Raw genomic sequence first — 54,364 nt, 5'->3', positions numbered from 1 at the left:
GCAGCTCACCTCCGCAACCGGCACCGCGCTTGGCGCCCAGACCTACATTGTCACCATCACCGGCGGAAAGGTCGTCGATCGCCGCCGCGCGGAAGCCGACGACATCTGCGGGTCCGAGGTTTATGAGCCGATCTGACAGGCCTCGTCGTCAGCCCTGTGTAAGGCGGAACATAGCGAGCGCATCCGAGACCAGATCCGCAGTGCTGCTTGAGCCTCCCCGCAGAGAGGAAATCGGCAAACGGCTCGCGGCAATCATGATGCTTCGCCGGATTGGCGCGTGTCGCCCCCGGGGAACATTGTCCGCGCGCCACCAGTTCCGGGAAAATCCTGCATTTGGGCCGGAACGATCGCCGCCTCCCCTTCTTGTTACCGCAGAGGGCAGTTTCGGAGGAGGATATGATGCGGACATTTACGATTGCACTGCTGGCCGGCGTCGCGGCCATCGCTGCGGCGAGCGGCGCGAAGGCCGCCGACATCTACACGACCAGCGAATACGCCAACCCCAATCTCATCCAGGAAGTCCGGCTCGTCTGCGATGACGCCGGCAATTGCTATCGCACCCGCGGCGGCGCGCGCGTGATCGTGCGCGACTCCTATGCCACCATGCCGCGCGAGCGCTATTATGAACGCCGCACCTATCGCGACTGGGACGACGGCCCGCGAGGCGGCGTCGGCATTCGCGCTCCCGGCGTCAGCGTGGGCGTCGGTGGCTGGTAATCGGTAGAACCAAGACGGACGGGACCGGACGAGACAACTCGCCCGGTCCCTTCCATATGGGTGCATCCGATCACAGGCGTCAGGCGGCAACCGATTGCTGCTGAAATTGCTCGTAGGCTGCGATCGCATCGGCTGCGTACATCAGCGACGGCCCGCCGCCCATATAGACGGCCATGCCGAGCGTCTCTTCGACCTCCTCGCGCGTCGCGCCGAGCTTGACGAGGGCCTCGGTGTGAAAGCCGATGCAGCCGTCGCAATGCGCGGCGACGCCGAGCGCCAGCGCGATCAGCTCCTTGGTCTTCTTGTCCAGCGCCCCGTCACGCGTCGCGGCCTGGGCCAGCGCGGCAAATCCCTTCATGGTGTCGGGAATGTCGCTTCGCAGCTTGCGCATGTTGGCGGAGATTTGCCGGGTGATCTCTGGATAGTTCTTGTCCATGCTTACTCTTTCACGGTGACTTCAGGTTTCGAGCGGATCGGCCGGCGTGACGAAGCGCGTCAATGACGGCCGGTGAGTGACGAAGCGGGCGAGCACCATGCCGGCACACATCGCCGCAACGAAGATGAAGGCGGAGGCCGAGCCGAACCCGAGCGCGGTCAGCGCCGGCCCCGGACAGAACCCCGCCAGTCCCCAGCCGACGCCGAAGATCGCGGGACCTGCGACGATCCTGGGATCGATGTCGCTTCGCGTCGGAAGATAAAATCGTTCGGCGAAGAACGGCCGCGTGAGCTTCAGGACGCGGTTGAAGCCGATGAAGGTCACGGCCACCGCGCCCGCCATCACGAAGGCAAGGCTGGCGTCCCACGTGCCTGCCGGGATGCCGCCGATGTCGAGGAAGTTCAGAACCTTCGCCGGGTTCGACATGCCCGAGACGATGAGGCCGAGACCGAAGATCAGGCCGATCGCGAATTGGACCAGGATTGCCATCGTCATCAGCTCCAGTGCCGCATCAGGAAGACGGTCGCCATGCCCGCCGCCATGAAGATGACGGTCGCGACCAGCGAGCGCACCGAGAGCCGCGACAAGCCGCAGACGCCGTGGCCTGAGGTGCAGCCGCTGCCCCACACCGAACCGAAACCCGTGAGCAGTCCGCCGACAATCAGAACGGTCGTCCCCGCCTCGATCGTCTGCGCCGGCAGGCTTCCGGTGACAAGCCGCACCAGCACGGGCGCGGCGACGAGACCGGCGACGAAGGCGAAACGCCCGGCGAATTCGCCGTCCTCATAGGGCGGGAACAGCCGCGTCGCGATGCCGCTGACCCCGGCAATCCGTCCCGTCGCCCACATCAGCAGAACGGCGGCGACGCCGATCAGGACGCCGCCAGCGAGGGAGGCGATCGGTGTAAATGATGTCGAGACCATGAGCCCTCCGGATCGGGGGCGCCCCTCTCGCGGGCACCGATGACAGTTATTTCAGTTGTTTCGTATTTTCGAATATACTAATATATCGAACAGTCATGAAGCGCAAGCCCCGGAATCAGGAACTGCTCGCTCTGGAGGAGAAGGCCGAAGAGGCCTCCCGCCTCCTTTCCGCCATGGGCAATCCCAAGCGGCTGCTGGTTCTCTGCAACATGCTGGACGGCGAAAAGTCCGTCGGCGAACTCGCCGATATCGCAGGCCTGTCGTCGGCCGCACTATCCCAGCATCTCGGAAAGATGCGCGCATTGAGCCTGGTCAAACCCAGGCGGGACGGCCAGACGATATACTACAGCATCGCGAGCCAGGAGGTCCGCTCGGTGCTGGAGACCTTGTACCGCCTCTTCTGCGCACCGGAATAGGGCCTCGCTGACGCAAACGCGGGAAGCGCAGCATGAGCGACGACACTTTCATCGAGGGACCTCTCTACGAGAAGCGGAGGAAGGTCTACCCGCAATCCGTCCACGGCCCTTTCCGCCGCATCAAATGGGCGATCCTCTGCGTCACGCTCGAGACCTATTATCTCCTCCCCTTCGTGCGCTGGAATCGCGGACCCGGCCTGCCCGACCAGGCCGTGCTGATCGATTTCCCGCATCGGCGCTTCTACTTCTTCTTCATCGAGCTGTGGCCACAGGAGGTCTACTATTTCACCGGTCTGCTGATCATCGCGGCGATGACGCTGTTCCTGATGAACGCGGTCGCCGGCCGGCTGTGGTGCGGCTACATGTGCCCGCAGACGGTGTGGACCGACCTGTTCTATGCGGTCGAGCGCTGGGTCGAGGGCGACCGGCGCGAGCGCATGCAGGGCGACAAGCGCTACTGGACGTTTGGTCACATCCGGAAGGTCGTGCTGAAACACTTTCTCTGGATCATGATCGCCTGGTGGACGGGCGGCGCTTGGGTGCTCTATTTTTCCGACGCGCCGACGCTGGTGAAGGAGCTCGCCACCTTCCAGGCCCCGTTCATCGCCTATCTCTGGATCGGCATCCTCACCGCCACGACCTATGTCTTCGCCGGTCACGCCCGCGAGCAGATGTGCATCTACATGTGTCCGTGGCCGCGCATCCAGGCGGCGCTGACCGACGAATGGGCGCTCAACGTCACCTATCGCCGCGACCGCGGCGAGCCGCGTATGTCGGTGAAGAAGGCGGACGCCGCCCGCGCGCATGGCGAGCTCGCCGGCGACTGCGTCGATTGCCATCAATGCATCAATGTCTGCCCGACCGGCGTCGACATCCGTAACGGAATCCAGCTCGGCTGCATCCAGTGCGGCCTGTGCATCGACGCCTGCGACAACGTAATGCGCGAGATCGGTCGGCCCGCCGGCTTGATCGGCTACGACACCGACATCAACATGCAGCGCCGGCGCGAGGGCAAGGCGCCGCTCTACCGCATCATCCGTCCGCGCACGCTGATCTATGCCGCGGCCATCGCCATTGTCGGCGCCATCATGCTCTATGCCCTCGCGACCCGTACGACGATGGACGTCAACGTGCTGCATGAGCGCAATCCCCTCTTCGTCCAGCTCTCGGATGGCGGGGTGCGCAACGACTACACCGTCCGCATCCTCAACAAGGGCGCGCAGCGATCGTTTGCGCTCGAGGTCTCCGGTCTGCCCGGCGCCACCATTCGCGTCGCAGGCATCGACGCCAGCCTCGACGGCAAGCCCGTCATCGAGGTCGGGCAGGACCAGACCTGCGAGGTCAGGCTGTCGGTGCAGGTCGGCTCCAGCGACCTGCCCAAGACCTCGCGTGACATCGACATCGCCATCACCGACGCGGCCGGCGGCGGACGCGCAAGCGCCCGCGATCATTTCGTGCCCGGCGAGCAGTAGCTTCCACATTCAATGGCGCATCCGGCGACTGCCGCCGGATGCTCAATGAGACGTTAACACTACCGCTCGAATTGAAGCGGCTTCCCAACGGGATTTTCCAATCTTTGCGCTAAGGATGACCGCGTAACCCGGGCTCAGCCCGCGTGAACGGGGACGACGGGACGTGGTCGACATCGCGCACCAGGCAGCGATCAATCCGGCATCGGCAAAGCATGCCGCGGCGGCGCGCGCGCTCGTCCCGCTCACCGCGATCGAACCCGGCCAATGGCGCGCGCTCGCGCAGCGGGCGGTCGAGCCGAACGGATATTACCTGCCCGCCTGGGAGCTCGCCGTCAGCGCAACCGCGCGCGGCCGCACGGATGCCTCCGTACTGCCCGCATTCGACGGATCTTCGACGCGGCTGATCGGGCTGATGCCGGCGATCTCGCTGTGGCGGGCATGGAAGATTCCCCTGCCCGCGCTGGTGAGCGCGCATCCCTATGGCACGCTGTGCAGCCCGCTGATCGACCGCGACGCTCCGATCGAGGCGGCGACGCGTCTGTTGCAGCAGGCGCGCGAGGCCGGTGCCCATGCGCTCGTGCTGAACGACGTCGCGCTCGACGGCGCGGCGATGGCCTCGCTCAACCGGGTCCTGAATCGCGACGGTCTGAAGCCGCGTGTCCTCAGCTCCTACATCCGCGCCAGCCTCGACGCGACGCAGGACGGCGAGACGCTGCTGCGCGATGCGCTGGGCGCCAAAAAGCTCAAGGAGTTGCGCCGTCTGCGCCATCGGCTCGAAGAGCACGGGCCCGTCGTGTTCGAGGTCGCGCGCCGGCCTGACGAGATCGGGCCCGCACTCGAAACATTTTTGCAACTCGAAGCCAGCGGCTGGAAGGGCAAGCGCGGCACCGCGCTGATCCAGCATGCGGGCGATGCGGCCTTCATCCGCCGCGCGGTGCCGGCGCTGGCAGAGACCGCACAGTGCGAGATCGTCAGCTTGCGCGCCGGCACGATTCCGGTGGCCGCCGGCATGGTGCTGCGCCATCAGGACCGCGCCTTCTTCTTCAAGCTCGGCATCGACGAAGGCTTTGCAAGATATTCGCCGGGCGTGCAGCTCACGCTCGACCTCACCCGCCACCTCTGCGCCGACCCCGCCATCGCCAGTGCGGATTCCACGGCGAGCGCCGACCACCCCATGATCAACCCGATCTGGCGGGGACGCTTCGCAATCGGTGATGTGCTGATCCCGCTGCGGCGGAACGATCCGGTCGTGGCGCTCATTCACGCAGCATTGGTCAGCCTCAACGCCACGCACGAGGCCGCGCGACGCGTGGTCCGCCGCCTCCGCAAATAAGCGAAACCTACTCCGCCGCCTGCGCGTTGATTTCCTCCGAGACCTGGCGGATGGCGCGGGCGAGCAGGTTCGGATCCTGCGCGCCGGAGACGGCGTATTTCTGCGCGAACACGTATGTCGGCACGCCGGAGATGCCCTTCTCGGCGGCTTCCTGCGCGTCGGCCGAGACGCGCGCGACGTCCTCGTCGGTGGCAAGGCGCCGGCGCACGTCGTCGGCGTCGAGACCGACATCGGCGGCCGCCTGCACCAGCACGTTCCCATCGGTGAGGTCGCCGCCATCGCGGAAGTACAGCTCCATCAGGCGCTGCTTCATCTCGGGCGCCTTGCCGATCGCTTCGGCCCACAGGATCAGGCGATGGCAGTCGGTCGTGTTGGGCTGACGCGCCACCAGCTCCGGCTTGTAGACGAGGCCCTCCTCGCTGGCAGCCGCGACGACGCGCCCCGCAATGCCCTTATAGGCCTCGACCGAGCCGAACTTCTTGGTGAGATAGTCCTCGCGGCTGATGCCCTCGCGCGGCACCCAGGGATTGAGGAAGAAGGGACGGAAATTCAGCTTGACCGGAACGTCGGGCACGAGCGCCAGCGCGCTCTCGATGCGGTGCTTGCCGATATAGCACCAGGGGCACACCACGTCGGAGACGACGTCGATCTGGAGCGGTTTCAGCGTGCTCATGTCAGGCGCCTCCTTCGGGCACTTCAAGGGTTCGCCCAAAGATAGGCAGAACCCGGCCCGAGGCAAGGGCGCTAGCTCATAGCTGCTGCCATCTGCTTCAGCCGCTCGGCGGTGCGCTCGTCGGCCGGAAAGAACGTCTCCAGCGCAAGCTCCGACAGAGTGATGTCCACGGGCGTGCCGAACACCATGGTGGTGGAGAAGAAACTAAGTATCTCCCCCTCGTGACGCAGCTTGAAGGGGATGGCGACATTGTCGCTCGACAGCGGCGCCGATCGTGCCGGGATCGGGTAGCTCTTCAGGTCGTTGTAGAGCTTGATCAGCTCCGGATCGGCCGTTGCTTCGCATTGCCGATGCAGCCGCTCCAGCAGATGCCCGCACCATTCCGCGAGATTGACCGTGCGCGGCGCCAGCGCCTCGGGATGGAAGGCGAGCCGCAGCACATTGAAGGGCTGTCCGAGCAGACGCTGCGGAATGCCGTCGAGCAGCGGCGCCACCATGCGGTTGGCGGAGATCAGGTTCCAGTGCCGGTCCACGGCGAGCGCCGGATTGGGCTCGTGTGCTTTGAGGACGAGGTCGATCGCCCGGCGAGCTGATTTCAAGGCGGGATCCTCCAGCGGGCGCTGCGGAAACGCCGGCGCAAAGCCGGCGGCGACCAGCAGCACGTTGCGTTCGCGCAAGGGCACGTCGAGACGCTCGGCGAGCCTCAGCACCATATCGCGCGAAGGGGCGGCGCGGCCGGTCTCGACGAAGCTCAGATGCCGCGCCGAGATCTCGGCCTCGCCCGCCAGATCGAGCTGGCTCATGCGGCGGCGCTGCCGCCATTCGCGCAAATGGTCACCGATATGGATCGGCTGGCTGCGTTCAGTCTGTGCCGTGGATGCATGTGCGTTCATGGTCGAATACCTAGCATGCGGAGTTCATCCCTTCCATTACCCGCGAGGTAATGGATATGGGCATGTACCCACATGAAACAATTGAATTCATTTTTCGCTGCGGAATAGCGTCGATGTCCCTAAAGGGACCGGTGCACGTACCCGCGATAAAAGGGACAAGGCGCGAAATGCGATCCGGTTTTGCGCAGGACCGGCGAAAACACTATTTCAAGATCGCCTCACCTCATCGAAATCGTGATTGTGCTGAGATTGGCGGCGAACTCCATGCCCGCCTTGGGGCCTTGCAGCACGATGGTCACGCCCTTTTCGTTGCGCAGGTGGACGCCATTGATGCCGCCGACCAGGGCAGCGCCACCGCCGACCGAACTGTAAGTCCCGGCGAAGTCGCCGACCTCGCGGATGCCCGAGGCCCGGCCATCGAGCCGGCCGACGGTCGCGCCGGCGGTGATGCCAAAACTCACGCCGGATACGCTGAACGGATAATCGCGACCACGATAGGTCAAGACGCCGTTGCCCGCGCCGCCGCCGATCAGCAGGCCCGCTTTCACGATCTTGACCCGGACCTGACCGCTCGCCTGCCCATACGACGGCGTCGCCGGAATGGCGAACGCGAGCAGTGCGATCGCCATCAAGCAAACGGCGATCGCGCGCGGACGAGCTCGCCTGCTCTCAGGGTTTTGCGGCATCGACCTTCTTCCAGGTCTGGTCCGGATCGAACAGCGTGGTGCGCTGGGCAATAGACTCGGTGCGCTCTCCCAGATCCTTCTGGTAGACGGTGCCGGCATGATTGACCAGGAAGGTCATGACGCCGGAATTGCCGTATTCGGCTGGCCAGGCGATCAGGGCGAAACCACCGATCATCTTGCCCTTGACGACGTAGTTGAGAGCACCGCCGGGCGCATCCGATCCCTGCCCCTTCAGGATTCGGAAAAAGTATCCATGATATGGGCTCGGCCCTACACTTCCGGCCTTGTAGCCTTCGGCTGAGGCGTCCGCCGCCAGTGCACCGAGTGGGCTCGGATCGCTGTCGTCGCGCCAGAACAGGCCGTCCTTCTTGCCCGGGCTGCTGACGATGCGTTGCGCATAGACGCCCACGCCCTCACCACGATCCTTCTCGGCATATTCATTCTGGGCATCGACATAGGCGAGCGCGGTCTGGATCGCGTCGAGCTCGTTGCGGCCGATGCGACGATAGAGCACCTCGATCCGTCCCTCGGCCGTGTCGAATTCCCAGCCGCTCTTTGCATTGACGAGTGGAATTGGGAACGGGAAGTCGTCCGGCCCCAGCATCAGCGTGGCCTTCTTGTTGCCTTCCGTCTTGATCGAATGCTTGGCATCATACATCGACGTGAAGCGCTGGCGTGTATCTGCATCGGCGACCTCGTCGCCGGACGAGACGATGTCGTCGGCAGCCCTGCCGAGCACCTTGAGAATATCGCCCGGACCTCTCTTGACCGCTGCGGCAAGAGCTGCCGCTGCATCCTCGGGCGTAGAAAAGGATTGCTGCGCAAGCGCGGACGAACCCAGCAGTACCAGCGCCATGATGCCCGGCAACGCCGCGCGATGAAGTGACTTCAGACCGATCATGGCGTGATCTCCGCGGGGATCCTCGCACCGCCGGCGAGCCAATCGCTGTAGGTGCGGAACTTCAATCCGAGCTTGTCGTAGTAGACAACCAGGTAACCGTCGTTGCCGCGGGCCACCGCCTCCGGGTTCACGCGTTCGACCTCCTGCGCCATGACACCAACATAGGCCTTGTTGCTGCCGAGATAGCTGAAGCGGTAGTAGCCGAGCCCATTGGCGAGATAGCCGAGCAAGACGACGTCGTGCTTCAACGCGATATCGGAACGCCGGCCGCCGCCGCCTCCCCGTCCGCCGCCACCGCCTCCTCGGAAGCCGCCTCCGGCAGACATGCCGCCACCGCCACGCCCGGCGAAGCTCGCCCCACCGCCACCGCGGGGCATGCTCGCCATACTCGACCGCCCGCGGGCGGAAGCCGCTGCAGCCGCTCTGCCAGAGGAAACGTTCATGGCACCGCCGCGGCTGCCTCCACCACCGCGATTGGCAGAAGCTGCGCGATTGCCGCCACCGGCGCTGCCGCGGTTGGCGGCCTTGGCGCGGTCGCCACCACCCTTGGCTCGATCGCCTCCGCCCTTCGCACTCCCCTTGGCGCGGTCCGCGGCGCCGGCGCGATCGCCGCCACCGGGCCGGTCCCGCGTACCCGCACGGTCGCCAGCGCGGTCACCCGCTCGATCTCCTGCACGATCGCCCGCGCGATCAGCGGCACCGGCGCCCGGACGATCCTTGAGGACCTGCTGGCCGTCGCGGCCACGAAAGTCCATCCGGTCCGCGGCGCCCGCCTTCAGATTGTTGTTGCCAAAACGCTGCTGAACATTGGTGTTGTTGTAACGCACGCCCTGGCGGTGCGCCGGATTGTGCTGCCAGCCATTTGCGATGTTGGTGGTCCGGTGATTGACATAGACGTTGCGGTTGCCCCAGTTGCAGCCGCCGCCCCAGTAATTGCCCCAGCGTCCGATCGCCCAGGCGGTCCCAAACGCGAGGCCCGCCGCGACCACGCCTGCGCCGATATAGGACGGATAGCCGAAGTAATACGGCGGGTACTCCGCGTAGGGCCAGTCCCCGTAAACGGTGGCTGGCTCGTAGTAGGGCACGTACATCGTTCCCGGCTCGGCGGGTTCGATGACGACCACCTGCCTGTCTTCCTGCGTCTGAACACTGACCTTCTGCTGCTTGGTCGTGACGAGCTTCTTGTTGTCATAGGCCTTGGTGCGCAATCGCTGGATCGCATCCATCACGTCCGGCTGCTGCGCGAGCACGGCGTCACCCAGGCTCTTGGTCCAATCGAGCTTGTCATTCATCATCGTCAGAACGTCCGCCGTGCTGGCGAGCGCCTTGACGCTGTCGTCCCAGGCCTGCTTCTCGACCTCGGTCTTGAGCGCATCGCCCTTCAGCGTCTTGTGTTCTTTCAGCCAGCGATCGGCCTGCACGACTTCCAGCGGATAGGTCGACGCGGCCAGCACATTGGCCAGCAGCTCGTCAGGATAAAGCGCGATCGGCGCCACCAGCGCTTCGAGCTGCTCGGGCTTCAGGAGTTCGGCGCTTGGCGGAGCCTGGCTTGCCGGCTGCGCTTGAGCGCTTGGAGCAGCAGGTTTGTCGGCCGTCTGCGCCGAGGCGACGGCCGGGATGGCCATCAAAAGCGCGAGCGCGATCACGGTCCTGGCACAACGAAGCATCACACCCTCCATCGGAGTCACCATTTGGAGGATCGATCCGCGGCCCGATCGTTCTTTGACAAAGATCAAGGGAAATGGCTGCGCGCCGGTTGCGTTAATCGTACTGCTGCAACGCGAAAGCCTAGCGCGCGATCGGGAGCTTGATCTTGAAGAGCGCCCCGTCGGAGGGCGCGTTCTCGGCGGAAATCGTGCCGTGGTGCGCCTCGACGATGGTCCGGGCGATCGCCAGGCCCATGCCCATGCCCTGCGGCTTGGTGGTGAAAAACGGATTGAAAATGCTCTTGAGATCATCCATCGCGATGCCGGCGCCGGTGTCACCGATCCGGATCTCCGCCCAGGCACCGGAAACGTTCGTCGTTACACTGATTTCGCGTTTGCCGGCCTGAATTTCGGACATCGCGTCCAGGGCATTGACAATGAGATTGAGCACAACCTGCTGGAGGTGAATCGGATCGCCCCGGACGTAAAGTTCGGCCGGTGCCGGAACGTAGTTCAACACGACGCCTCGTCCCTTGGCCACATCTGCGACGAACCCGATGACATCCCCCACGGTATCGTTCAGTTCGATGTATCGAACTTCAAAGGGCGTCTTTTTCAGCATGCTGCGCAGCCGTCGGATCACTTCGCTCGCCCGCTGATCGTCGCGCCTGATGTCGGCCAGGATGGCTCTGAGTTCATCGAGGTTCGGCGAGGCGCTCTTCAGCATGAGCTCCGCTGTCTCGGCGTTGGTCAGGATCGCGCCGAGCGGCTGGTTCAGCTCGTGCGCGATGGAGGTCGTCATCTCGCCGGCGGCCGCATAGCGGCTGAGATGCGCGAGCTCCGCCAGGCGCTGCCGCGACTCGACGTCCGCCAGTCGACGCCGGCGACGCTCGTGGAGTAGCCCGCTGATCAGCCCGCACTGGACCAGGAACGCTGCTGCGATCATTGCCATTTGCCAGCGATATCTTTCCCAGAGCCCCTGCTCGCGAAACAGAACCTGGCTTCCCGTCGGCAAATCGCTCTCGCTGATGCCCCAACGCTGCATCTCGCGCCAGTCGTATCTCGGCGCGGCAAATCCGATCGGTTCGATCTTGATATCGCCCGGCCTCTCGCCCGCGAAGATTCGGAGCGCCGCGCTGACAGTTGCCTTGCTGGACTCGGCTATCGAGTGCATCGGGCCGCCGACGGTTTCACGACCGAAAAATGCTTCCTGATAGGAGAAGATCGGCGCGTTGGCGACGGCGTGCAGCCTGCGCAAGGCCAGATCGCCTTCGTGGGCGACGCCGGCACCGTCGACCGACATCAGCTGCCAGAACAGCACCGTATGTGGTGGTAGCGTGGAGGCCCGCTTCAATATCTCTTCAAACGACAGGTCTGCGTACCAGATGAACTCGATCCGGTTCTCGAAGGGCTTAGCCTCCCGTTTGACTTCGTCGAGCCAGAACCTCTCGATAGGCGATGCGCCGATGACCACGGCAATGGTCCGGGTTTCCGGCAACACCCGAAGAATGCTGCCGAAGAATGCTCCGAAGTCGTTGCGCACCGGAACGACGACGTCGTTTTTGGTCAAAGCCGCCCGGTTCACCTGCCGTTCCTCGACCGCCGTCATCACCAGCGGCGTATCCGGGAAAAGCTGCTCGCGATATTTCTGGGCGAAGCGCGCTGCCGGTGCTCCGAGAGTCATCACGATATCGGGCGGACTGGTGCGGTACAGGGAGCGCAGATAGTCGACAAACGGCTCTTCCGGTCCCGGATTGTTGAACCGGGCCGTCAGTAGCGCGTGCTCCTGGATGTCGAGTGGAAACGCGGATTGCTGTTCGAACTCGGCCTTGATGCTCCGGGCATATTCGCTCCAGGGACGAAAATCCCGGCCGAAGGAATGGAGCAGGAGGAGCCGTTTGGGTTCGTTGCGATCGGCGGCAAGGGCCGCCGGCAGCAGAGCGGCCCAGACCAGCAGACATAGACTGAACCGTGCAACGACGATCAGCCAGCTCACCTTGACCGGGGCCGTAGCGATGCGCCCGCTCATGCTTTCTCCAGGAGAGTAGCCGCCTACTGGCCACACTCTAGCGCAAATTGTCCAGGCGCCAATCGTCCTCGCGCCATCGCATCAGCAGCGCGTGGTGACCCGATCGTAGGCGGACACGCCCCGCATCAGTGCCCGCTCAGGACGAGCGTCTTGATCGGCAACAGCAGTGCCTGGATACGTAGCAGCAACGCGTGCACGAGGCCGACGCCATCGACCACATGCAGCGCGATCTTGCGGAAGGTGCCCGTGTCCTTTGCGCTGATCTCTTCGTGATTACTGGTATAGGCGTTCACGATGCAGCTGCTGCCCGCCGTCACGCCGTCGAGGCCGCCTTTGTAGAGCGGTTCAAGAAAGACCAGGATGGTACCGGGGCGCGCGATGTTTTGCGGATCGATCAACTGCTCGCCGGAGCGGAACTGGCCGGCGGCGATGTAGTCCTGCACCGTCGTGATCACCATCGGGATGATGACCCAGGGCTTTGACATGCAGGTCGCCTCTGCCACCATCCCTTCCTTCATCACCTGCGCCTCGATCTGGCCGAAGCCCGCCTGCAGAGCCTTGCGGCCGGCGCCTTCCGGGATCAGCACGCCGGCCGGCCGCATCAACTGGTTGACGACATCGCCTGGGCGAACCAGGAACTGCTCGACGCGGCCGTCGACGCCGGCGCGAACCGTTGTCTTGTCAAGATCGACCTGGGCCTGAGCCAGCGCTGCCTCGGCGCTCGCCTTTTGTGCCGGAATGAGCGTCGTTACCTGCAAGCTCGCCGTTTGCTTCGCAGCAGTGGCCGCGTCAACGCCGGCCTGGCGCTGATCGACCAGCACCTGGAGCTTCTCGATGTCGCGCTGCGGCACGATGCCGGGATTGCGGCGCTGCAGGTCGGACTTGGTGTCGAGCTCGTCCTTGGCCTGCTGGTAGTTGGCCTTGGCGTCCTGAATCTGCGCTTCGGCCTTGACCACGTCGGACTGCGCCGCCAACAACGACGCATCGACCTCGGCGACCTTGCGTGTGGCCGTCTCGACCGCAGCCTTCTGCCTGGAACTATCCAGCGTGAACAGCACGTCGCCCTGCTTCACCGGTGCGCTGAAGTCGACCTTCACCTCGGCCACCCGCCCTGACCCTTCGGGAAGGATCGGCACGGTGCGGAAGTAGAGCGCGGCCGAAGTGGTGGAGGGATGGAAATAGAAGATCATCGTGATCAGCGAGACCGTCAGCATCAGGCATCCGGTAATGCCCCATCTGAGCTCGTACCAGACCGAGAAGAAGGTGATCTCCTTGCCGAAACGCTTGCCCTGGGCATAGCGGCGGTAGAGATAGTCGGGCAAAATGGTGAGGAGCGAGCAGAACATGAGCTCAAACATGGCTGCGCTCCTTCTCCTTCGCAGGCCCCGGCTGTCCGGGCGGCGATAGACCAGCCTCGCGAACCGATGAGGACTCCGCCAGCGCGTCCCCGGTTTCAACCGGCGTCGCATCGGCGATCTTTTCGACGGAGCCCGCAATGCTGCGCAGCGGCGTGCCGAAATCGGGAAGGTCGATGAGCGCAAGCAGCAGGCCCGCGACCCAGAAGATGTGCATATGGGTAAAGAGCGAAATCAGGCCGAGTACGGCGACGAATTCGAATTGCAGCTTCTGCGACTTGTGCGCCATCCGCTCGGGCAGGCTGTGCAGTTTCCAATAGAGCGTGCCAACCCAGAGCACGGTGCCGATCAGGAAGATGCCCATCACGACCATCAGCGTATCCACCCCGCTTCCCGGCGCGAGATAGAACGGCAGATGATGCGGGGCCATCGGGTGAAGCTGCTCGCTCAACGGTCTCTCCTCTTCGGCCCGCGTGTTCACGTCAATGCGGCGAATGCAGTGTCGGTACCGGGTCTTGCAATTGCTTGATCTGAATCAACGGACCCGGAGCGGCCCTACCTAGCCTCGCCTGAAAGCTGATGCACAACAGCCCAACAGGAGCCGCCCGCCATGCCCGGCATCGATGACCTGATCCCCAGTGCCACGCAGATCCGCAAGGAAGCAGCCCTCAAGGAGGCCGAGAAGGCGGACGAATATGCGCGGCTTGCCGCCGCTGCCGAAGCCGAGAAACGGGCCCTGATTGAACGCCTCAGCAAGCCCTCTGGCAAGACCGAAGAGGAGAAGGTCAAGCTTGCCTCGACGATTATCCAGCGTGCGGTGCGAAACGGCTTGACCGAGGTTCTGGTCTATCGCTTCCCCAACACGCTATGCACGGACAAGGGCCGCGCCATCAATCAGATGGAGAAAGGCTGGGAAAGCACATTGACCGGCATCCCGAAAGAAATCTTCCAACTCTGGACCGACCATCTGCAGCCGCGTGGCTATCGCATCGCCTATCAGGTCATCGATTTTCCCGGCGGCGTGCCGGGCGACATCGGCATCACGATTTCCTGGGGTGATTGAGCGCGGGACGCCACGTGAGACCTGACACGGCGAAAGGGCGAGCATGGCCAAGGACAAGCCTGCCGAACGGATGAAGCGCAAGGACTACGAGAAGGAATTGGAGAAGCTCCAGGTCGAGCTGTGTCATCTCCAGGACTATGTCAGAGCGAACAGGCTGCGGGTCATCATCCTGTTCGAAGGCCGCGACGCCGCCGGCAAGGGCGGTACGATCAAGGCTATCACCGAAAAGGTCAGCCCGCGTGTGTTCCGCGTGGTTGCATTGCCGGCTCCATCCGACCGACAGAAGACGCAGCTCTTCTTCCAGCGCTACATGGAGCAGTTTCCCGCCGGCGGCGAGATCGTGATCTTCGACCGGAGCTGGTACAACCGCGCCGGCGTCGAGTATGTGATGGGGTTCTGTACGCCCGCCGAGCACGAGCGATTTCTCTCGCTTTGTCCTCAAATGGAGAAGTACGTCGTCGACGGTGGCATCGTCCTGATCAAGATCTGGCTCGAGGTCGGAATGGACGAGCAGGAGCGCCGATTCAGGGCCCGCATAGACGATCCGGTCCGACAGTGGAAGCTGAGCCCGATGGACCTGGAATCGTATCGGCGCTGGTACGACTATTCGCGAGCCCGCGACCAGATGCTCAGGAAGACGAGCACGAAACACGCACCGTGGTTCATCATCCGCTCCGACGACAAGCGCCGGGCGCGGCTGAACTGTATCGCGCATCTGCTGAAGGCGATTCCCCACAAGCGCATCAAGAAGGACAAGGTGAAGCTGCCGAGGCGGTCCGACAAGGGACGCTACAATGACCGGGCAGGCTTGCGCGGGCTGAACTTCGTCGCCGAGCGGTATTGACGAGGATCGGGCCGTGCCATGACGCGGCTCGATCGCTCGACGCCTGAGCCATCACTGCTAACGGACCACCGTCCCGACCGTCGGCAGCGCGTTCTCAGTATCGATACTGGTTAGGATACTGCGGACAGACCCAATTGCCGTAGGTGTCCTGATAACAGCCATTATTGTAGTTGTTGTTGTAGTATCCATAGGCCCCCATCGCAGCCGCCCCGACGGCAGCACCGTAGGCTGCACCGCGGTAGCCATACCGGGGATAACCAGCGACCGGACGGCCCGGATAGCCGGCGATGGGACGGCCTGGCCGACCGGCAACGGGGTAACCTGGACGGCCCGGACGACCGGCGATCGGATGGCTCGGTCGTGGGCCTCCGACACGATAGCCGTGTCCTCCACCGCCGTGGATCCGGCCGGCATGAACCGCGCCGCCACGATAACCGCCACCGTGGAAGCCCCCGGCCCGCATGCCTCCTCCACCGCCGCCACGACGGGCGTAGGCATCATCGGGAATGAGCGTGGCGGTGAGAAGAACGAAGGCCGCAACAGCTGCGAGAAGATAACGAAGCATGGCTAGTCCTCCCTCGAGATTGGGGGTGCCGTGATCCGCCCTTCGACGATGCCTCGCGAATCGCGGGCGGCACCCGACGGCATTCCGAGCTGCGATCTCCTGCGCTTGGCCTGGATGAGAGGAGCCGCCGCGCATCGAGCCGCGCTGAGGCGGCCCGATCGCTTCGCGTCTATTTCAAACGTATCGTCACACCACCCACGGCCGCGGACACTTCGGCGCCGACCTTCGGACCGCTGAGCTGCAGGATCACGCCGTTGGCGTTCTGCAGTTGAACGGCTCCCGCGCCCGCCGCAATGGCGCCGCCTGCTCCGCCCACCGCGTAGGAGCCTTCGATGGATGCCGGTCCCTTCAAATTGAGAGCGCGGCCAACCAGCTTGGTGGTCGAGGCGCCGATCGTGAACCCGACGCTCATGCCGGATACGGTAAAGGGATATTTCTTGCCCCGAAGGAGCAGAACACCTTCGCCACCGCCGACGCCGACGATGAAGCCGCCCTTGGTGAAGACGACTGCCACCTGCCCGGTCTCGGCACGCGACGGCGTGCTGAAGCCGGCAGCGGCGGCGGTCGCGGCAATCAAGACGGCGGCGATGGCAAATTTCCTCATGACGTTCTTTCCCCTTGGTTGTTGCGTTGGTCTATTGAGCCAGGATCATCGCGAAGTAACCGAATACCGTGAGCAGGATGCCCGAGACGGCGTAACCGACCGGGAAGCCAATCCACGGCACTGAGCTCTGGATCTCGACCGCGGCCTCGCGACACGGCCCCGAATGCGAACGAGCACCGGCGACGCCGCCCATCAGCACGGCCGGGTTGATCTTGAAAACGTGGAAGCCGATCGCCCAGACGATGAAAGGCGGGATCGTGCAGGCGATAAACCCGACGATGAAGATCTTCAGCGCCACCGCCCCCGTCAGCTGGGCCAGCAAGCCCGCGCCTGCATTGATGCCGACAATGGCGACGAAGACGACGAGGCCGAGGTCCTCGAGCACGTTCCGCGCTGCATTCGGCGTGTTGCCGAAGAAGCGCAACCGGGAGACCAACGACGAGACGATCACGCCTGACAGCAGGAGGCCGCCGGCATTGCCAAGGCCGATCTTGGCGCCGAAGGCCGGAAACTCGATCATGCCGATCAGGAAGCCGATGATCATGCCGACGGCGAGCGTCAGGAGGTCGGTCGAGGTGTTGGTCCGTGCAATGCGCCCCCACATCTCGCCGAGCTCGTTGACGGCGGACTTCAGGCCGACCACCGAGACGATATCCATCCGTTGCAGTTCGGTCTTGAGACCGGCCGGGATCTGAACGCCGCCGCGCTCGACCTTGGTGACCTGTAACTGCCCCGCGATCGCCGTTTCGCGGAAGGATTCGAAGGTCCGTCCGACCATGTTCTTGTTGGTGATGAGAATGTCCGCCTGATCCATGGGAATGCCCAGCGCCTTGGCATCCGCAACCTCCGGCCCGATCAAGCCCATTTTGTCGGTCAGATGCGCGGTCGAGCCGCCGAGCGCGACGACGTCCCCCTTCTGCAACACGAGGTCGGAATCCGCTCCCAACAACTCGTCGCCACGCGCCACGTTGACGATGCGATATTCGGGATTAACCTTGCGGAACTTGGCTATGCTCGTGCCGAATTGCGCCGGGTTTTCGAGCCGGTAGGCGCGCAGTCCGAACTGCCGATAGCCGGTGAGGCCTCCGCCCTCGAGATCCTTGACGCCAAACTCCTGCTCGTACTGCTTGGCCGCGGCCTTGGCGTCGACGCCCCACCAGCGCGGCAGATATTTGCAGATCAGGATGATGCCGACGGTGCCCCAGATGTAGGTGATGCCGTAGGACAGCGCGATCATGCCGGTCGCATCCGCGGGCTTCATGCCCTCAGGAAGCTTGACGACGCCCGAGGTGATCGCCTGTTCCGCCGAACCGATCGCGGCCGACATGGTCTGAGAGCCCGCCAGCATGCCGCCGGCCGCGCCGGTCGGCAGTGCGAATAGTTTCGCTCCGAGCACGACAAGCGTCAGTCCGATCACGCTCGACACCAGCGCCAGAATGCAGAACTTGAGACCGTCGCCCCTCAGGCTGTTGATGAAGGACGGTCCCACCCGCAGGCCGACGCCGTACATGAACAGATAGTAGAAGAGGCTCTTGGCAAAATTGTTCAACTCGAGCTTGACGCCGTAAGTCGAGGCCCAGACCGACAGTCCCGCCCCGACCACGATGGCCCCGGCGACCATGCCGAGGCCATAGCCCTTGATGCTCGCCCGTCCGATATAGACCGCGAGGCCGACGACGAAGAACAGCAGCAGATACGGATTCTGCTGCAGGAAGGTGAAAAAGCCCTGCATGTTCGTCCCCTGTTATGAGGCGGCCTTCAACTTCGGCTGCGCGCCGGGCTTGGGCCGGCCGATCTTCGCCAAGGCCTCGGCCCGCACGAGCTTCAGGCCTTCCTTGGCGTCGTAGCCATGGATTTCCTTCACATCGAGCTTGCGCATGAAGTCGATGGTTTCCTGCGTGATGACCTGGCCCGGCACCATGATCGGGAAGCCCGGAGGATAAGGAATCACGAAACTGGCGGAGACCAGGTCGGGACCGGCCTTCAGGCGCCGGTCGATCTCGGGATCGGCGAGCCGGATGTACTCGCATCCGGCCGCGTCATAGGCCGCGTAGAAGCCGCTGCGGATGTCACCTTCGTTGGTCTTGGCGCCGGCATCGCCGCGGAAACTCTGGTGGAAATGCGAGAAGTTCGGCAAGTCGGGCACGTCGGTCATCAGGCTCTTCACCCGCGCCTCGAAGGTCTTCTTCGCATTGGCTCCGCCTTGGGTCAGGCCACGGTCGACCTCGCCGGCGATCTCCGCCAGCACTCTGACAAGATGTGCCACGTCGCTGCGCGTGTTGTTGATGTTGGACTGAAGCAGCACCGAGTTGCGCGAGGTCTTGTTGACCTGGATGTTGTAGTCGTTCGCGAGGAGGCCCTTGAACTGCGTGCCGTCGAAGCCGGCTGTGCCGCACACCAGCGTCATGCGGGTTGGATCGAGGCAAAATTCGTCGTCGTCCAGGCTCTTCAGGACACTCGCCCAATTCGTGCCGGCCGCCAGATAATCGGTGAACCCGCTTTGCCGGTATTGCGCCGGCACCATGGCGTCGGCGCCGAGGATACGGAAATATTTCGAGATCAGCGGATTGGTGTTGACTGCCTGTCGGATTGCGAGCGCGATCTCGATCGCATTGGCCACGAGACCGTAACCCTCGAGCTCCATCTGGCGCCGTGAGACGTCCAGGCTCGCGATGAGCTGCTGGTTCGGACTGGTCGAGGCATGGGTAAAGACGGCCTCCTTGAACTGTTGCTCGACCGTGTGGAACTCGACGTCCTTGACCGACAGCATCGAGCCCTGCCGGATCGCTGACATCGACTTGTGGGTCGAATTGGTCTGGTACACGCGGAGTCGAATCTGGCGCGGATCGGGGATCAACCGGGTCTTGAGCAGCACCTGGTCCGAAGGATTCTTGCCAAGCTCGGCCTGCTGCTTCTCGTAGGCCGCAACCGATTTGGGGTCGCGCATCCAGGCTTCGATCTCGTTGGCGGCGCCCATCGCGGTGCGCCGTCGCAGGAACGGGGAGAAACGCGCGAAGCCGAACCAGGCCTCGTCCCACAGGAAGATCAGGTCGGGCTTGATGGCGAGGCATTCCTCCATCACCCGGCGGGTATTGTAGATGTGACCGTCGAAGGTGCAGTTGGTCAGATCAAGCAGCTTGACGCGGTCGAGCCGACCGTCGGCCTTGGCGCCCAACAAAGCCTGCTTGATGGTCTTCAGAGGCACGGCGCCGTACATCGAATATTCCGTCATCGGGAAGGCTTCGACATAGAGCGGCTGCGCGCCCGCCAGCACCATCCCGTAGTGATGCGATTTGTGGCAATTGCGATCGACGATGGCGATATCGCCCGGCGCGAGCAGCGCCTGCACCGCCATCTTGTTCGAGGTCGAGGTGCCGTTGGTCACGAAAAACACGCGATCGGCGCCAAGCGCACGTGCGGCCTTGTCCTGCGCCTTCTTGATGTTGCCGGTCGGCTCCAGCAGGCTGTCCAGGCCGCCGGTGGTCGCGCTGCTTTCGGCCAGGAACAGGTTCAGGCCGTAGAACTCGCCCATGTCGCGGATCCAGTCCGACTTGAAGACGGACTTGCCGCGCGCGATCGGCAACGCATGGAACGTTCCGATTGGACGTTGTGCATATTTCTTGAGATTGTCGAAGAACGGCGTGTCATAGCGATCCTGCACCCCTTCAAGGATCGAGAGATGCAGCTCGAGCAGCTCCTCGACCGAATAGAAGATGCGGCGGATGACATCGGCCTCGGGATTTCCGGCCATCTCCTCGACGTCGCGATTGGACATCAGGTAGAGGTCGAGCTCGGGGCGGACCCGCTTGATGATATGGGCGAGCCGCAGCGCCGAGGCATCGGACTCGTTGTTCAATCCGGCCGACGCTGTCATCGAGCGGAGCACGGGCGCGTCATGGCGCGAGCGTAGCGCAAAGCCTTCGTTGATGACGACCGCTGCAAGATTGGGGTTCAGCATAGCGGCGCAAAAAGCGTCTTCGAGGCTGCCGACGATAACCGGTTCATAGACGAACTGATCGACCGGACGCCGCAGCTTGCGCCATTCGCCGGCGAGCGCAGGCCAATGGCTGGACGAGAGTCCGGTGACGATCAACGTCTCGAAATAGGGACGGCGCGCCGCATGCTGAGCGAACATCTGCGGCACCAGATCGGGCGCCTCGCCGTTGCCTTCGTCATTCGTATTCCAGTCACCCGCATGCTGACGGAAGGATCTCGTCGTCAGCGCCTGCGCCAACCGCGTCGCGAGCGCCAGCGAGGTTGCCGCATCGCCGGCCGCGGCCGCCTCCCGCAAGGCTGCCATCAGCTGCGGGCCGGGATAGCCGTGAAATTCCTCCGTCACGGAGAGATCGGCCAGCGCAGCATCATACTTCGCACGATCTCCGCCGCGGGACCATGCTTTGGCCGCCTCAACCAGATCGCGCCAATTGTCTGCCCGTCCGCCGGGCCCGGAGAAGAACTGATCGATGCGCTGCTGCGCAGGCTTGGCGTCCTTGGGCATGTCTTTCCCCATCCTTGGAGGCTCTTGAGGCGAAGGTGATGACGGATCGTGGGTATCGCGGGAGCGGGCTCCATTGATCCAAGTCAACGGTCCGTATGAAATCAGCCGGCCTGCGAGCGACCTGCACGCTTCGCGATGCAACACGGACGCACGCGAATGGACGAAAGTCGCGCCGGAGATCGGCAAATGTCCCGAAAGCTATCTGGCCTGGTCGTCGCCGAGCACGCTGTCGAGCGACCGCAACCATTGCCCGCTGTCGGTCCTTTCGGCGAGCCCCTCGGCGCGCAGCAAGTCGCGCAATTGCGCATGCGCGCCGACGATGCAGAACGCGACATGGCGTGACGCGAGTTCGTCGTAGAGATTCCGTAGCATATGCGCGCCGGCCAGATCGATGTAAGGCGACGCCGAGAGGTCGCAGGCAACGAGCCTGACGTCCGACGACCTCTGGAGCGCATTCAGCACGGCCTCCAGGATCGTCTCGGCATTGATATAGAGCAGCGAGGCTTCGGGGCGGAACGCGATGATCCCGACCAGCGGCTCCACGTTCTCATGCCTGGCCCTGTCGGAATACCGGCCGCTGCCCGGGAGCTTGCCGAGGAACGCCACATTCGGCTGTGACGCGCGCGCCAGCAGCAGGAAGATGGAGGCGATCGACGCCAGCAGAACACCCTGCAGGATTCCGAGCAGCAGGACGGATACCAATGCAATGGCCGCCGCGTAGAAATCGATGCGGCTGACGCGCCACATCCGCACCAACGTGCGGATGTCGACGAGCCGGTAGACGGCGGCAAAAACGATGGCGGCCAGCACCGCCTTGGGCAGATTGGTCAATAGCCCTGTGAAGAACAACAGGCACAGCGCCAGCGTCACCGAGCAAATGACCAGCGCCAACGGCGTGCGAGCGCCCGCGCTGTCGTTGACGGCGGATTGCGACAATCCGCCTGCCACGGGATAGCCGTGACCGAAGGCCGCGGCGAGATTGGCCGCACCGAGGCCCAGGAACTCCTGCCTGACGTCAAGGCTGTCACCATGCTTGGCGGCGAAGCTCCGAGCCGCCGAAACACCCTCTATGTAGGCGAGCAGCACGCATCCGGCGGCGAGCGGAAAGAGATCGTCGAACTCCAGCAGGCCGAACGTGGGCAAGCCAGGCACCGGCAGCCCCTGGGGGATTTTTCCCGTCACAGGCACGCCGAGAGCCGGCAGGCCGAGCGCGGTTGCCACCACGATCGCCAGCGCCACAACCGCGATCCCGACCGGCTTACCGGGGAGGAGCCGTTCGCCGGTCAGCAGAAGCAGGAGTGCCACCAGACCGACGACGAGGATCAGCGGATTCACGTCGCCGAGCTGCCCGGCGAGCTTGATGCCGCGTTCGAAGAAGTTGTGGCCGCCACCGGCAACACCGAACAGGCTTGGCAACTGGCTCATGATGATGGTGAGGCCGGCGCCAGCCTTGAAGCCGACGAGAATGCTGTCGCTGACCAGACGCACGAGGACGCTGAGCTTGCACAGCCAGGCGATGAGGCACAACACTGCGACCGCGCAGGCGGCAAGACTTGCAATTTGCCCATAGCGCACCGGATCGCCCGCGGCGAGCGACCCGACCGTGCCCGCGATCATCAGCGAGATGGCCGACGTCGGGCCGACCGCAAGCTGGCGCGACGAGCCCAGCAAGGCGTAACCGATGCCGCCGAGCATGTAGCCGTAGATCCCCACCTGCGGCGGCAGCCCGGCCAGCGCGGCGTAGGCCAGCGATACCGGAATTGCGTAAGCGGCAAGCGTGACACCGGCAACCGCGTCCGATGGCAGCCACGACCTGCGATAGGTCGCAAGCCAGCTCGACGGCGGAAAGAACCGCAGCCGGTTCCCCAGTGGCCCGGACGGAGCGTTCATGCGGGGGCCTCGCTGCGCTTGACCTCGCAGCGCAGCAACACGATCAGCAAGGTGATCACGGGTATGCCGAGCGCCAGGTTCGGGAAGGACTTTGTCGCGAAGGCCCCGACGGCTGCTCCCACGCCGAACATGACGCACAACGCTGCAAACATGCCCGAGCGGCGAAGCGGCGCCGGCTGACCTCCGCCGACGACCGCCGCAAACGCACCCTCGATCGCCTGACGCATGTTGCCGGTGATCATCACCGAACTGTAGACCACGCCTTCGACCTTGGTGAAAACTGCGGTCTGCATCGCCGCGACGAAGGAAATGCCCAGCGTGCCTGCAAGATCGGGCATCCGGTTGTGCAGGATTCCGATGGCGATCAGAAGCACGATCTCGATCAGCGTGCTGATGACGCTGGCCCGATCTCCCGTCGCGTGGCGCAGCCGGGCCGCAACCAGGACACCGATCGCAAATGACAGGATCGGCGGCACGAAATGAAGCGCCGCAGCCCAATTGCCCACCGAACCATAGACCCAGAGCAGGACCAGATTGGCGGTCTGGGCGTTCGCCATGACGCCGTGGATCATCCAGGTGTAGGCGTCGAGATAGCCGCCGGCGAAGGCGAGCAACAGCGCGACCTCAAGCGTCTCATCGCGCCGCAACGATGCGCTCGCAGCTAGATCCAGAGTGCTCATGGTGCGGATTTCGGATGTCGCAGGCGCTGCATCATCCAAAAGACGCCGCAGCGATGACCGCTTGGGATTGATCTAAATCAAGCAGTTGCCCGGTTCCCGGGAGCGAATCCGATGTCAATCATTGCGTCCGGGAATTTGCCATCATGGACACTGTCAGGTGGATCATTTCCACCGCTCCGGAGATCTTCCTGCTGCTCGCGGTTGCCATCGGCACCTTGCTTGGGCGCCTCAAGATCCACGGCTTCGCGATCGGCACCACAGCCTGCATCCTGATCGTGTCCGTCCTGATCGGACAACTCGGCACCTTTACGTTCCCCGCGCTGCTGAGGATCGTGCTGTTCAGTCTTTTCGTATTCACGATCGGCTACAAGTCCGGACCGGAGTTCTTCGCCTCGTTGAGTGTCCGCACCCTGGCCCAGGTTGCCATGGCGCTCGTGCTCGGCGGGACCGGCCTCGTGATCGTGCTGGCCTTTGCGTTCGCCTTCAAGCTCGATCCCGGCACGGCATCCGGGCTTGCGGCTGGCGCACTGACGCAGTCCTCCGTGATCGGCACGGCATCGGGCGCGCTGGCTCAGCTTGGATTGCCGAAGACCGTGCTGGAGCAACAGGAAGCGAATATCGCAGCGGGATATGCTGTCACCTACGTGCTCGGCTACATTCTGACACTGCTCTTCGTCCCCTTCGCGGCGCCGAAACTGATGGGGGTCAATCTCAAGGACGAGGCGAAAAGGCTGGAGACCGAGCTTTCAGGCGGCGCGCCGCCGAAGACCGAGAACCTATCTTATCGCAAGTTCCAGGCTCGCGCCTATCGCGTCACGGCTGCGGCCGGCCAAACCGTCAAGGCGATCGAGGAGGATATCGGCAGCCGCACGGTAATCGAGCGAATCGTGCGCCAGGGCGCCGATATCGAGCCGCGCCTGGACACCGTGCTCGAGGCCGGCGACGACGTCGTCATCGCCGGTCGAACTGCTGCCATTGTCGCCGCCAAGCCGATCATCGGCACCGAGATCGATGCCGACGAGATCCTGAAGGCGATCCCCGGCAATGTGCTTGATGTGCTGGTCGACAACCGCAACCTCCACGGCCGATCCATCCGGGATGTGGCCGATCGCATCGGCGGCGATGCACGCGGTGTGTTTTTGCGCGCCCTGACGCGGCATGGGCGCGAAGCACCGCTGAGCGCCGATACACGCATCTATGTCGGCGACGTCATGACGCTGGTCGGCAGCACCCATAACATCGAGCGCGTGGCGAAGCAGGTCGGGCAGATCGTGCGCTCCGGCGACCGTACTGACATTGCCTTCCTTGCGGCAGGCATTGCCGCCGGACTGCTGGCCGGGCTCGTCAGCTTCAAGGTCGGCGGCATCGCGCTGACGCTCGGCGGCGGCGGCGGCGCACTGATCGCGGGCCTCCTTTGTGGCTGGCTGCGCTCGCGCCGGCCGACGATGGGCGCAATGCCGCCGGCCGCGCAGCAGACGCTGAGCGATCTCGGCCTCGGTGGATTCATCGCGGCGATCGGCCTCGCCAACGGTCACGCCGCCTGGGTCGCGATCCAGGCGCACGGCCTGTTGCTGGTCGGCATGGGCCTCGCGGTCACACTGGTGCCGCTGATCGTCGCGACGCTGTTTGCCTATCACGTCCTGCGCATGAACCCGGTCATCACCTGTGGAGCCCTCGCCGGCGCCATGACGGTCGATGCGGCCGTGACCGGGGCTTGCGAGATCGCCGAGAGCCAGACGCCGGTGCTCGGCGTCGCCGTGCCTTACGCCGTCGGCAATGTGGTTCTGACCGTGCTCGGGCCGATCATCGTGGCCTGCACCTTCGTTGGTTGAGGGAGGAAGGAATGCGGCCCCGGGCATGGATCCAGCGGCTACTGGTGGTCGCGCAGCTGCTTGCGTCTTCCTTGATCGCACCGTCACTGGCCGACGATCAGACCGCCTCGCGCGGCATCCAGGAGGAAGTTTGGGCGTTGCCGCTGGCGTTGCCGATGTTCGCCTATGTGGTCCGCCCCGTTGGCGATGGCCCGTTCCCGCTCGCAATCATGAACCACGGCGTGTCGCTCGACCCGACACAGCGCAGCTTCTTTCCACTCGTCGAGTTTCGCGATGCGGCGAAATGGTTCGCAAGGCGCGGCTACTTCGTGGTCGCGCCCGTCGGCACCGGTTACGGCGCCTCCGCCATCGATATTCCTGAGCGCGGGCTCTATGGACCCTTCTTTTCCAAGGTCGGCAAGTGCTCCAATCCCAATTTCCGTGATGCCGGCCTCGCGGTGGCACAAGTCGACCTCTGGATCATCGATTTCCTGGCCGCCGAAAAACGCATCACGCCGAAGGATGTCGTCGTTGTCGGTCAGTCTGCGGGCGCCTGGGCATCCATCGCGCTTTCCAGTCTGAACCCGCCGCAGGTCGGAGCGATCATCGCCTTCGCCGGCGGCCGCGGTGGGCGTGTCGGCGGCAAGCCGAACAATAATTGCGCCCCGGATAAACTGGTCGAGGCGACGATGGATTTCGGTCGCACCTCGCGGGTGCCGATGCTGTGGATCTATATCGAAAATGACACGTTCTTCGGCCCCGCGCTCTCGAAGCGGATGCATGAGGCCTTCACCTCGGTCGGGGGCAAGGCGGAATACCATCTGGTGCCGCCGTTTGGCGATGAAGGGCATTTCTTCATCGGCTCGCCGAATGCCGTTCCGATCTGGTCCCCGCTCGTGAGCAGATTTCTCGACGAACTCAAATAGACGGCGCAATCGATTTCTGGAGGCGACACAATGGCACGCCCACATCGCCAATCCATCCGGGTAACGAGCAATCACGCGACCGCACTTGTCGTGCTTCTGCTGCTCGTCGCCACCGCCACCAGGCCCGCCTCCGCCGAGATTTCACCGCGGGGGCAGCGCATGGCGAGTGACATCAAATATGGCGACTGGCGAAAACTGTGCTTCAAGCCGGGCGGCGCCAAGGCCGTGTGCCGGACGTCGATCACCGGCACGTTCGACACGGGGCAGACGGCAGTTCGGCTGGACTTGATCGAACGTGAGGGCGACCACACGGCACGGCTGCAGATGTTCGTTCCGGTCGGCATGTTTGTCCAGGTGCCCGTCAAACTCAGGGTCGACCAAGGCAACACCTATGCCGTGCCGTACACATGGTGCCTGAACAACGCCTGCATTGCGGCCGATGTGGCAAAGCCCGGCCTGATAAGGGAGATGGAAGCGGGCAAGACGCTCGCGCTGGAGGTTGTCGACCCCAATCTGCTGTCGCTTACCGCCTCAGTGCCGCTTGCTCAGTTCGCCCTTGCTCACAAGGGGCCGCCGGCCCAAACGTTCGACCAGCAAATCGACGAATAGCCCGCAACCAATTTGTCCAACCTAGCGACCACGGGCTCTTTCCACACTCTCAATGAGCGAGGCCGCGGCAAAGGGCTTGGTCAAATAGGCGATGCATCCCGATGCGATTGCCGCCGTGCGGCTTTCATGATTGTCGTTGCCGGTGACAAAGACAATCGGCACCTGGACCTTCTGCTCCACAAGCCTGCGTTGCAGATCAATTCCAGATTCGCCATCCAGATTGATATCCAGAATGATACAAAACGCCTGCTGAAAGTTGCCATGATTTAGCAGCGCATCGGCGGATTCGAACAGCTTTGCCTCGAAGCCATGCTCCTGCAGCAGCCGCTTCATGCTCCTGCGCATGGACGGGTCATCATCCACAACGAAGATGGACTTGCGGTGCGACAAGTGGCCCAACTCCATACACGGAAAGCTCGGCAGAACACGATGGACTTGCGTGAACGCGTCGGGCGCCTCGAGGTTTCTTCGTCTGCCGGTGCGTCAAACACTTCGGCTTGTTGAAATACCCCTCTCGGGAGGATTTCCATTGACCTTTGGTGCAAGTCACAGAGGGAACCTGGAATTAATCATCGCCTAGCCGTGTGAGCCGCTCTCAGGATCCAGCATACCAAGCAGCTGCGCTGTCGAAACCAGTTCCGCGAGCGAGCTCACCTGCATCTTCTCCATCACCTGGTGTCGATGTGCTTTGACCGTGCGTTCGGTCGTTCCCAATTCATACGCGATCTGCTTGTTGATCTTCCCGCGCACGATCAGGTCAAACACCTGCCGTTCGCGCGGCGTCAGCAACGCGACGAGAGCGCGACGCGAATCGAGCCGACTACGCTGCTCGCGCGCGATCTGCTGTTGTGACAAGGCGCGCTCGATCGCTTCAATCAGCTGCGCCGACGAAACCGGCTTGGTCAGGAAATCCTCGGCACCGGCCTTGATCGTCCGCACCGTCGTCGCGGTATCGGCATGCCCGGTCAGAAACACGATCGGCACGGTCGATCCAAGCTCATGAAGACGCGTCTGCAGATCCGGTCCGGTCAGGCCCGGCATCTGCACATCGAGGAGGATGCAGCTCGGCAGCTCTCCGCGGGGCAGACGATCGAGCAGGTCCTGCGAGGAGGCATAGGTCGCGACGTCGTAGCCCGCAAGTTTAAGCCGACGCTCGATCGCTGTTCGGAACGAGGCATCGTCGTCGACCACGTGAACAAGGCCAGGCAATGGGCCCTCTCTGTCTCTTGCAACTGCTTTAACGGCTTACCTAGCACAGGGATGGGCCAAAGCGATCTAGCGATCCCGTTAATGCAGAAGTTTTCGCAAGTCAGAGTCTGTGACGCGAAGCTCGATCGGACGCAGGAGCCGCTCTTCTCGTTCCGCGCACCATCCTACCGACCTGTCCCTTGGTACAATGAACCATATGACAATGGTGAAGAATACGGCGTTAGTCGTAAATCGCCCCGAGCGGGAGTTGCGACATCGGCGGCACATTTCCTGTGGCGAAATATCAGTCTAGCAGACCAATTCAGCGATCAGTTGAGGAGTTGGCCTATGTTTGTGCGCATCACGACAGACGTGTCTCCCCGCCCCAATTCGCTCAAAGACCTCGGCATGACGAGCGAGTCAAATCCAATCGTCAGTTTAAACGAATTTACATATAGAAAGGGCACGGAGATCTACGGCGAGAAGGAACCTGCGGATTACGTCTATCAGGTCAGGTCTGGTGCAGTGCGAAGCTATAAGCTCCTGTCGGACGGTCGCCGCCAGATTGGCGCTTTCCACCTCGCCGGAGACATTTTCGGACTTGAGAACGGCAAGGAGCATCGGTTCACCGCCGAGGCGATCGTGGATACCACCGTCCGGCTGATCAAGTGGCAAAGCCTGGAGCTGGTGGCGGAGAGCGACGCGATGGTCGCGCGCAACCTGCTCAGCATGACGACGACCAACTTGCAGCACGCCGAGGATCACATGCTCCTGCTCGGCCGGAAGACGTCGCTGGAGCGCGTCGCCGCTTTCCTGCTCGAAATGGACAAGCGGCTCTCCGGGGTCGATGTCATGGCACTTCCGATGTCCCGGCGCGATATCGCCGATTACCTCGGCTTGACACTGGAGACCGTCTCGCGGGCGATATCGCACCTTCATGATCTCGGTGTCCTCGGCTTCATCGGCAATACCCAGCGCCAGATCGTGCTGCTGGACCGGCAGCAGCTCGCCAGTCTCGACCTGCAAAACTGAGCGCGACTGCCATTCGTCAACGTGAGATCACCTGGTGAGATCACCTGGCGTCCGGCAGTTTGGTCACTCCGAGATCGTCGAGCGTCTTGCGCAAGACCTCGAACAGGACTGCGGTCGACCAGCCGAACATCAAGATGCCGTTCATCGCGGTCATCGGACCCGTCAGCCGCCATGCCTGTATGGGCGTGATGTCGCCGTAACCCAGCGTGGTGTAGTTGACGAAGGCGAAATAGATCAGGTCGCTACCGGCCGGCGCGGCACCGACCATGGCATAGGCCAGCGCCCAGACCAGAACCTCCATCGTGTGCGACACCATCAGCGCCGACGCTGTTGCGACCATGACGGCCATCAGATGCAACCGCGGCCGCGCGGCATATCCCCGCCCGGCGGTGCGGGCGATGCCGATGGCTCCCACGGTCACCAGGGCGTGGATCATGATGTTGATGACGCTGACGATCGCGCCGACAAGGAATTGACCCGCCATTGTGCTCGCATGGGCAAGGCGCAAGGCTGTTCATCGCCTCACGCCGGGTTTCAGGCCATTCAGTTTTTGGGCGTGAACGCGCCCGTCGCCGCCTTCATCGCCGACTCGCCCATGCTCCTGGCCTGATCGGTCAAGGCCTGCATCTGCCCCTGAAAGAATTCAGATTGAAGCTGGAGCGCATCCTGAACGTCCTTGGCCTGAACGAGCTTGTCGCCAAAGTCGAACGTCGCGCTGGCGTTGCGCTGCATGAAACTGCAAAACTGCTTGGCCTGGTCCGCGATCGGTAGCGGCGAGGAACTGAGCCCCCTCTCCAGCAGCTCAAAATACTCCGCATTGGCCTTTCGCAACCGCGCAAGCGCTTCGGTGAGCATCCCGCGGATGTTCTCGGCGGATGGATTGATCTCTGCCATGACAATACTCCCTGTGATTTATGCCGAGAGCCCCCCGAACCAGGCACCGAAATAGCCGGCGTAGAGGGCCGGCACTTCCAGGTTCATCGAATGTCCGATGTTTGGGACGACCACGAGCCGGCATTCCGGCATCGCCTCGGCCATGGCGCGCAGGTCGGTGGGCGGGATCCAACCATCCCATTCGCCCCACAGCACCAAATGCGGATGCCGGATCTCCGACATGCGGCGCTCCAATTCCCTGCTCTCCCGCTCCCGGGTGAGATTGACCGGCGTTCCGATCCAGATGCCTTCGGAGACACCAAAGGTCTGCTCGATGATCCGGTCGAACAGCGCCTGGATTTCGCCGAGTCCCTCACGGAAGCGCGGAATCGCGTTCGGGACCATGCTGTCCGGCTCGAACAGCGAGGACGCGGCGGTCGCCATCACGGTCCGCGTCAACTCCTTGCTTGCCATCATCGCCCGGAAGAGACCGATCTGGTCGGCATTGAAGGACATGCCAAGCGGCGTCACCGGATCGAGCGCGAACACCCGCCCGAACCGCTGCGGCTGCATCAAGAGCATACGGGCGGCGATGATGCCACCGGTCGAGTGGGTTGCCAGATGGCAAAATCCGATCTCCAGCGCATCGAGTGCCGTCAGCATGTCGTGCGCATGCTGCTGCATCGAATAGTTGGAGTAATCGGCGGCGGGCTTTGGCCGATCGCTTTCGCCGCAGCCGCGCCAGTCGATCCCGATCACCCGCAGCCCGCTCGGAAACATTGGTGCGGCAAGCTCGATCCAGTCCTTGCTGGCCAGATTGCCGTGGATGAAGACGACGGTGACGTCGCCTCGTCCCCACTCCCGCCAGCCCAGCTCGACGTCGCCCGCGCGCACCCTCGGCATGAACCGACCCTACTTGTTGAGACCGGCCGTCGGCGCCGCACCTGGCGGCGTCGGGGCGACCGGGATGGCCGATGCCACCGCGCCCTTGATCATGCGATCGGTGCCCATCGGCGATGACGTGTCGACCGTTCCCTTGGTGACGAAGTCCACGACGTCAGCCGAGAACTCCACCGGGTTGTCGGTGTGGATGAAGTGTCCGGTCTCCGGATAGATCTTGAGCATGGGCCGGTTGCCGGCGTTGGTCATGCGCGTCATGAACGGTGTGATCACGTCGCGCCCGAGATCCGTCAGCCCGTTGAAGGCGGGCGTCGGAATGAACGGCTCCTTGTCGCCGAACGCGAGGAAGATCGGCGCCTTGACCTGGGTGACCCGCTCGTAGAGATTCTTCGGATCATCCTGCTGGAGCTCCGCCCCGATCGTGTAGATGTCGAAGATGAAGACGTTGCACCACTGCTCGAGCTCTTTCGGATTGCCCTTGATCATTCCGACGCGCTGCTCGGTGTGGAAGCGAGCATATTCGCTGTCGCTGAAGAAGTAGCCGCTCTTCGCCGCCGAAACCACACCGGTGTTGGGATCACGCTTCTTGAAATAGAAGAAGTCGCGCACGCTCTGTTCGTCGCGCGCCTTCTCCGCGGCAAGAATGCCGGTCTGGTCCCAGACTTGCTTCCACTTGTCGAAGTCGCGCCCCTGGCCCTGCTCGAACAGCGGCGCCTTCTTGTCCTTGGCGATGGTGATTTCGCGCGGATACTCTTCGAGACCGGACGGCGCTTCGAGTGCGAGACCCTGCACCGCATCCGGCCAGGTCAGGGCATAGCCCACCACGAACTGGCCACCGAGCGAGTGGCCGAGATAATAGGCCTTCTTGACGCCGAGCTGGTTGACGACGAGGTCGTTGATGACCTCACGCATGTCCTGCATGGTGCGCGCCGGGCTCTTGTCGAGATTGCCGGGTCCGGACATGCCGTAATGCGGCAGGTCGGGCACGATCACGCGGAGCCCGCTACGCAGCGCGTACTGCATGACGTTCCCGTAATGGCCACCGAACGCGCCCTTGCCATGGATGATGACGAGCACTTTGGGATCCTTGTCGGTGCCGGCATACTCATCCATGTAGCCGATCTGCCAGGTGGTACCGCGCGCGTCCTTGGCATTGGCGTATTTGACCGGATAGGGATAGGTCACGGCGTCCTTCCAGAACGATTTCGCCGGATCGATGTTCTCGGCAACGCCAGGCACGCGATAGTTCTTGTCGACGAACTTTTGCGCGCGATCGAGCGCCGCGACGTCGTCCATGAAGGCAACGAACTTCGGGTCGTTCTTGCGCTGGTTGATGATCGGGAACACGCCGTAATGGGCGACCGGGCTCTCCTGGGCGATCAGGTCGGCGCCGGGTACGCGATCGACGGCCTTCTGCGCCAGCTTGAAGTTCAGCCAGAGGTCGTTGGTGATGTGCATCACCAGCGTGCGCGCCTGGATGCGGCCGAGGTAGGGATTGATGTTGTGGGTCTCGCCGACCCGGTTGCGCCAGACGAGGTCGACGGCGTCATAGAGCTTGGCGCGATTGGTGACGTTCAAACCGGCCTTCTCGTTCGGCGCATCCCAGTAGAAGATTTCGGGCTGGACTGCGGCCCAGTTCTGGGTCGTGCGGAAGGCAAAGTCGTAGCCCGTCATGCCGAGGATCGACCAGCCGAAGGCGACGCCCGGCATCGGATGCTTCTCCTTGGGCAGCTTGTAGTAGTCGCCCTTGGTCGCCTGCCAGACCGGATCGCCCTCGATCGCGGCCGTCATCATCTGGAAGGTCCAGTTGCCGACGGGGTCTTCGCCGTCCGATTGCGTGGTGCCGCCGATCGGCATCATGGCGTTGACATATTCCGGATGCATGACGCCCCAGACATAGGTCTGCGTGCCGCCCATGGAGACGCCGGTCACCAGCGCGACGCGCGCGACCTTCAGCCCGTCGCGCAGCAGGCGGTAGTTGGCCTGCACCATGTCGTAGTAGCTGTATTGCGGAAACTTGATGCCGAGGCCATCAGACGGCTTGCTGGCACCCCAGGTGCCCAGCGGATCGACCATGATGACATAGTACTTGTCGGTATCGATCGGCCTACCCGGGCCGACGATCGGCACGCCGCCGGACAGCGGGGCGCCAACCACCCACTGCTCGTACATGTCGGTCGAATCGCCGGAATAATAGGAGCTGATGACGACGGCATTGGTGATCTCGCCGGCCGCGTTGCGCTTCGCGTTGCCGATCGCGATATAGGCGGTGCGCAGCTTGCCGGCGCCGAGCGATTCCAGCGTCACGCCCCCTTCCCCGCCATTCTCCCATTTGGAGGGATTGGCGAGGTCGTACTTGCCGCCGAGGCGGAAGTTAGCGACCTCGTAGGTCTTCTTCAGCCCGTCATGCTTCTCTTGCGACGATCTGCGCGTGAAGGGTTGTGCAACTGCGAGAGCAGTGCCGACCAGCAATACGATCAGGCTGACGAAGCAACGCTTCAAGATCCCGGTCCCGATCATGACGAACTCCTCCCTGCGCAGTTTTCAGAAACGCTAGAAAGGAGGACACCGGGAGCATTGATCTAACTCAATGGAATCCGATCGCCGAGGTTGAGGATCGCAGGCATCAGAACGCCGGTAGTTTTGCGCGATGCCTTTCCTCAGCCACGGCTCATATCGGATACGCTATGAGCTCGACGGGCCCGCTGGTGCGCCGGTCTATGTGCTGGTCAACGGGCTCACGCAATATGCCGAGCTTTGGAATGCCTATCGTGAGGCCTTGGTGGCGCGCCGCTTCCGCGTCGCGACATTCGATCTGCTCGGCCAGGGCGCCTCCGACAAGCCGGCCCTTTTCATCAGCCAGGACGACCAGGTAACCGCGCTCCACCTGTTGATCGCCGAGCTCGGCGACGGTCCCATTTTCCTCAGCGGCATCAGCTTTGGCGGGCTGATCGCACTGCGCTATGCCATCGAAGATGGCGATCGCATCTCCGGCCTCGTGCCAATGAGCTGCTTCGCCGAGCTGACGCCGCAGCTCCTTCTGCTCGGCAATGCGTTGCGGACCGGGCTGATCCTCGGCGGCACCGGCTACCTCCAGGATCTGCTGTTGCCAATGAACCTGTCTGACCAATGGCTAAAGCCGCTGCTCGACAAGCTCGACAGCGTCAAGCGCCAGGGCTGGCTGGTCAACGACCTGTACGCGCTTCAGAACTTGATGGAATCGTTCCTCGATTTCCAGCCCCTCACCCCGCGCCTGTCCGCGATCTCCGTGCCGACGATGATCCTCAACGGCGAGTTCGACTTCCTGACTCCGCGTCATCTGCACGAAACGCTGCGCGTCGAAATCCCCAACAGCTCGCTGGTGATCATTCCAAGAGCCTATCATGCCTTCACGCTCGAGAAGGGCGCGCTCACCGCCGAACTGCTCGCACGCTTTGCGGACGACGTGCTGGCCGGACGCTGGCAGGGCAACAAGGCCGTCTGGATCGCGCCGGAGGAAGCCGGCGGCGAGCTCACGCCATTTCCCGCCGGCTATGATCATTTGCGGGCCATCCCCGTTCGGGTAGCGCCGCCATGAGCAGATTTCTCGGACCGCTCGATTCCGAAGGCCGCGTGCCGCCGCACCAGCAGACACGCGTAGCTGCGTTCCTGATCTCGGCGCACGGCGCCTTGGCGCGGCAGTTCGCAATGGCCTTGCCCATGCGTATCGAGGCTGCCTGGCAGACCGAGTTGAACGCGCAATTCTATCGGGAGTCCGAGATCGTCTCGCTCTTGCAGCGCACGGCCTCCTGGGTGCCCGACATGGCCTTGGGCTACATGGCGGCCTCCTGGGAAACGGCCTGGTTTCCCAAGCCGATCGAGGGGATAACCAATCTACCCTTGGCCCTGCCGATCGATCTTGCGACGCTGGCTCACGCCGTTCATGCCGGAATCCGCCCGGCGGCCCTGCTGCCGCTAGGCGCGAATGCCAACGATCCCTTCGTGTTCGCATTGCGCCGCATTGAATTCGAGAGCGGCCGGCTCTTGCAGGCGCAAATTCTCTTCCTGAAAGGCGAGAGCCTCGTGCCGTTTCGCGACACCGTCAACGCGGCGCTTGAGCAGCGCCACGCGGAAGTCCGAAGACTATGGGTGGAAGCCCTTGAGAGCGCCGGCGTCACCACGTGACGTGGGATTGATGACAAGCCTTGACGCAGATCAAAGGAGTGCGCCGACCGCTCGCCAACATCGTCTCATCGTCGCCTTTCTTTGATCGCCTCTGCTGACTGGAGTTCCCATCATGAGGGCCGTTTCCGTCGAAGAAGCCGTTGCGATGATCCCGTCCGGTGCGAGCATCATGGTCGGCGGTTTCATGGGCGTCGGAACGCCGGAGCGCCTGCTCGACGAAGTCGTACGACAAAACAAGACCGGTCTCTCGGTCATCAGCAACGACGCGGCGACGCCCGGAAAAGGTGTCGGCAAGTTGTTCGATGCGGCCCTCGTCTCGCGCCTCACCGCGACCCATATCGGCCTCAATCCGAAGGCCCAGCAGCAAATGCTGGCCAACCTGATCGCCGTCGATCTCATTCCGCAGGGCACCTTCGCCGAGCGCATTCGCGCAGGCGGGTGCGGTCTCGGCGGCGTGCTCACACCGACAGGTGTGGGCACCCTGGTCGCCGAAGGCAAGCGCCAGATCGAGATCGACGGCCGGCCATTCCTGCTCGAGACCGCACTGCGGGCGGAGTTCGCGCTGGTCCACGCCTTTCTTGCCGACTATCTCGGCAACCTCTCCTACGCGCTCACGGCACGCAACTTCAATCCGGTCATGGCGATGGCGGCCGACACCGTGATCGTGACAGCGGAGCACATCGTGCCCGTCGGCGTCATCGCGCCAGACCACGTGCTGACACCGGCGCCGCTCGTCGACTATCTCATTACGAACCCGAACGGGTGATACATGGACGCACAGGAGATCATCGCCCGGCGCGTCGCGCAGGAACTTCATTCCGGCGACCTCGTGAATCTTGGGATCGGCATCCCGACGCTGGTCGCCAATTACGTTTCGTCTGACCTCAAGGTATTCTTTCAGTCGGAAAACGGTTTGATCGGCACCGGACCAATCCCCGAGCAGGGGTTGAGCCATCCGCTGCTGACGGACGCGGGTGGACGCCCGATCAGCGCGCTGCCGGGTGCCAGCACGTTCGACAGTGCGATGTCGTTCGGGTTAATCCGCGGCGGCCATGTCGACGTCACCGTCCTTGGCGGCCTGCAAGTCGATGCGCAGGGCCATCTCGCCAACTGGATGATCCCCGGCAAGATGGTGCCGGGCATGGGCGGGGCCATGGATCTCGTCAGCGGCGCCAGGCGGGTCATCGTCGCTATGCAGCACGCGGCGAAGGGAAAATCCAAGATCGTCGCCAAATGCTCTCTGCCCCTGACATCGGCGCGACCGGTGCATCTGGTCGTGACCGACATGGCGGTGATCGCATTTCCCGACGGCAGGGCCACCCTGCTGGAGACCGCGCCCGGCATCAGTGTCGGCGAGGTCATGGCGGTGACGGACGCCGAACTCATCGTTCCCGACAACGTCCCGGAAATGAAGATCTGAGCAGGTGACCGACATGCGGACATTCAGCGACTTCAGCGAAATCAAATCCGCCGTGGGCACCGAGATCGGCGTCAGCGACTGGGTCGAGGTGACGCAGGATCGCATCAACCAGTTTGCCGAGGCGACCTGCGACCAGCAGTGGATCCATGTCGATCAGGAGCGCGCCAGGAAGGAATCGCCCGGCGGCACCACCATCGCCCACGGCCTGTTGTCGCTTGCACTTGCACCGCTCTTCATTCGATCGGTGATGGGTCTCAAGGGCCTGCGCAACACCCTGAACTACGGCGCGGACAGGATACGATACCTGGCGCCCGTGCCGGCGGGCTCCAAGCTGCGCGGCCGTGTCACCGTCGCCGAGGCGGAGGACGTGCCGCCCGACGGCCTGCGCGTGAACTACCATCTCGTGATCGAGATCGAAGGTGGCAAGAAGCCGGCCTGCGTCGCCGAGTTGATCGCGCTCCACTATCGCTGAGCGGCGCGGAAGACGCGCGCCGGTCTCGTTCAGTCGATGATGTGATAGCCACCGTCGATATAGAGAACGCCGCCGGTGATCAGCTTGGCTCCGTCGAGCGCCAGAAACGCCGTGGCGTTGCCGACATCGTCGATGCTGACGAGGCTGCGCGCCGGCGCCTTCGATTGTGCCTTGTCCATCAGCTCGTCGAACTCCGGGATGCCCGATGCCGCGCGGGTGGCGAGCGGTCCCGGCGAGATCGCATGCACGCGGATACCTTTAGGGCCTAGTTCAGCGGCAGCGTAGCGGACGGCCGCTTCAAGCGCTGCTTTTGCCACGCCCATGATGTTGTAGTTCTCCACGACCATCTGGCTGCCATAGTACGTCATGGTGAACATCGTCCCGCCGTTCTTCATCAGCGGCTCGGCGAGATGCGCCATGCGAAGGAAAGACCAGCAGGAGACGTCCATCGTCTTCAGGAAGCCGTCGCGGCCGACGTCCACGACGCGTCCGTGCAGCGCCTCTTTCGGCGAGAAGGCGATCGAGTGCAGCAGAAAATCGAGCTGCCCCCATTCCTTCGCGATCCGCTCGAACACCGTTTCGGTTTGCCCCTCCACCATGACGTCGAGCGGCATGAAGATCGGCGCCTCCAGCGCCTGCGCCAGCGGCTCGACGTGCTTCTTTGCACGGTCGTTCAGGTAGGTGACCGCGAGCTCGGCGCCGAGCGCGCGAAACGCTCTTGCGCATCCCCAGGCGATGGACTGGTCGTTGGCGATGCCGACGACCAGGCCCTTTTTCCCCTTCAGGGCAACCTTGGTATCGGGAAATACCGGAATCATGACACCCTCTCCTGTCTGGGGTTGGTCGATGGTGTGTTGACCAGCAGCGCCAGCGTGTGCTGGGCGATCATCAGTTCCTCGTCGGTCGGCACGACGTAGACGGGGATCAGACTCTCGGAACGCGATATCAGCTGCGAATTGCGGGAATTCTCGGCCGGGTCGAGGCTGACACCGAGCCATCCGAGCTGCCCGACCACGCGCGCGCGGATGGTCGCGGAGTTCTCGCCGATGCCGGCCGTGAAGACGAAGGCGTCGAGGCCCTGCAAGGCGGCCGCGAGCATGCCGGCATTGAGGCCGATCCGGTACACGAAATAGTCGATCGCCAGCTTCGCCCGGGCGTCTGCGCTGGCCTCGAGCTCACGCATGTCGTTGCTGACGCCCGAGAGCCCCTTCAGTCCGCAATCGCGATAGAGGAAGTTCTGCACGTTCGACGCCGACATGCCCTTTTCGGAAATGAGATAGAGCACCACACCGGGATCGAGCTGGCCCGGGCGCGTTCCCATCGGCAATCCGTCCAGCGCCGTGAAGCCCATGGTGCTTTCGACGCTCTGTCCTGCCTTCAACGCGCACATCGAGGCTCCGCTGCCGAGATGGGCAACGATGACCCGGCGTTTCGCAACGTCCGGCGCGATGTGCGGCAGGGCCTTCGCAATGTATTCGTAGGACAACCCGTGAAAGCCATAGCGCCGCACGCCCTCGGCGTGAAGCTGATGCGGGATTGCGTAATGGTCGGCGACCGCACTGTGCGTGCGATGAAAGGCGGTATCGAAGCATGCCACCTGCGGCAGCGTCGGGAAGCCGGCAAGGATCGAGCGGATCGGCGCAAGATTATGCGGTTGATGCAGCGGTGCAAGGCTGACGAACCGTTCCAGCCGGGCGACGACGCCATGATCGATCCGCACCGGCCGATCATAGTCCGGACCGCCATGCACGACGCGGTGCCCAACCGCGATCGGGTCGATGCGAAGCTCGTCACGCAACCAGCTCCCCGCGATCGCCATCGCGGCCGGAACGTCCGCGACCGCCTCGATCGGGTAGGCGCGGTCGGCGAGCGTATCGCCATTCGCGCCGCTCGCCCGCAATCGCGGACGGCTGCCAATGCCGTCCATCTGGCCCTTGAGCTGCCGCCGCAGCCTCCCCTCTCCCTCGATCGAAAAGACCTGGAACTTGACGCTCGAGGAGCCCGCATTGACGACGAGAATCGTATCCATGATGGTCACGCGGCAACTGTCGGGGCGTGTTGACGCCGGGCATTGGCATAGAGCGACGCCACCGCGCAGGATGCCATGCGCGCCCGCGGCGAGTCCGCCCGTGACGTCAGCACGACGGGCACCCGGGCGCCGAGCACGATGCCGGCGCCGTCGGCCTTGGCAAAGTAGGCCAGGTTTTTCGCCAGCATGTTGCCCGATTCGAGGTCGGGAACGACGAGGATCTGAGCCCGGCCGGCGACCTCGGACTTGATGCCCTTGATGCGCGCGGCCTCGGGATCGATGGCATTGTCGAACGCGAGCGGGCCGTCGAGCACGCCGCCGGTGATCTGCCCGCGATCAGCCATCTTGCAGAGCGCAGCCGCCTCGATCGTCGAGGGAATCTTGGACGTCACGGTTTCCACCGCCGAAAGGATTGCCACCCGCGGCGTCTTGCCGAATCCGGCCTCATTGTAGAGATCGATGGCGTTCTGGATGATGTCGCGCTTGGCATCGAGATCGGGAAAGATGTTGATCGCGGCATCCGTCACCAACAGGGTTTCGGCATAGACCGGCACGTCCATCACGAACACATGGCTGATGCGCCGGTCGGTGCGCAGACCGCCCACCTTCGCGGTCACCGCGCGCATCAACTCATCGGTGTGAAGGCTACCCTTCATGAGCATTTCGCCCTTGGCTGCGTGGATCAGCTCGACACCTTTGGCGGCGGCCTCCTCGCTATGCGCGGCGTTGACGATCTCGAAGCCGGAGATGTCGAGGCCGCCGCTGCGCGCGATATCGCCGATTCTGCTCGCGGGCCCGACCAGAATCGGCCGGATGATCCCGGCCCCAGCACTCTCGACGGCGCCGCGCAGCGAGGTTTCGTCGCAGGGATGCACCACGATTGTCGGAACCGGCGGCGCCGCCTTTGCCGCCGCAATCAACCGGTCATACTTGCTGGGAGACTGCGTTTGCCTTGCTTCGGCTGACATGATGTCGCTCCCAATCCTTGCGGACAACCTTACGACGCCTTCGCCTTTGGATCGAAAGGGGCGACGTTCGATTCTCCTTCACTTGTATCGACGCCGAACAACGCCGCGACGCGCCGGAGACGACTTGCGCGTTCGCCCGTGATCTCGCCGCTTGCGGAGAGCACCTCGCGTATCGCCGCGAAGGCCGCACGCCGCTGGTTGACATCCTCGGGCAACAGCTTTTGAACGGCTGCCAGAGCAGCTTCCCGATCGATCAGCAGCATGAAGAACTGCTCGCGGACCAGCATCTTGAACTCCGGAAGCGTCATTCGCTGTCCACTGTAGTCGCGACGGATCTGGCGCAGCGCCTCGATGCTGCGCTCGTCGACCATTCCCCGCGCCGACCCGATGTAAAGCAGGCTTCGAATGGCCGCCTCGCGCAGGCCGCCCTCGCCAATCCCGGATTTCAGCTGCGCAACCCGCTTGTCCAGCATAGCGCGATGCTCGGCTGACATGTCGCGCCGGCGCGACGGCTCGGATTTCGAATCGATCCCGAGCGCGGCCTGCACCGCCGGCGAGCCGTAGAGGTTGAGAAAGATCGTTTCGCTCAATGCCTCCTGTGCGTCACGCCAGCTGTCGAGTGCGTGAACGATCTGCTTGGACACCTGCTCCTGAAATGCAAGGAACGGATTGTCCTTGGCGACCGGCTTGCGGTTGTCCTCGATCGCGTCAGCGGCCGACTTCACGGCCGTCATCCACGGATTTTGGCTGCTGAGCGCCTCATACTGAAGTCGCAGCGGGTGCAGGTGGCGCATCGTCTCTGCCATCTGCGGTGTGACCAGCTTCTTGATCCAGGGCTGGACGAACTTCTGGTAGGCGGCGAGGTTGAGCTCCGAGACGCGTTTGGCGGCAGCGAAGCGCCGCTCGTCCTCGGGTGAATTGCCGCCCATGGCGCGAATGTCGTCGAGCGTCCGCGCCTCGCACCGCATCACCCACTGGCCGACCACGAGGTCGGAGCTCGTTGTCTCCTCGCCCTTGGCTTCGAACGTGGCTTCATAGAGACCGGGCGGCAGCACGTCGATCAGATCGATATTGCTCGAGAACTCCGCGTGTTCTTTCTTGGCGACGCCGCCGGACACGAAGATACCGAGATGCCCAATGCTCTTGTGAACGGTGTAGACGATCGTCTGCCCATAGGCCCTGATCTCGTCGACGTCGGCGTAGCAATCGAGGATCCAGTCCAGCGCCTGTTGCGGCGGCGTGACGTTGTCGCCCTCGGAGCAGAACACCACGATCGGCGACCTGATGTTGCGCAGGTCCACCTTCTGGCCGTCGGACATCTCGATCTTGCCGGCAGCGAGATTGTTGCCGATGAAGAGCTCATCGACGATGAACTGGATTTCCTCGGCATTCAGGTTGACATGGCCGCCCCACCATCGCTCGAATTCGAGATAGCGGTTCGCCTCGGTATCGACCTTGGAATAGACGTTGTACTGCTTGGTCCACAGGGTGTTCGATGGATTCTGGTTCTCGAAGTTCTGCACCAGCCAGGCGCCGTCGAACTTTCCGGCGCCGAGATCGCTGGTCAGCGCGGTGAGCCAACTTCCACCCAAAAGGCCGCCGGAATAACGCATCGGATACTTGCCGTGCACGCCGGCCCAATAGGCGAGCGGCGCACCCGCGATGATCAGCGGCCCGAACAGTTCCGGCCGCAGTGACGCCAGGATCATGACGGCCCAGCCGGCCTGGCAATTGCCGATCACGCAAGGCTTTCCGTCGGCGTCTGGATGACGGCTGATGACCTTTTCGATGAAAATGGCTTCGGCACGCGCGATGCGTTCGATAGTCTGACCGGGCATCGGCTCCGGCAGGAAGCCGATGAAGTAACAGGGATGCCCGGCCTTCATCGCGACGCCGATCTCGCTATCGGCCTTGAAACCGCCGATGCCGGGGCCATGGCCCGCGCGCGGATCGATCACGACAAACGGCCGTCGCTTGAGATCAATCTCCACGTCCTTCGGCGGGATGATACGGACCAGCGCATAGTTGACCGGCTCGTCCAGCTGACGGCCATCCATAATCAGTTCGGCGGCATACTGCAGGACATGCGGCGCCGTCTGTGCGACGTGCTCCCGGTATTGATCGCCGCGCTGACGCATGATGTCCAGGAACAGCACACTCCGCTGGCTCGCGTCGACCATGTATTCCACGGCCGAAGCGACAAGTCCGGACAAGGGGCCGCCTGGCAGGTTTGGCTTTTCCATCGACATACTCCGCCTCGTCGTCGCGCGACTTCATCCAAGGCGCTCCGAGGCGTCCGACATTGATTTAGGTCAACGGTCGATGGTCGCTTGCGGCGCCGCGCCGGCGCGATCGGTCCTGATCCAGGCCACGGCGAGCTCCCAGGCCACCGACAAGATGATGGGTCCGATGAAAAGGCCGAGGATTCCGTGGCCGATCGTGCCGCCGATCACGCCGATCAGGATGACGAGCGTCGGGGTCGTCAGGCCGCGTCCCATCACCAGCGGTTTCAGTATATTGTCGAGAATGCTGACGATTCCGAGGAACAACGTCAGCATCAATGCGGTAGTGACGTCCTTGTCGGTCCAGATCCAGATCATCACGGGGAGCATGATGATGGCTCCGCCGATCTGCACGATGGAGAGCAACAACACCAGGAGCGCGAGCAAGCCGGCGATCGGAATGCCCGCCAACTTGAAGCCGATACCGGCCAGCAGCGCCTGAATGACGGCGATGCCGATCACACCTTGGGCTACCGCGCGGATGGTCGCGCCTGCGAGGTCCAGGAAGTGCTCGCTCTGCTCGGGCACGATCCGCGACAGGAAGCTCCTGCCCGCCGTCACGAGCTGCGGTCCATAGGGAAACAGGCAGCCGGCGACGACGACCGACAGCAGGAATTTGATGGTGCCCACGCCGGCATCGCCCGCGATGCCAAGGAGCGTACCGGCGAACGGCTTCAGATACGGCGCAATCCGTTGCAGGACCGCGCGGAGATTGGTCGAGGCCTGATCCCAGAACTCGTAAAGCGGTGCGCCGATCAGCGGCCAGGTCTTGATCGCGGCGGGCGGCGAAGGAATCGCCAGATCGCCTGCGGCCAGCTCGTCGGCAAAGTCCTTGATCCCGTCCACCGCACCCAAGCCGAGCCACGCCGCCGGCCCAATGACAATGGCGAGGTTAACGGCCGTGAGAAGCACCGCGGCAAGCTTCGTCCGGCCGCCGAGAATTTTGGCGAGGAGGACGAAAGCCGGATTGAGCGCGACAGCAAGCACGAGGGCCCAGACCAGAATCGTCACAAACGGGCGGATCAGATAGAAGGTCCAGACAATCAACAGAGCCAGCAATCCGAGTCGGATCACGAGCTGGATCACGTCCTCTCCGGTGAGAAGCTGGCGAAGTGTCTTCAAGGCCGCGTCCAGATCTGGTCTAAAGGGAGCTAGCCGGCGCGTTGACGTTGCGATCTTGATCTGGATCAAGCACCCGAGCGGATACGGCGACCTTATCGGCTGACGTCGGGCATGATCAGAGCCCAACCTGCCTGCACGGGAGGCCGCGATGTCCGAGGTCGCCAGCCACAGCGCGTCGGCCTGACAGTTCGGCCTGCATCATTGAAGCTCGACGCCAAGTGCGGAAAATCCCTGCCGGGCCTTCCCGGCAGGGGGGTTGTCTTGCGCGACCACGGTGGCCTCGGACGCGCAGCCATGCACCGTCCGAGCGCCACCGACCGATATCCCCGCGAAAGATGCAGAACGGCTACTGCGACCGATCCGACGTCCACCCCTTGTACTCGGCGACATTGTCCCGGGTCACAAGCTTCGACGGCAGGAGCTCGACGGTCGAGGCCGGCTTCTGGCCACTGAGAATGCCGACACCGACCTGCACGGCGCGCCGCGCCATGAAGAACGGGTCCTGTGACGCGGAAGCCTGGATCTGCGGCGATGCGGGATCCTTCAGCGCGGCCTCGATGTCGGGCGCACCGTCCACCGCGGTGATGACGATGCCGGTGCGATTTTGCTGACGCGCCGCGAGGTCGGTGCCGATCGCCTGCGGATCGTTGATGGCGAAGATCGCGTCGATCTTCGGGAAGCGGGTCAGATAGCCTTGCGCGACGGTGAGGCCGCCTTCGCGCGAGCCCTTGCCGTCCTGGTCGCTGGACAACACCTTGATGCCGGGATTCTTCGAGAGGACGTTCTTGCAGCCGACGACGCGGTCGATCACGGCGGAGACCTGCGGCCCGTTCTCGATGACGACGTCCCCCTTGCCGCCCAGCTTGTCCACGATGTACTGGCAGGAAATCTCACCCGCCTGGACGTTGTTCGTGGTCACGGTGGCATCGGCGCCTTCGGCCGCGGTGTCGACCGCGACGACGACGATACCCGCCGCCTGCGCCTTCTTGATCGCTGGCCCGATCGCCTTGGGGTCGCCGGGGTTCAACAGGATCAGGTCGACGCCGGCGGCGATGAAATTGTCGATCTGGGTGACCTGCTTGCCGAGGTCGTATTCGAACCCAACCGTGGTGACCTTCACATTGGGATTGGCCTTCTTGGCCTCGAACTCGGCGCCCTTCGACAGTGCGACGAAGAACGGGTTGCCCAGCGAGCCGAGCGAGACACCGATCGACTTGAGCTCCTTGGCGAAGGACGGCGCGGTGCTTAGGGCAAGCGCCGTCGCGGCGCCGGCGAGCGTGATCGTCTTCAACATTGGCTTCCTCCCTGGTCTGTCTTCATCTCCGGCACGGTTGACCAGTTGCCGTACCGGAATCTCAGATCGAACTGCCCGCGCTCAGGTGCGCGCCGGGCCTTTCAAGTTCTTGCGGAGCCTTGCAGCCGGTAGCGGTCCAGCGCCACGGCGCCGATGATCACCAGGCCCTTGATCACATATTGCCAAATGTCAGAGACGCCGGTGAGGATAAGGCCGTTCGACAGGACCGCGATGATCAGCGCGCCGACCAGCGTGCCCCAGATCGAGCCGATACCGCCGACGAAGGAGGTGCCGCCGAGGATCACCGCGGTGATGGCGTCGAGTTCATAGGACTGGCCGAGTTGAAGACCGTTGGCCGCATAAAGCCGCGCCGCCTGCATCGCGCCGCCGAGCCCGGCCAGCAGCCCGGACACGCCGTAGACGAAGATCAGCACGGCCCAGACCTTGATGCCGGCAAGCCGCGCCGCGCTCTCGTTGCCGCCCACGGCGTAGATGTGCACACCGAGCACGGTCCGGCGCAGCACCAGCCACGAGGCGAGGATGACGAGCAGCGCGATCACCGAGAGCCACGGGATCGAAGCGACGCCGGGAACGAGCGTCAGCGAGCCGTTGCCGATGAAGGCGTAGGGAATGGAAGGATTGAACACCGTGGTGTCGGCGCCGAGCAGCCGCGCCAGACCGCGCACGGCGGTGAGCGAGCCCAGCGTGACGATGAACGGCGGCAGGCGCAAGAGCGCGATCAGCGCGCCATTGACGACACCGAAGCCGAGACCGGTGAGAACAGCGGCCGGCAGCCACAGCGCTCCGAGCTCCGGCAGTTTCGACATCGTCAGGCCGGCCATCGCGGACGCCGCCAGGATCGAGCCGACCGAGAGATCGATGCCGCCGGTCAGGATGACGAAGGTCATGCCCGCGGCAAGCACGGTGTTGACGGCGGCCTGCTGCAAGACGATGCCGAGATTCTGCCCGGTGAAGAAACGGCCATCCGACAGATAGTGAAAGCCGGCGCACAGCAGCAGCAGCACCGGCAGCATGCCGGCCGCGCGGATCAGCAGCCTGATGCGCTGGCGCCTGGTCTCCTGGGCGGCGGCGAGGCCGTTTGCCGTGGCGGCCTTCGCCTGCGTCGATCCGTTATCAGGCATCGAGATGCTCCATCCCCGTGGCAAGTGCCATGATATCCTCCTGATTGAGCGGCGCCGTCTCGGTTCGGTTGACCTCGCCCGCGATGTGTCCCGATCGCATCACGATGACGCGGTCGCAGATGCCGATGATCTCAGGCAGATCGGACGAGATGACCAGGATCGCGGTGCCGGCCTTGGCGAGATTGTCGATGATCGAATAGATCTCCGACTTGGCGCCGACATCGACGCCGCGCGTCGGCTCGTCGAGGATCAGGATCTTTGGCGCGATGGCGAGAAGCCGCGACAAGAGCACCTTCTGCTGGTTGCCGCCGGACAGGCCCCCGGCCGGCACGCCGGCATTGGCGGCGCGGATGCTGAGCCCCGCGAAGGCCCTGTCGGCACGCTCGCGCGCCTTGTCTCCATCCAGGAACCAGCCAAGCTTCGCATCGCGCCCGAGCACCGCGAGATTGATGTTGTCCAGGCATGACATGTCGAGAAACAGGCCGAGCGCCTTCCTGTCCTCCGTCAGATAGGCAATGCCGGCCTCGAGGGCCTCGCCGGGCGTGCGGATATCGATCGGCTGGCCTTCGAGTTCGAGACGGCCCGACGTTTTTGCCGCCGCGCCGATGATGAGATGCGCAAGCTCCGTGCGGCCGGCACCGATCAGGCCGGCAAGCCCGACCACCTCGCCCGCATGCACGGTGAGCGAGCAGCCCTTGACGCGCAGGCCGTCGGACATGTCGATCGCACTGAGCACGGGGTGCCCCCGCCCCGCCTCCGGGTCATGGTCCTTCTTGTAGAAAGAGGAGACGTCGCGCCCCACCATCAGCCGCACGATGGTATCGGCGCGGATCTCCGGCTTGTCGAGCGAGCCGACCAGACGGCCATCGCGCAGGACGGTGACGCGGTCGCCGAGCGCATAGACTTCGTCCATGCGGTGCGAGATGTAGATGATGGCAAGCCCCTCGGCGCGAAGCTGACGGATCAGCATGAACAGCCGCTCGCTCTCGCCGGCCGACAGTGCGGTGGTCGGTTCGTCCATGATCAGGATCTTCGACCTCGCGTGCAGCGCACGCGCGATCTCGACGAGCTGGCGCTGGCCCATCGACAGATGCGCCACCAATGTCGATGGCTGGAAGTCCGCGCCCAGCCGTTCCAGGATGGGGCCAACGCCCTGGCGCATGGCGCCACGCGCCAGCAAGCCCGAGCGCGAGATCTCGCGGCCGAGATAAATATTCTCCGCGACACTGAGATTGGGAGCCAAAGACAGCTCCTGATAGATGATGGAGATGCCCGCGGCGCGGCCGCCGAGCGGGCCTTCGATCCGCACCGGCTTGCCCTCGATGCGGATCTCTCCGCCCGGATCGGGCCAGTAGGCGCCGGACAATATCTTCATCAGCGTCGATTTGCCGGCGCCATTCTCGCCCATCAGGGCATGGATTTCGCCGGGATAGACGGTGAGATCGACAGCACGCAGCGCCTTGATACCGAAGAAGCTTTTCGAGACCCCGCGCATCTCGAGGATCGGATCGTTCATCGTGCCTCCCGACGCACAATGCGTTTCCCACCCGCGTCTCTTTTTGTCAGCGCGGTTCGCGCATTAAACAAAACGCCGCGGCACAGGGCAATACCGAACAGGCGGGAAAGCGAAATCGAAACGGCGCTATTGGCGTGGCCGATACAGTTCGCGCCAGGCGGGAAGCCGATCGGCATAGGCATCGACCAGCACGCGGTCGGGTTCGAATGTCTCGATGCGCCGCGGCGGCGTGCAGACAGTGTCGATTGCCTCGCCCGTGACAGCAAGACGCCCCAATCTCGCCGCACCGAACGCCGCTCCCGTTTCACCTTCGGCAAAGCGATGGATCGGAACATTCAGAACGCTTGCCAGCACCGCCAGCCAGAACCGGGACCGTGAACCGCCTCCGATGGCATCGGCTTCCACGATCCTGATGCCGGCATCCGCGAGCACGTCCCGGCAATCTGCGAGCGCAAAGGCGACGCCCTCGAGCACGGCCTGCACGATCGCCTCGCGATCGGTGCCGTGGCTCAAGCCATCGAGCATGCCGCGCACGACGGGGTCGTCATGCGGGGTCCGCTCGCCCGCCAGATAAGGCAAGAAGCTCACCGGCGAGGGCAGCTGCGGGCGCGACCCAAGCGGTGCCAGCAATTCCGCCTCGGCAATGCCGAACAAGCGCGAGATCCAGGCAAGACAGGAGGCCGCGGAAAGGATCGCGCCGGCCTGAATCCACATGGCTGGGATGGCATGGCAGAACGTATGCACCCCGCGATCCGGGTTGGCGGCCATCCTGCTCGTCGGCACCAGCAAGGCGCCCGAGGTTCCCAGCGAAATGAATGCGGTTCCCGCCCTGATCGCGCCAATGCCGACGGCACCCGCCGGATTGTCACCGGCACCGCCCGCGAAAATCGGCCGTCTGATCATGCCCCAGCGTTGCGCGAGCTCGCTGCGCAACGTTGCCGCGGGCGCGCAGCCCTCGACCAGACGTGGCATGTGATCGCGCGACAGGCCGGTCGCGGCCAGCGCTGCATCCGACCAATCCCTGCGCGCGGCGTCGAGCCACAGCGAGCCCGATGCGTCCGAGACATCCTCGACGGCCTCGCCCGTCAGGACCAGGCGCAAATAAGCCTTCGGAAGCAGGACGAGTTTCGTCGCTGCAAAAACCTCGGGCTCGTGCATCGCAATCCAGAGCAGCTTCGGCGCCGTGAATCCGGGCATCGCCTTGTTGCCCGTCGTCGCACGCAAGGCGGGCCAGCCTTGCTCCAGGATGCGGCACTCAGCGACGGACCGTCCGTCGTTCCAGAGGATGCAAGGCCGCAACGGCCTTGCACTCGCATCGAGCAGCGTGGCGCCATGCATCTGACCGGATAGTCCGATGCCTTCGACCACGGCCAACGCGCTGGCATGCGTCGCCTTCAAGGCATCCAGCGTGGCAAAGGTCGCCTCGACCCACTGCGCGGGATCCTGCTCGGAATGGCCTGATAGCGGCGAGGCGGTGGTCAACGGCCGGCTTTCGCTCGCAATCACGCGCTGCGCGGAGTCGACGAGAACGGTCTTGACCGCCGAGGTGCCGAGATCGATGCCGAGATACATGGATGCATACAATTGTCGACGTCGGATGGCCGACGGCGTGGCGAGGTCGGATGGCCCAATCAAGCCAAGAAGCCTGATCGCGTCAAGGCAAGCCCTGCCATTCGTCGATCCACGGGCGCCCTGCTTACCTACGAGGTAATCGAATTCGGCATCGCCGCGGCGCATCTTCCCGAGCACAGGAGATGACCATGATCGCGCTGCTGCTCTACCGGACCGTCGCAGACCACCTTCTTCCCTGGGCCATGGCGCTCGCAACCCGGATGCTGGCGCGCAGCCTCAACATGCCCGAGCCGCTGGTGCATTCGACCGGCGACTACGTGGTCGCGCAGGTGCTCGCCTTCGAGCACGGCGTCGGCAGGAGCCTCTGCCCGTTCCGCATCGCCCGCCTGCTCCGCGCCTGGTGGCGCGGAATCCGCTGACTTCCACCGCAAGATTTCACCCCGAGCCCAACCCCAGCAAGGAGACCTCCGATGATTGACGCATCCACCTTCCTGCGCCGCGCCCTGCTCGCCGACGCGATCTTCAGCGGCGTGGCCGCCCTCGGCTTCACTTTCGGCGCAGGCGCCTTCGCAACGCTGTTCAACCTGCCCGAAGCGCTGCTGCGCGAGACCGGCCTGTTCCTGATCGCCTACACCGCGCTGGTCGGCTGGCTTGCCGCGCGCGCCGCGGTGGCGAAGCCGCTCGTGCTGCTGGTCGTGATCGGCAACGCGGCCTGGACGGTCGGCAGCATCGCGTTGCTGCTCTCGGGCGCGGTCTCGCCGAACATCGCCGGCGAGCTCATGGTCGTGGCCCAGGCGATCGCCACCGGCGTGTTCGCCGAGCTGCAATATGTGGGATTGCGGAAGAGTGGGCGTGTTGTGGCGGCGTGAGGCGCAACTCACCGTCATTCCGGGCTGGTGCGTCAGCACCAGACCCGGAATCTCGAGATTCCGGGTTCGATGCTGCGCATCGCCCCGGAATGACACTTGACGATTGCGCCCGCCTTCGCGGGGACAGTGGAGCTAGAGGTGTACGAGTAGGCTACGCCCGCGCGCGACCGTTCGCCTTGCCGACGGCGTGACCGTTGAGCTTCTTCTTGGCGCTCTTGGCGCCCGCCTTCTTGGCCTTGGCTTCCGTGCGCGCCTTCACCTTGGCGCGCTCGGCCCGCGCTTCGGCGCGCAGCTTCTTGCGCTTCTTCTCGCAAGACTCGCACTTGCAGCCGATCGGCTTCAGATATGCTTTGAAATAGTCGGTGCCGTAGTCGTAGTTGATCTCGTCGCCCGGCTCGATGTTCCGGATGGCGCGGATAAAGACCTTGCGCTCGCGCGGGCGAACGTCGGACTCGGCGTTAGGCCGGCAGGAATGGTTGATGTAGCGCGCGAGGTTCTTGCGCACCGAGCCGTCGATGGTCCAGCGGCCGTTGAGCTCGAACAGATATTTGTTCTCGATCTCGTCGTGCGCAGGAATCCGGGAGTCCAGGATCGGTCCGAAATAACGGATGATCCGGGTTCCCTTCTTGATCGGTTTGGTGGCGAAGAGGCCAAGCCCGGTCTTGGAGCGGGCGACGCGATAAGGTTTGTTCGACGATGTGGCTGGCATGATCTGGAGAACGAGGACGCGAACGAGGCCGGACGGGCCCAAGCGAAGCCGCTCTTCTAGAACGATTCCGCGCCGCTGTCAGGTCTTCGCTGCGCCTGTTTGAACCTTGCCCACAATCAAGACGTCTGATGGTACGGAGTTCCCGATGCATCAAGGCCTCATGACGACCCGCATCACCACAACGTGCCTGGCCATGTTGCTGATGTGCGCCGTCCTCGGTGGCGCGAACGCCCAATCCGTGGGCAGCACCTACACGTCGACGGCGCCCAAGGACTGCCGCCAGGTCGGAAAGCCCAGCGCGCTCGACGGCAGCACGACGCGCATCTGTCCCGGCAAAGACGGCCTGATGGTGCTGATCGCCGAGGACGATCTTCGCGAGATCGTCTCGGTCGGGCGCAATCGCAGGGAAGCGGCCGAGGAACCGGCGGCCAAGATCTGGTTCGCGCCGTTCAATTCATCCGAGACCACCGTCGAATGGCGCGCCGCCGGCGCAAAACCGTTTGCGATCATCCAGCGCTGGCACATCGCCGACGGTAGCGATCCCGACAAGCAGGGACGGCCGAACACCAAGGCCATGCTGGTTGTGACGCGGCTGCCGCCGGGCCCGGTCTGCCATGTCGCCTATGTCGACGCGATCGCCAACCCCACCGCCAATGAACTTGCGCGCAAAGCCGCGGATGACTTTGCCCGCAGCTTCACCTGCGACAAGGACGAGGTGAAGATCATCGGCTCGCGCAGCCGCGCCGTCGAACTCGCGACGATGCGCTAGGTGCTGCGCCCGATCGAAGGCACTATGCCGGCAGCTTCGCCGTAATCGGCGCCGTCAGCATCGCCTCGAGCAGCCGCTCGGTCGTCGTGCCCTCGGGCAGCCGCTCGAGGATGTCCGAGAGCCGCCCGTCGAGCAGCAGTGTGGTGAAGCCGTGCACCATTGACCAGGCCCGCGCGATCGCGGCGCCCTGGTCGAGCGTCAGGGCGTCGCCGCTGATCTGCTCCTGCCGCATCGCGCCGATGGCATTGGCAAGCCCGGCGAAGGAAGCCTCGGCCGCCTCGTGCAGCGAGGGCCGGGAATAGTCGAGCCGCTCGGTGCGGAACATGATGCCGTACATGCCGGGATGGGCCTGCGCATAGGCCACATAGGCTTTCGGCCGCGCCAATGCCCGCGCGAGCGGCGTGGTGGCGGTGTCGCAGGCTGACGCCATCGCCGCGTTGAACTGGCGGAAGCCGACCGCCGCAAGCTCGCTGAGAAGGCCGGTGAGATCGCCGAAATGATGGGTCGGCGCGGCATGCGAAACGCCCGCCTCGCGCGCCACCGCGCGCAATGTCAGGCCGGCAAGCCCATCGCGCTCCAGCACCCGTTCGGCGGCCTGGAGCAGCGCTTCGCGCAGCGCGCCGTGATGATACGGCGTCTCCGTCTTCGCATTGGCCGGACGGCGTGCAGGACGCCCGCTCGTTGCCGACGATGTCTTCCTCGGCGCGCGCACGATGCGCGCCGCTTCGGACCTGGTTTCGCTCTTCGGATCGCTCTTGCCCATGAGCCAACCTATATGACGCAATATTGACAGTGTAAAGATTTCGCTTGACCGGCGCGACGATCGGCTCTATCTGATCTTTACGATGTAAAGATAAAGGAAGGGATACGCCGTGCAGCAGGACGCCATCACCGAGCGCCGCAACAATCTCAGGCCGATTCCGTTCGAGGCCGACGCGCCCTTCCTCAAGATCGTCGGCGAATTGCCGCGCGAGCTGAATGGCACGCTCTATCGCAACGGCCCCAACCCGCAGTTCGATGCGCCCGGCGCGCACTGGTTCGTCGGCGACGGCATGCTGCACGCCTTTCACCTCGAGAATGGCCGCGCCAGCTACCGCAACCGCTGGGTTCGCACGCCGAAATGGCTCGCCGAGCACGACGCCGGCCGCGCCCTGTTCGGCGGCTTCGGCCGCAAGCTGCCGGATGCCCCGGCTGATCTCACCGACGGCGGCGTCGCCAACACCAACATCATCTTCCACGCCGGCAAGCTGCTGGCGCTGGAAGAAGCGCATCTGCCGACCGAGATCGAGCCGGGCACGCTGGCCACGCGCGGCTATCACAACTATCAGGGCCGCGTCGCCGGCAGCTTTACCGCGCATCCCAAGGTCGATCCCGTCACCGGCGAGATGCTGTTCTTCGGCTACAACGCCGCGGGGCCGCTGACGCCTGCCCTCTCCTTCGGATCGATCGATGCATCCGGCAAGGCGACCCGCTTCGAACGTTTCGAGGCGCCCTATGCCAGCATGGTGCACGACTTCATCGTCACCGCGAACCATGTGCTGTTTCCGATCCTTCCCATCACCGGCAGCATGGAGCGCGCGATGAGCGGACGGCCGCCCTATGCCTGGGAGCCGGACAAGGGCGCCTATGTCGGCGTGATGAAGCGCAGTGGCACGGCGAAAGACATCGTCTGGTTCCGTGCTGAGGCCTGCTACGTCTTCCACGTCATGAACGCGTGGGAGGACGATAACCGCATCATCGCCGACGTCATGCAGTTCGAGGAGGCGCCGCTGTTTCCGCATCCCGACGGCCGGCCGACCGATCCGGAGAAATCGCGCGCCCGCCATTGCCGCTGGACGTTCGATCTCTCAGGCAACACCGATCGTTTCCAGCAGACGTACCTGGACGATCTCACCGGCGAATTCCCGCGCATCGACGATCGTCGCGCCGGGCTGAAGAGCCGTCACGGCTGGTACGCCTGCGCCAATCCAAGACTGCCGATGTTCGGCGCACTCTCCGGCATCGTCCATGTCGACGGCAACGGCAAGCGGCTCGGCCATTATCTGCTACCCGCCGGCGACACCATCTCCGAGCCGGTCTTCGTCGAGCGATCGAGCGATGCAGCCGAAGGTGACGGCTGGCTGCTCGCCGTGGTCTGGCGCGCGCGCGAGAACCGCAGCGACCTCGCCGTGTTCAATGCCACCGACATCGAGGCAGGCCCCGCCGCACTGGTGCAGCTCGGCCACCGCGTGCCGGACGGCTTTCACGGCAACTGGGTGGGAGCGGCGTAGCTCTCGTCATTCCGGGGCGCGCCACTTAGCGCGAACCCGGAATCCATTTCGCTCCACGTGTTGCTGCCCGATAGATTCTCAGATGCGCAATTGCGCATCGTAGCTCGCGCTGACGTGCGCCCCGGAATGACGAAAGAGGAGTTTTCCATGGACATACCCTCGATCACCGGAGAGTGCCTCGCCGTCCTCGCCCTGGCCTGCGCCGCGCTCGCAGTCCAGACGATCCGGCTGCGGCGGAGCCGCCATACCGTCTTCAACGGCGGCATCCTGCTCTGCCTCGGCCTTGTGATCGCCTCCGCGCTGCCGATCCTGTCACGCCTGCCTTGGGCGGAATTGGCCGAGGAGGCATCTGACCAAGTCGTTGCAGGCCTTCACCTTTTGGAGGTCGCATACGTCATTTTGACACTGTAAAGATTTTGCTTGACCGGCACCGACCCCCGAAGTAGAAATCTTTCCAGTGTAAAGATTAGCCTGACCGAGGCGGTCCATGACGATTTTCCTGATCCTCGCGCCCTACGGCGCCTTCACGTTCCTGATGCTGGTGACGTCGACCACGGTCAGCGTGTTCGCGGCTTCCGCGATCTGCCTCGCCACCATCGCGATCGATGTCGCGCAGGGCCGGTCGGTGAAGATCCTGGCTGCGGGCTCGGCGATCGTGTTCGCGGCAATCGGCCTCTACCTCGCGCTGCGCGACCCCACGCTGGGCACGCTCGGCGTCAAGCTGTCGGTCGATGTCGGCATCTTCGTCATCTCGCTCGGCTCGATGCTGCTCCGCCGTCCCTTCACGCTGCAATATGCGGTTG

General features: G+C 63.8%; 56 protein-coding genes (2 of these 56 only partly in view). 22 read left to right on the top strand and 34 right to left on the bottom strand.

What is annotated here, in order from left to right:
* Together A3M7_RS0138250 and A3M7_RS0138245 are read left to right on the top strand one after the other, a co-directional pair.
* Nucleotides 1-136: the end of a hypothetical protein gene (locus A3M7_RS0138250; protein ID WP_027548599.1), read on the top strand. The gene continues 269 nt to the left of window position 1, outside the view; only the last 136 of its 405 coding nucleotides appear in the window; the start codon falls outside the window, past its left edge; it ends in the stop codon at nucleotides 134-136.
* 260 nt (nucleotides 137-396) lie between these two features.
* Nucleotides 397-717 carry a hypothetical protein gene (locus A3M7_RS0138245; protein WP_027548598.1) on the top strand — a complete coding sequence of 107 codons (321 nt, stop codon included), beginning with the start codon at nucleotides 397-399 and terminating at the stop codon, nucleotides 715-717.
* 79 nt (nucleotides 718-796) lie between these two features.
* Here A3M7_RS0138245 and A3M7_RS0138240 read toward each other — a convergent pair whose 3' ends face one another.
* The 3 genes from A3M7_RS0138240 to A3M7_RS0138230 are packed head-to-tail and all read right to left on the bottom strand — an operon-like array spanning nucleotide 797 to nucleotide 2,076.
* Entirely contained in the window at nucleotides 797-1,153 is a 357-nt protein-coding gene (locus tag A3M7_RS0138240; protein ID WP_027548597.1) for a carboxymuconolactone decarboxylase family protein, read from the bottom strand.
* Nucleotides 1,154-1,174: 21 nt separating this feature from the next.
* Nucleotides 1,175-1,642 (bottom strand): DUF6691 family protein, encoded by a 468-nt coding sequence (locus A3M7_RS0138235; protein ID WP_027548596.1) that lies wholly within the window; start codon nucleotides 1,640-1,642, stop codon nucleotides 1,175-1,177.
* Nucleotides 1,643-1,647: 5 nt separating this feature from the next.
* Nucleotides 1,648-2,076: a YeeE/YedE family protein gene (locus A3M7_RS0138230; protein WP_027548595.1), complete on the bottom strand. Its 429-nt coding sequence runs from the start codon at nucleotides 2,074-2,076 to the stop codon at nucleotides 1,648-1,650.
* Between the two features lie 95 nt (nucleotides 2,077-2,171).
* On the opposite strand from A3M7_RS0138230, the gene A3M7_RS0138225 reads away from it, so the two are divergent.
* From A3M7_RS0138225 to A3M7_RS0138215, 3 genes are all read left to right on the top strand, one after another.
* Nucleotides 2,172-2,492, top strand: coding sequence for a helix-turn-helix transcriptional regulator (locus A3M7_RS0138225; RefSeq protein WP_027548594.1), 321 nt, complete (start codon nucleotides 2,172-2,174; stop codon nucleotides 2,490-2,492).
* A gap of 32 nt (nucleotides 2,493-2,524) precedes the next feature.
* Nucleotides 2,525-3,964 (top strand): cytochrome c oxidase accessory protein CcoG, encoded by a 1,440-nt coding sequence (ccoG, locus tag A3M7_RS0138220; RefSeq protein WP_027548593.1) that lies wholly within the window; start codon nucleotides 2,525-2,527, stop codon nucleotides 3,962-3,964.
* A gap of 163 nt (nucleotides 3,965-4,127) precedes the next feature.
* The gene (locus tag A3M7_RS0138215; protein WP_027548592.1) at nucleotides 4,128-5,297 is read left to right on the top strand and encodes a GNAT family N-acetyltransferase; all 1,170 of its coding nucleotides are present in this window, start codon (nucleotides 4,128-4,130) and stop codon (nucleotides 5,295-5,297) included.
* 7 nt (nucleotides 5,298-5,304) lie between these two features.
* On the opposite strand, the gene A3M7_RS0138210 is transcribed toward A3M7_RS0138215, so the two are convergent.
* The 8 genes from A3M7_RS0138210 to A3M7_RS0138175 all read right to left on the bottom strand — a co-directional run bounded on the left by A3M7_RS0138210 (nucleotide 5,305) and on the right by A3M7_RS0138175 (nucleotide 13,910).
* Nucleotides 5,305-5,970, bottom strand: a complete 666-nt coding sequence (locus A3M7_RS0138210; RefSeq protein ID WP_027548591.1) for a DsbA family oxidoreductase — start codon at nucleotides 5,968-5,970, stop codon at nucleotides 5,305-5,307.
* A 71-nt stretch (nucleotides 5,971-6,041) separates the two neighbouring features.
* Complete coding sequence (locus tag A3M7_RS0138205; RefSeq protein WP_027548590.1) at nucleotides 6,042-6,863, bottom strand: helix-turn-helix domain-containing protein; 822 nt, start codon at nucleotides 6,861-6,863, stop codon at nucleotides 6,042-6,044.
* A gap of 218 nt (nucleotides 6,864-7,081) precedes the next feature.
* Nucleotides 7,082-7,549 carry a hypothetical protein gene (locus tag A3M7_RS0138200; protein WP_027548589.1) on the bottom strand — a complete coding sequence of 156 codons (468 nt, stop codon included), beginning with the start codon at nucleotides 7,547-7,549 and terminating at the stop codon, nucleotides 7,082-7,084.
* Nucleotides 7,533-8,450 carry a DUF2950 domain-containing protein gene (locus A3M7_RS0138195; protein ID WP_027548588.1) on the bottom strand — a complete coding sequence of 306 codons (918 nt, stop codon included), beginning with the start codon at nucleotides 8,448-8,450 and terminating at the stop codon, nucleotides 7,533-7,535. The genes A3M7_RS0138200 and A3M7_RS0138195 overlap by 17 nt, the downstream gene beginning before the upstream one ends.
* Entirely contained in the window at nucleotides 8,447-10,117 is a 1,671-nt protein-coding gene (locus tag A3M7_RS0138190) for a DUF3300 domain-containing protein (protein ID WP_027548587.1), read from the bottom strand. Before A3M7_RS0138190 ends, A3M7_RS0138195 begins: the two co-directional genes overlap by 4 nt.
* Before the next feature lie 121 nt (nucleotides 10,118-10,238).
* The gene (locus A3M7_RS0138185) at nucleotides 10,239-12,125 is read right to left on the bottom strand and encodes a HAMP domain-containing sensor histidine kinase (protein WP_027548586.1); all 1,887 of its coding nucleotides are present in this window, start codon (nucleotides 12,123-12,125) and stop codon (nucleotides 10,239-10,241) included.
* A 125-nt stretch (nucleotides 12,126-12,250) separates the two neighbouring features.
* A complete protein-coding gene (locus A3M7_RS0138180; protein ID WP_027548585.1) occupies nucleotides 12,251-13,483 on the bottom strand; it encodes an HlyD family secretion protein in 1,233 nt (410 codons plus the stop codon).
* Nucleotides 13,476-13,910, bottom strand: a complete 435-nt coding sequence (locus A3M7_RS0138175) for a hypothetical protein (protein ID WP_049823959.1) — start codon at nucleotides 13,908-13,910, stop codon at nucleotides 13,476-13,478. Before A3M7_RS0138175 ends, A3M7_RS0138180 begins: the two co-directional genes overlap by 8 nt.
* A gap of 180 nt (nucleotides 13,911-14,090) precedes the next feature.
* Between A3M7_RS0138175 and A3M7_RS0138170 the strand changes: the two genes are divergently transcribed.
* Both A3M7_RS0138170 and ppk2 read left to right on the top strand, forming a co-directional pair.
* A complete protein-coding gene (locus tag A3M7_RS0138170; RefSeq protein WP_027548583.1) occupies nucleotides 14,091-14,543 on the top strand; it encodes a hypothetical protein in 453 nt (150 codons plus the stop codon).
* A 43-nt stretch (nucleotides 14,544-14,586) separates the two neighbouring features.
* On the top strand, nucleotides 14,587-15,387 hold the full coding sequence (ppk2, locus tag A3M7_RS0138165) for a polyphosphate kinase 2 (protein WP_027548582.1): 801 nt from the start codon (nucleotides 14,587-14,589) through the stop codon (nucleotides 15,385-15,387).
* Nucleotides 15,388-15,481: 94 nt separating this feature from the next.
* On the opposite strand, the gene A3M7_RS0138160 is transcribed toward ppk2, so the two are convergent.
* The 6 genes from A3M7_RS0138160 to A3M7_RS0138135 all read right to left on the bottom strand — a co-directional run bounded on the left by A3M7_RS0138160 (nucleotide 15,482) and on the right by A3M7_RS0138135 (nucleotide 23,624).
* A complete protein-coding gene (locus tag A3M7_RS0138160) occupies nucleotides 15,482-15,952 on the bottom strand; it encodes a hypothetical protein (RefSeq protein WP_084302880.1) in 471 nt (156 codons plus the stop codon).
* A gap of 169 nt (nucleotides 15,953-16,121) precedes the next feature.
* The gene (locus A3M7_RS0138155; RefSeq protein ID WP_027548580.1) at nucleotides 16,122-16,556 is read right to left on the bottom strand and encodes a hypothetical protein; all 435 of its coding nucleotides are present in this window, start codon (nucleotides 16,554-16,556) and stop codon (nucleotides 16,122-16,124) included.
* Nucleotides 16,557-16,587: 31 nt separating this feature from the next.
* Nucleotides 16,588-18,288: an aspartate:alanine exchanger family transporter gene (locus tag A3M7_RS0138150; RefSeq protein WP_027548579.1), complete on the bottom strand. Its 1,701-nt coding sequence runs from the start codon at nucleotides 18,286-18,288 to the stop codon at nucleotides 16,588-16,590.
* Nucleotides 18,289-18,300: 12 nt separating this feature from the next.
* A complete protein-coding gene (locus A3M7_RS0138145; RefSeq protein ID WP_027548578.1) occupies nucleotides 18,301-21,054 on the bottom strand; it encodes a decarboxylase in 2,754 nt (917 codons plus the stop codon).
* A gap of 198 nt (nucleotides 21,055-21,252) precedes the next feature.
* Complete coding sequence (locus tag A3M7_RS0138140) at nucleotides 21,253-22,944, bottom strand: SulP family inorganic anion transporter (RefSeq protein WP_027548577.1); 1,692 nt, start codon at nucleotides 22,942-22,944, stop codon at nucleotides 21,253-21,255.
* Nucleotides 22,941-23,624: a YoaK family protein gene (locus A3M7_RS0138135; protein WP_027548576.1), complete on the bottom strand. Its 684-nt coding sequence runs from the start codon at nucleotides 23,622-23,624 to the stop codon at nucleotides 22,941-22,943. Before A3M7_RS0138135 ends, A3M7_RS0138140 begins: the two co-directional genes overlap by 4 nt.
* 143 nt (nucleotides 23,625-23,767) lie before the next feature.
* On the opposite strand from A3M7_RS0138135, the gene A3M7_RS0138130 reads away from it, so the two are divergent.
* From A3M7_RS0138130 to A3M7_RS0138120, 3 genes are read left to right on the top strand one after another with little or no spacing between them, the layout of a single operon-like run.
* The gene (locus A3M7_RS0138130) at nucleotides 23,768-25,456 is read left to right on the top strand and encodes an aspartate:alanine exchanger family transporter (protein ID WP_027548575.1); all 1,689 of its coding nucleotides are present in this window, start codon (nucleotides 23,768-23,770) and stop codon (nucleotides 25,454-25,456) included.
* An 11-nt stretch (nucleotides 25,457-25,467) separates the two neighbouring features.
* Nucleotides 25,468-26,361 (top strand): S9 family peptidase, encoded by an 894-nt coding sequence (locus tag A3M7_RS0138125; protein ID WP_027548574.1) that lies wholly within the window; start codon nucleotides 25,468-25,470, stop codon nucleotides 26,359-26,361.
* Nucleotides 26,362-26,391: 30 nt separating this feature from the next.
* Nucleotides 26,392-26,970 (top strand): invasion associated locus B family protein, encoded by a 579-nt coding sequence (locus tag A3M7_RS0138120; protein WP_027548573.1) that lies wholly within the window; start codon nucleotides 26,392-26,394, stop codon nucleotides 26,968-26,970.
* A gap of 21 nt (nucleotides 26,971-26,991) precedes the next feature.
* On the opposite strand, the gene A3M7_RS0138115 is transcribed toward A3M7_RS0138120, so the two are convergent.
* Entirely contained in the window at nucleotides 26,992-27,360 is a 369-nt protein-coding gene (locus A3M7_RS0138115; protein WP_198033895.1) for a response regulator transcription factor, read from the bottom strand.
* Nucleotides 27,361-27,546: 186 nt separating this feature from the next.
* Nucleotides 27,547-28,179 (bottom strand): response regulator transcription factor, encoded by a 633-nt coding sequence (locus A3M7_RS0138110; protein ID WP_027548571.1) that lies wholly within the window; start codon nucleotides 28,177-28,179, stop codon nucleotides 27,547-27,549.
* Between the two features lie 327 nt (nucleotides 28,180-28,506).
* Between A3M7_RS0138110 and A3M7_RS0138105 the strand changes: the two genes are divergently transcribed.
* The gene (locus tag A3M7_RS0138105; protein ID WP_027548570.1) at nucleotides 28,507-29,190 is read left to right on the top strand and encodes a helix-turn-helix domain-containing protein; all 684 of its coding nucleotides are present in this window, start codon (nucleotides 28,507-28,509) and stop codon (nucleotides 29,188-29,190) included.
* A 40-nt stretch (nucleotides 29,191-29,230) separates the two neighbouring features.
* Here the strand turns inward: A3M7_RS0138105 and A3M7_RS0138100 are convergent, their stop codons facing one another.
* The 4 genes from A3M7_RS0138100 to A3M7_RS0138085 are packed head-to-tail and all read right to left on the bottom strand — an operon-like array spanning nucleotide 29,231 to nucleotide 33,483.
* Nucleotides 29,231-29,674: a potassium channel family protein gene (locus A3M7_RS0138100; protein ID WP_027548569.1), complete on the bottom strand. Its 444-nt coding sequence runs from the start codon at nucleotides 29,672-29,674 to the stop codon at nucleotides 29,231-29,233.
* A 59-nt stretch (nucleotides 29,675-29,733) separates the two neighbouring features.
* On the bottom strand, nucleotides 29,734-30,084 hold the full coding sequence (locus tag A3M7_RS0138095; RefSeq protein WP_027548568.1) for a phasin: 351 nt from the start codon (nucleotides 30,082-30,084) through the stop codon (nucleotides 29,734-29,736).
* A gap of 18 nt (nucleotides 30,085-30,102) precedes the next feature.
* A complete protein-coding gene (locus tag A3M7_RS0138090) occupies nucleotides 30,103-30,966 on the bottom strand; it encodes an alpha/beta fold hydrolase (RefSeq protein WP_027548567.1) in 864 nt (287 codons plus the stop codon).
* Nucleotides 30,967-30,975: 9 nt separating this feature from the next.
* Nucleotides 30,976-33,483, bottom strand: coding sequence for an alpha/beta hydrolase (locus tag A3M7_RS0138085; RefSeq protein WP_027548566.1), 2,508 nt, complete (start codon nucleotides 33,481-33,483; stop codon nucleotides 30,976-30,978).
* Between the two features lie 130 nt (nucleotides 33,484-33,613).
* Between A3M7_RS0138085 and A3M7_RS0138080 the strand changes: the two genes are divergently transcribed.
* The 5 genes from A3M7_RS0138080 (at nucleotide 33,614) to A3M7_RS0138060 (ending at nucleotide 37,019) form a co-directional block, all read left to right on the top strand.
* Nucleotides 33,614-34,540, top strand: a complete 927-nt coding sequence (locus A3M7_RS0138080; RefSeq protein WP_027548565.1) for an alpha/beta fold hydrolase — start codon at nucleotides 33,614-33,616, stop codon at nucleotides 34,538-34,540.
* Complete coding sequence (locus tag A3M7_RS50115) at nucleotides 34,537-35,127, top strand: hypothetical protein (RefSeq protein ID WP_027548564.1); 591 nt, start codon at nucleotides 34,537-34,539, stop codon at nucleotides 35,125-35,127. The genes A3M7_RS0138080 and A3M7_RS50115 overlap by 4 nt, the downstream gene beginning before the upstream one ends.
* A gap of 112 nt (nucleotides 35,128-35,239) precedes the next feature.
* Complete coding sequence (locus tag A3M7_RS0138070) at nucleotides 35,240-35,893, top strand: CoA transferase subunit A (protein ID WP_027548563.1); 654 nt, start codon at nucleotides 35,240-35,242, stop codon at nucleotides 35,891-35,893.
* A gap of 3 nt (nucleotides 35,894-35,896) precedes the next feature.
* On the top strand, nucleotides 35,897-36,547 hold the full coding sequence (locus A3M7_RS0138065) for a 3-oxoacid CoA-transferase subunit B (protein ID WP_027548562.1): 651 nt from the start codon (nucleotides 35,897-35,899) through the stop codon (nucleotides 36,545-36,547).
* 13 nt (nucleotides 36,548-36,560) lie between these two features.
* A complete protein-coding gene (locus A3M7_RS0138060) occupies nucleotides 36,561-37,019 on the top strand; it encodes a MaoC family dehydratase (protein ID WP_027548561.1) in 459 nt (152 codons plus the stop codon).
* Nucleotides 37,020-37,048: 29 nt separating this feature from the next.
* Here the strand turns inward: A3M7_RS0138060 and fabI are convergent, their stop codons facing one another.
* From fabI to xylB, 9 genes are all read right to left on the bottom strand, one after another.
* Entirely contained in the window at nucleotides 37,049-37,837 is a 789-nt protein-coding gene (gene fabI / locus A3M7_RS0138055) for an enoyl-ACP reductase FabI (RefSeq protein ID WP_027548560.1), read from the bottom strand.
* On the bottom strand, nucleotides 37,834-39,048 hold the full coding sequence (locus A3M7_RS0138050; protein ID WP_027548559.1) for an acetate/propionate family kinase: 1,215 nt from the start codon (nucleotides 39,046-39,048) through the stop codon (nucleotides 37,834-37,836). The genes fabI and A3M7_RS0138050 overlap by 4 nt, the downstream gene beginning before the upstream one ends.
* A 5-nt stretch (nucleotides 39,049-39,053) precedes the next feature.
* Entirely contained in the window at nucleotides 39,054-40,016 is a 963-nt protein-coding gene (locus A3M7_RS0138045; protein WP_027548558.1) for a phosphate acetyltransferase, read from the bottom strand.
* Nucleotides 40,017-40,045: 29 nt separating this feature from the next.
* Nucleotides 40,046-42,265 carry a DUF3141 domain-containing protein gene (locus A3M7_RS0138040; RefSeq protein ID WP_027548557.1) on the bottom strand — a complete coding sequence of 740 codons (2,220 nt, stop codon included), beginning with the start codon at nucleotides 42,263-42,265 and terminating at the stop codon, nucleotides 40,046-40,048.
* Between the two features lie 63 nt (nucleotides 42,266-42,328).
* Nucleotides 42,329-43,420, bottom strand: coding sequence for an AI-2E family transporter (locus A3M7_RS0138035; RefSeq protein WP_027548556.1), 1,092 nt, complete (start codon nucleotides 43,418-43,420; stop codon nucleotides 42,329-42,331).
* 346 nt (nucleotides 43,421-43,766) lie between these two features.
* Nucleotides 43,767-44,714: an ABC transporter substrate-binding protein gene (locus tag A3M7_RS0138030; RefSeq protein ID WP_027548555.1), complete on the bottom strand. Its 948-nt coding sequence runs from the start codon at nucleotides 44,712-44,714 to the stop codon at nucleotides 43,767-43,769.
* A 101-nt stretch (nucleotides 44,715-44,815) separates the two neighbouring features.
* A complete protein-coding gene (locus A3M7_RS0138025) occupies nucleotides 44,816-45,856 on the bottom strand; it encodes a ribose ABC transporter permease (RefSeq protein WP_027548554.1) in 1,041 nt (346 codons plus the stop codon).
* The gene (locus tag A3M7_RS0138020; protein WP_027548553.1) at nucleotides 45,849-47,372 is read right to left on the bottom strand and encodes a sugar ABC transporter ATP-binding protein; all 1,524 of its coding nucleotides are present in this window, start codon (nucleotides 47,370-47,372) and stop codon (nucleotides 45,849-45,851) included. The genes A3M7_RS0138025 and A3M7_RS0138020 overlap by 8 nt, the downstream gene beginning before the upstream one ends.
* A gap of 126 nt (nucleotides 47,373-47,498) precedes the next feature.
* Complete coding sequence (gene xylB, locus A3M7_RS0138015) at nucleotides 47,499-48,944, bottom strand: xylulokinase (RefSeq protein ID WP_027548552.1); 1,446 nt, start codon at nucleotides 48,942-48,944, stop codon at nucleotides 47,499-47,501.
* 188 nt (nucleotides 48,945-49,132) lie between these two features.
* On the opposite strand from xylB, the gene A3M7_RS0138010 reads away from it, so the two are divergent.
* Together A3M7_RS0138010 and A3M7_RS0138005 are read left to right on the top strand one after the other, a co-directional pair.
* On the top strand, nucleotides 49,133-49,363 hold the full coding sequence (locus A3M7_RS0138010; RefSeq protein WP_027548551.1) for a hypothetical protein: 231 nt from the start codon (nucleotides 49,133-49,135) through the stop codon (nucleotides 49,361-49,363).
* Nucleotides 49,364-49,414: 51 nt separating this feature from the next.
* Nucleotides 49,415-49,813 (top strand): hypothetical protein, encoded by a 399-nt coding sequence (locus tag A3M7_RS0138005; RefSeq protein ID WP_027548550.1) that lies wholly within the window; start codon nucleotides 49,415-49,417, stop codon nucleotides 49,811-49,813.
* Between the two features lie 151 nt (nucleotides 49,814-49,964).
* Here A3M7_RS0138005 and A3M7_RS0138000 read toward each other — a convergent pair whose 3' ends face one another.
* The gene (locus A3M7_RS0138000) at nucleotides 49,965-50,522 is read right to left on the bottom strand and encodes an SET domain-containing protein (RefSeq protein ID WP_027548549.1); all 558 of its coding nucleotides are present in this window, start codon (nucleotides 50,520-50,522) and stop codon (nucleotides 49,965-49,967) included.
* Nucleotides 50,523-50,667: 145 nt separating this feature from the next.
* Between A3M7_RS0138000 and A3M7_RS0137995 the strand changes: the two genes are divergently transcribed.
* Nucleotides 50,668-51,291 carry a hypothetical protein gene (locus A3M7_RS0137995; RefSeq protein WP_084302878.1) on the top strand — a complete coding sequence of 208 codons (624 nt, stop codon included), beginning with the start codon at nucleotides 50,668-50,670 and terminating at the stop codon, nucleotides 51,289-51,291.
* Nucleotides 51,292-51,313: 22 nt separating this feature from the next.
* Here A3M7_RS0137995 and A3M7_RS0137990 read toward each other — a convergent pair whose 3' ends face one another.
* Entirely contained in the window at nucleotides 51,314-52,054 is a 741-nt protein-coding gene (locus tag A3M7_RS0137990; RefSeq protein WP_027548547.1) for a TetR/AcrR family transcriptional regulator, read from the bottom strand.
* A gap of 109 nt (nucleotides 52,055-52,163) precedes the next feature.
* On the opposite strand from A3M7_RS0137990, the gene A3M7_RS0137985 reads away from it, so the two are divergent.
* From A3M7_RS0137985 to A3M7_RS0137975, 3 genes are all read left to right on the top strand, one after another.
* Nucleotides 52,164-53,561: a carotenoid oxygenase family protein gene (locus A3M7_RS0137985; protein WP_027548546.1), complete on the top strand. Its 1,398-nt coding sequence runs from the start codon at nucleotides 52,164-52,166 to the stop codon at nucleotides 53,559-53,561.
* Nucleotides 53,562-53,708: 147 nt separating this feature from the next.
* A complete protein-coding gene (locus A3M7_RS0137980; protein ID WP_027548545.1) occupies nucleotides 53,709-53,972 on the top strand; it encodes a hypothetical protein in 264 nt (87 codons plus the stop codon).
* Nucleotides 53,973-54,048: 76 nt separating this feature from the next.
* Nucleotides 54,049-54,364, top strand: the 5' portion of a protein-coding gene (locus A3M7_RS0137975) for a hypothetical protein (RefSeq protein WP_027548544.1). 260 nt of this gene lie beyond the right edge of the window; only the first 316 of its 576 coding nucleotides appear in the window; the start codon lies at nucleotides 54,049-54,051; the stop codon falls past the right edge of the window.

Source organism: Bradyrhizobium sp. WSM2254, assembly GCF_000472645.1.
In the GTDB taxonomy this organism is placed as follows: Bacteria; Pseudomonadota; Alphaproteobacteria; order Rhizobiales; family Xanthobacteraceae; genus Bradyrhizobium; species Bradyrhizobium niftali.
Note: the sequence above shows the minus strand (reverse complement) of the source record. Positions and strands in the feature narration are given on the sequence as shown.

Bases quoted from the DNA above. Each gene is read 5' to 3' on its own strand.
- A3M7_RS0138025 (WP_027548554.1), bottom strand. From the start codon at position 45,856: ATGCCTGATAACGGATCGACGCAGGCGAAGGCCGCCACGGCAAACGGC.
- A3M7_RS0137980 (WP_027548545.1), top strand. From the start codon at position 53,709: ATGGACATACCCTCGATCACCGGAGAGTGCCTCGCCGTCCTCGCCCTG.
- A3M7_RS0138065 (WP_027548562.1), top strand. From the start codon at position 35,897: ATGGACGCACAGGAGATCATCGCCCGGCGCGTCGCGCAGGAACTTCAT.
- A3M7_RS0138085 (WP_027548566.1), bottom strand. From the start codon at position 33,483: ATGATCGGGACCGGGATCTTGAAGCGTTGCTTCGTCAGCCTGATCGTA.
- A3M7_RS0137995 (WP_084302878.1), top strand. From the start codon at position 50,668: ATGCATCAAGGCCTCATGACGACCCGCATCACCACAACGTGCCTGGCC.
- A3M7_RS0138155 (WP_027548580.1), bottom strand. From the start codon at position 16,556: ATGAGGAAATTTGCCATCGCCGCCGTCTTGATTGCCGCGACCGCCGCC.
- A3M7_RS0138235 (WP_027548596.1), bottom strand. From the start codon at position 1,642: ATGGCAATCCTGGTCCAATTCGCGATCGGCCTGATCTTCGGTCTCGGC.
- A3M7_RS0138190 (WP_027548587.1), bottom strand. From the start codon at position 10,117: ATGCTTCGTTGTGCCAGGACCGTGATCGCGCTCGCGCTTTTGATGGCC.
- A3M7_RS0138210 (WP_027548591.1), bottom strand. From the start codon at position 5,970: ATGAGCACGCTGAAACCGCTCCAGATCGACGTCGTCTCCGACGTGGTG.
- fabI (WP_027548560.1), bottom strand. From the start codon at position 37,837: ATGATTCCGGTATTTCCCGATACCAAGGTTGCCCTGAAGGGGAAAAAG.
- A3M7_RS0138030 (WP_027548555.1), bottom strand. From the start codon at position 44,714: ATGTTGAAGACGATCACGCTCGCCGGCGCCGCGACGGCGCTTGCCCTA.
- A3M7_RS0138060 (WP_027548561.1), top strand. From the start codon at position 36,561: ATGCGGACATTCAGCGACTTCAGCGAAATCAAATCCGCCGTGGGCACC.
- A3M7_RS0138125 (WP_027548574.1), top strand. From the start codon at position 25,468: ATGCGGCCCCGGGCATGGATCCAGCGGCTACTGGTGGTCGCGCAGCTG.
- A3M7_RS0138040 (WP_027548557.1), bottom strand. From the start codon at position 42,265: ATGTCGATGGAAAAGCCAAACCTGCCAGGCGGCCCCTTGTCCGGACTT.
- A3M7_RS0138120 (WP_027548573.1), top strand. From the start codon at position 26,392: ATGGCACGCCCACATCGCCAATCCATCCGGGTAACGAGCAATCACGCG.
- A3M7_RS0138160 (WP_084302880.1), bottom strand. From the start codon at position 15,952: ATGCTTCGTTATCTTCTCGCAGCTGTTGCGGCCTTCGTTCTTCTCACC.
- A3M7_RS0138100 (WP_027548569.1), bottom strand. From the start codon at position 29,674: ATGGCGGGTCAATTCCTTGTCGGCGCGATCGTCAGCGTCATCAACATC.
- A3M7_RS0138095 (WP_027548568.1), bottom strand. From the start codon at position 30,084: ATGGCAGAGATCAATCCATCCGCCGAGAACATCCGCGGGATGCTCACC.
- A3M7_RS0138145 (WP_027548578.1), bottom strand. From the start codon at position 21,054: ATGCCCAAGGACGCCAAGCCTGCGCAGCAGCGCATCGATCAGTTCTTC.
- A3M7_RS0138130 (WP_027548575.1), top strand. From the start codon at position 23,768: ATGGACACTGTCAGGTGGATCATTTCCACCGCTCCGGAGATCTTCCTG.
- A3M7_RS0138020 (WP_027548553.1), bottom strand. From the start codon at position 47,372: ATGAACGATCCGATCCTCGAGATGCGCGGGGTCTCGAAAAGCTTCTTC.
- ccoG (WP_027548593.1), top strand. From the start codon at position 2,525: ATGAGCGACGACACTTTCATCGAGGGACCTCTCTACGAGAAGCGGAGG.
- A3M7_RS0138180 (WP_027548585.1), bottom strand. From the start codon at position 13,483: ATGTTTGAGCTCATGTTCTGCTCGCTCCTCACCATTTTGCCCGACTAT.
- A3M7_RS0138070 (WP_027548563.1), top strand. From the start codon at position 35,240: ATGAGGGCCGTTTCCGTCGAAGAAGCCGTTGCGATGATCCCGTCCGGT.
- A3M7_RS0138000 (WP_027548549.1), bottom strand. From the start codon at position 50,522: ATGCCAGCCACATCGTCGAACAAACCTTATCGCGTCGCCCGCTCCAAG.
- xylB (WP_027548552.1), bottom strand. From the start codon at position 48,944: ATGTATCTCGGCATCGATCTCGGCACCTCGGCGGTCAAGACCGTTCTC.
- A3M7_RS0138135 (WP_027548576.1), bottom strand. From the start codon at position 23,624: ATGAGCACTCTGGATCTAGCTGCGAGCGCATCGTTGCGGCGCGATGAG.
- A3M7_RS0138205 (WP_027548590.1), bottom strand. From the start codon at position 6,863: ATGAACGCACATGCATCCACGGCACAGACTGAACGCAGCCAGCCGATC.
- A3M7_RS0138195 (WP_027548588.1), bottom strand. From the start codon at position 8,450: ATGATCGGTCTGAAGTCACTTCATCGCGCGGCGTTGCCGGGCATCATG.
- ppk2 (WP_027548582.1), top strand. From the start codon at position 14,587: ATGGCCAAGGACAAGCCTGCCGAACGGATGAAGCGCAAGGACTACGAG.
- A3M7_RS0138175 (WP_049823959.1), bottom strand. From the start codon at position 13,910: ATGGCCCCGCATCATCTGCCGTTCTATCTCGCGCCGGGAAGCGGGGTG.
- A3M7_RS0138225 (WP_027548594.1), top strand. From the start codon at position 2,172: ATGAAGCGCAAGCCCCGGAATCAGGAACTGCTCGCTCTGGAGGAGAAG.
- A3M7_RS0138200 (WP_027548589.1), bottom strand. From the start codon at position 7,549: ATGCCGCAAAACCCTGAGAGCAGGCGAGCTCGTCCGCGCGCGATCGCC.
- A3M7_RS0138185 (WP_027548586.1), bottom strand. From the start codon at position 12,125: ATGAGCGGGCGCATCGCTACGGCCCCGGTCAAGGTGAGCTGGCTGATC.
- A3M7_RS0137990 (WP_027548547.1), bottom strand. From the start codon at position 52,054: ATGGGCAAGAGCGATCCGAAGAGCGAAACCAGGTCCGAAGCGGCGCGC.
- A3M7_RS0138245 (WP_027548598.1), top strand. From the start codon at position 397: ATGATGCGGACATTTACGATTGCACTGCTGGCCGGCGTCGCGGCCATC.
- A3M7_RS0138140 (WP_027548577.1), bottom strand. From the start codon at position 22,944: ATGAACGCTCCGTCCGGGCCACTGGGGAACCGGCTGCGGTTCTTTCCG.
- A3M7_RS0138240 (WP_027548597.1), bottom strand. From the start codon at position 1,153: ATGGACAAGAACTATCCAGAGATCACCCGGCAAATCTCCGCCAACATG.
- A3M7_RS50115 (WP_027548564.1), top strand. From the start codon at position 34,537: ATGAGCAGATTTCTCGGACCGCTCGATTCCGAAGGCCGCGTGCCGCCG.
- A3M7_RS0138150 (WP_027548579.1), bottom strand. From the start codon at position 18,288: ATGCAGGGCTTTTTCACCTTCCTGCAGCAGAATCCGTATCTGCTGCTG.
- A3M7_RS0138090 (WP_027548567.1), bottom strand. From the start codon at position 30,966: ATGCCGAGGGTGCGCGCGGGCGACGTCGAGCTGGGCTGGCGGGAGTGG.
- A3M7_RS0138080 (WP_027548565.1), top strand. From the start codon at position 33,614: ATGCCTTTCCTCAGCCACGGCTCATATCGGATACGCTATGAGCTCGAC.
- A3M7_RS0138010 (WP_027548551.1), top strand. From the start codon at position 49,133: ATGATCGCGCTGCTGCTCTACCGGACCGTCGCAGACCACCTTCTTCCC.
- A3M7_RS0138005 (WP_027548550.1), top strand. From the start codon at position 49,415: ATGATTGACGCATCCACCTTCCTGCGCCGCGCCCTGCTCGCCGACGCG.
- A3M7_RS0138105 (WP_027548570.1), top strand. From the start codon at position 28,507: ATGTTTGTGCGCATCACGACAGACGTGTCTCCCCGCCCCAATTCGCTC.
- A3M7_RS0138230 (WP_027548595.1), bottom strand. From the start codon at position 2,076: ATGGTCTCGACATCATTTACACCGATCGCCTCCCTCGCTGGCGGCGTC.
- A3M7_RS0138045 (WP_027548558.1), bottom strand. From the start codon at position 40,016: ATGTCAGCCGAAGCAAGGCAAACGCAGTCTCCCAGCAAGTATGACCGG.
- A3M7_RS0138170 (WP_027548583.1), top strand. From the start codon at position 14,091: ATGCCCGGCATCGATGACCTGATCCCCAGTGCCACGCAGATCCGCAAG.
- A3M7_RS0138050 (WP_027548559.1), bottom strand. From the start codon at position 39,048: ATGGATACGATTCTCGTCGTCAATGCGGGCTCCTCGAGCGTCAAGTTC.